We start from the raw sequence: 57,671 nt of genomic DNA, 5'->3' as shown, positions 1-57,671 counted from the left end.
TATTGTAGAGCTTGGTATGCGTCCCTTGTTTAAATAAATAGACGTCCAGCTCGCTCAGCCGTGAGAGCGTATACGTTATGGGGTGATGTTGGATACTCATTCTCCTCTTCTCCCTAATTTAATTCTCGTATAGAGGGCTTCATACTCTTTTGCCGCACCGTCCCAATCAAACCGTCGCTCCATTGCGTTACGCTGCATTTGTTGAAAACCTTTTGGGTCATTGTACCATGTGTAAACTGCCCATCCCACCGTATTGATCAGCGCATCGGGTGTCGCATCGTAAAATTTGAATCCCGTTCCGTGTTGAGAGTCATTATGATAGTTTTCAATCGTATCATCGAGTCCCCCCGTTGCACGAACAATAGGGAGAGTTCCATAGCGGAGCGAATAAATTTGATTCAACCCGCACGGTTCAAAGAGTGAGGGCATCAAAAACAGATCGCTCCCCGCTTCGATGGCATGTGCCAGATCGTTGCGATACCCTATATAACATCCGAATTTCTGAGGGTAACGTCCTGCAATATCGCTAAAGAAATGCTCTGCCCACTTCTCCCCTGCGCCGAGAAGGACAATCTGTATCTCCATATGCATCAGTGCATGGATTGCATGGGCAATCAACTCAATCCCTTTTTGCTCTACCAGTCTCCCCACCAATCCGATCACAGGAACCTCATCACGTTGCGGAAGACCAAAACGCTCTTGCAAAGCTTTTTTACAAACTTTTTTCCCCTCCATCGACTCCGTATCAAACGTTTGAGCAATGAACGGATCAATACTCGGACTCCACTCCTCATAATCGACACCGTTGAGGATACCGTGCAGTTTATACGCATTGCGATCAATCAAATGCTCCATCCCCCATCCAAATTCCGCCGTCCGTATCTCCTGAGCGTATTTACGACTCACCGTACTGATAACGTCGGCATGGACGATCCCCCCTTTGAGGAGATTAATCCCGTCATACTCTTCAATCTCATTGGCATTGAAATGGTCCCATCCGATATCCAAAATCTCCATCGCTCCTTTGTAAAATCGACCCTGATGTTGGAGATTATGGATGGTTAGAAGCGATCCCGTATAGGCGAAATCGCCATCATAGGCATAGTGGGTATTAAGCATTATAGGGATCGCTGCGGTATGCCAATCGTTTGCGTGGATCACATCGGGATGAAAGCGAATTTTTTTGGCCAGTTGCATCACCGCGCGCGAAAAGAAGAGAAAGCGGTTGTCATTGTCAATATAACTGTAGCCGTTCTCCTCATACAATCCGCCCCGTCCGAAAAATCCCTCATGGTCGATAAAATAGACGGGAATATCGGTGCCGGGAAGTAACCCCTCATACACCCCTCCCCATATCTCTCCCATAGCCCCCATCGGAACACCGAGGCCTCCCTCCAAAAATCTCAATCCGTATTTTTCACGATCAACGATATAGTAGCGCGGCATAACAATGCGCACATCATGTCCGAGTTTCCTAAGTGCTTTGGGCAATGCTCCGACAACATCGGCTAAACCGCCGCTTTTAGCATAAGGGACTACCTCTGATGCGGCGATTAAAATATTTAATTTATCCATGATGTCTCTCCAATAATTTGGCTCCCATCAAAGGAGCATTTTCCAATACACTTATCTCGATTCGTAACCCTTGCAATGCAGGTGAAAGGGCATAGTGTCGTAACTTTTCTCGCAACAGTGTAGCCAAATAGGGATTTTGTTCTATTACCCCTCCCCCTAATACCAAAATCTCAGGGTTAGCTAACGTCACCAATACCCCTGCGGCATGAAGTAACGCTTCTTCAAACTCAGATACGATCAAGCGCTCATTTCTGTCCGATCCGATTTTTAATTGCGACAATACAGGCTCCAAACGGCTTCCGTAATGGCGAAGCCATTTGGCCATTCCCGAACCGGAGGCATAGAGCTCAACACAATTATTTCGTCCGCATCCGCAAACAAGTGGTGTTTCGCGGTAGGGGATATGCCCTATCTCAAATGCCATATTGGCATTCCCTTTTATCAATATTCCCTGATCGATTACCGCCGCACCGATCCCCGTTCCAATGTAGAGTGCCGCAATATTAGACGATTTCCAATACGCCGCTTCGGCACGCAAGGCACAGTTGAGATCATTATCGATCTCCAAAGCGATACCGTAGCGCTGTTTTACTTCCGAAGTGATTTCATATTTATCAATATTAATATTAGGAGCCGAGATTATGACCCCCTTATCTACCTGACCCGCATACGAAATACCGATAAAGTCGATGCTAGGATGCAGTTTCATTTGTTGATCGATATAGAAGAGCAACCCCGTATCATTAGAAGAAACCGATTCTTTGATTATCTCATTATCGCTGCACACTTCACTGCGTAGATGTGTCCCTCCGATATCGATAAAGAGTTTTTTCACTTCATCAGTCTCGTATAGATTTTGATATACGCTTTGGCACTCTCACTCCATGAAAAATCACATTGCATATTGTGATTGGCAATCGTTTCAAAGCGTTTTTTCTCCGTATAGAGTTCACACCCTTTTTTCACCGCCGATAAGAGCGATTTGGACGTCGGTGTAGTAATGAATACGCCAAATCCTGATCGACTCTCCGTATCAAACGATTCGTATTTTTTTACCGTATCGACTAACCCTCCCACTCGGCTGACAATAGGAACGGCGCCATAAGCAAATGCGATCATTTGATTGAGACCGCACGGCTCGAAAAGCGAGGGCATCACCAAAAAATCCGCCGCCGCATACATTCGTCTCGATAACGACTCATCGTAGCCATACGTAAGGGAGATATTACGGTAATCCTCAGCAATACTCTGAAGTACCGTATGATACGCTTCATCACCCTCTCCGAGTAAGGCGATGTTACACTCTAACTCGGCCATCTTCGGCAACGTTTCGATTAAGAGGTCAATCCCTTTTTGGTGGGCAAAACGGCCGATAAAGACAAAGAGCGGTTTCGTGCCACCTTTAAGTCCGAAATGTTTTAGGATATCGATTTTGGAAGCTTTTTTCCCTTTGGGATGCTCATAACACTCAACCAATGCTTTATCCTTTACAGGTGAAAAGTGCTCTGAATCAATCCCGTTAAGAATACCGTGCAGTTTACGGCGATGAAGCTGTAAAAATCCCTCCAAACCGCATCCGAATTCGGGGGTTAAAATCTCTTTGGCGTAGGTAGGGCTCACCGTCGTTATCGCATCCGCATAGACGATTCCGGCTTTCATAAAGTTTACTTGATTATAAAACTCCAGAGCCTCCATCGTGTAGTAGCGCTCATCAATTCCGATCTGAGGCAATACGTGAGGATCAAATACCCCCTGATAAGCAAGATTATGAATAGTATAGAGTGTTTTCGTAGAGATTGTGGGATCTTCTTTGACCAACAGCGCGACCAAAGCACACTGCCAATCATTGAGATGAGCAACGCAGTAACTCTCCCGTCGAAGCATTTCGGTAACAGCATAAGAAAAAAGGGCAAAACGAAGAGCATTATCCTCATATCCGCACTCCGGAGGGCCGTACAAAAATTCTCGATCACATAACAAAGGTAGATAGAAGAAGCGATACTCTCCATCCTCATATCGCGTTCCGTGCAGTTCAACCGCGTAGGTGATTCCCCCCATTATCACTTCAAACGACTCCATCAGTTTGATGTTAAAACGTTTTCGATCAATCGATTGATAAAGAGGCAGTACAACACAAACCTCATACGTCTCTCCCAACGCTTTGGGAAGCGAATGGGAAACATCGGCCAATCCTCCCGTCTTGACAAAAGGGTAAACTTCGCTGGATGCGAACAGTAGAGGTTTTTTATTCATGACTCTTCTCCCGTAATAATTTTGCCGCCAATTCCGGCGTGACCGGATTGATCAAGATGCCGCTCGTCTGCTCAAATCCGCCGTGACGATAGAGGCGCGGCATAATTCGGATTGCAAAACGGTCGACATCGACAGAATCGATCCCCTCGTTAGGAATCAACGAAGGGGTAGATATCCAAAGATTAAAATGGAACACCCCCAATTGCCGTTTTAACCGTTGCAGAGTAGAGATAAGAAGTGCGGCAATCTCTCCTATCTGCTCCTCTTTTAAAGTATCGATATCGCCTCGTTCATGGAGTGAACTGAGTATCACTTCAAACGGATAACCGCTTGCATAAGGACAATAGGCACTAAATCCACCCCTCTTCTCGATGATACGGCTCTGAGTCTCTTCTTCATGCGAGAGGATCGATTCCATCAACGGATGTCCGTTTGTTTGAAAATGCTCTAACAATCGGCGATATAACTCATTTTGCGATTTTGGAATCAAAGGCAATGCGATGAGTTGCGTATGGCAGTGAGCCATTGTCGCACCGGCATTTTTCCCCTCGTTTTTAAAGAGCGAAATATACGTTATCCGATGATCTCTGCGCAAATCTCCAACCCGTTGGCTCAACGTTTTTAGCCACGCAATCGCATCCTCTTCACTCCATTCACACATCGACGTAGTATGTCGAGGGGTATCGATGATGACTTCATGAGCACCGAATCCTTCCCAATACTCGAACATTCCAAAATGGTGATGGAGCGGAGTTTCGATCTGAACCGCTTTAAACAGATTGGGAACCACACGGGTCTGCCAGCCGCTCTCGTTTGGAAAACTCCCCTCACGCCGTATGGCATAGATTTCCGGAGGGGTCATCGACTCATTTTTCTCACAAAAAGGGCACGGTTCGCTGGAATACGGCTCTTTGGCAACTTTATTGAGAGATGACTCGGTTTCATCGGGATGATGGAGCCTCTCCGGTGCTATGACGACATGTACATCGTGCAAACGGTCATAGCGAATCTCAGACATTGCGTATCTCCAATGATCCATTAAGGGCAAACGAACCCTCAAAACGATGCGCTATCGCCAAACTGATACCCTGTACACTGAGATCGAATCCTTGTTCGCTTTGGGAAAGGGTTTTGAGTTTAAAATAATTAATACGGCAAGGCTGATTGAGGGTGATCGCTATCTCTTTCCCTAAAACGGTGTCACTAAGAATAAGAGAGTCGCACAATAGTATCTCCCCCTCCTCTTCGATCGTCCTAGCATTAATTTTCACCGCGTCCGTATCGGAAAAATGGAAATTATATTCTAAACAATAGAGCAAACTTCGCACGGTCTCACTCTCGAACTTTATCGAGAAGTTGAGACAATTTCCGCTAAAAGTGTACTCTTTGGTTAAAAATGCTTCGACTTTTTCGGGGAAATAAAGACCTCCGCGCCGTGAAAATAGGACTTTGTTCTGATTATAATCCGTTTCAAACGGCTGATTCGCAAAATCACCGTACTCCGGAAAGTTGCAATGGCGAAAATTCACGCATCTGAAACGTTCATCACTGATATGATCGATAAATGAGTTTTTAAGATACCAATCATAAATGATCGCATCACGCAAAGAGTCATCGATTTGTACCATTGCGGTATGAATCGTATCTATCCCCTCTTCCGTCGCCGCTGTTTCTTCATTGCCTTGCCCCTCATGGCACAAAGGTTCTAACACCCGCTGATGATACGCTTCTTCACGGCGGGTTAACGTATTTTGATAGTTAAAACATTGATCGCGTACATCCAGTTCTACCAACTGTCCTCCGAAAGCGCTGTCAAATCTCCAAATCAGCTCAGGCGTTACCGCTTTTATCTTCTCATATCCGTCCAACTCATTATTGTATGATTCGATAATACGGGTTGCACCGTAGCGAATATTCTCACATTCGATGAGGTAGCGGTAGGAAGTATCTCTCAGATTGGGCAAATAGAGTCCGCCGAATACTCCATGCCATAGTGAATCGTTGGTTTGGAGTTTAAAAAGTGCGGTGTCAAAATCTTCACGCCCTATCTTCTCTCTGAGCGCAGAGAGTTCAAGCATCCGTTTGTGGATACGGTTGCTTTCGGGATATTTGACGAAAAAATTCTTCCAAATTCCCCCTTTGAGGAATTTTACCCCCTCGCGTTCATACCGATCAAACCCCATCTCCGCTTTGAACGTTTCGAGAGCGTGCGCATCCTCGGCGCGCAGACTCCACTCCCCCATCTCGTAATACGATACGTTTGGCAAATAGGCGATCCCGCGCGGTTTTTCCTCTCTTTTATACTCTCCGAAATGGGATGTTTCGATGGTCTCATCGGCCAATACCGCTTCGACAAATTTTTCCAGCCATCGCTTTTCATAGACCCACGCATGGGTTCCCGGCCACATCCCGAATTTTTCGGCATCATCGAAGATAATCGCCGCAGAGTTTTTCTCACGCGTATAGCTTTTGATAGCCTCTAATGCTTTCTCGACACTCAAAAACGGCAGTGCATAGCGAAGTTTTTTGCTGATTGGAAAAAGAGCGATAGCAACGCCCCCCTCTTCGCTGAGATAATACCCATCCAGTAGTGCTTCATCGAATCCTGCACATTGGAAATGGTAATCGTCCATTACCGTATACTCAATCCCCCCCTCTGCCAAATCAGGAATAAGAGAAGATTCCCATACCCGCTCGGTGAGCCATAACCCCTTGGGATGCTGGTTAAACCGATCCGAAATAGAGTGATTAAGTTTTTTGATTTGTTCAACGCGATCACGTGAGGGGATAACGCTCAAGATCGGTTCGTAATACCCCGCACTGAAAAACTCGATACTTCCCGATTTGGAAAGTTTTTGAATCTGTTTGTAGAGCTTAGGATCACGCTCTTCGATCTGCTCCATCAGCCATCCGCTGCAATGAACACTAAAACGAAACGAGGGGTAACGGCTCATCACCTCAAAAAAAGGTTTGTAGCATACCTCAATCGCATGATCGATTACCCAGCCGAAATTATCGACCGGCTGATGCATATGTATCCCAAACAGTAGTGTAGTTTTAGACATCTCTCTTCCTTTTCCTATACAAACCAGTTGGCGGCATAATGCTCATCCAGATTAATACACAATGCGCCGTTGCCGGGCATCGTCTGAACTATTTGCGTATTGCGTACCAATTCAAAGCGTAAATGAAACAACCGCATATCACCGAAATGGAGCCGTGAAATCGCAATTTCGAGCCGCTCATCAATAGCTACCGTATCTTTTTCAGGCGACGTTAGATTTTCCAAATCATACTCCAGCGTCTCGCCGTTCTCTTCGAGGATTACCAGTAGTTTTAAACCGCGTCGATCAACCTGTGCGATCTCCCCCTCAAACGCGACATAGATCGCTTTTTTATCATGTCCGTAATAGAGGATATCGATAGGGCCGCGTACTCTATCCATGGTTGAGTAGAGCTTTCGCTCATCCATACTTCCGCATCCGAGCCACTCAAAAAATGAGGAGTATTTCCCGTCAATCACGGGTGTGAGCGAAGATGAGGGTTTCACCCAAAACGCAGAAGCGGTGTTCATTGAGATAATTGCCTGAAACAGGTTTGCAGGGGGTGCTATCCCTAACAAATCGTAAATCGCGATCAAGCGCCCCCGAAACAGCAGATCAAATTCGCTCGCGAAATCACTCGCATGATCATCACCGTACCACCAAAACCAATCACTGCATTCCGAAGCTAAAAAGTGTTCTTCGATTTTCTGTTTCGTCTCTTCACTAACTGAGCCGTGAAAGTTCTCCACATCCCGTTTGGTCTGATAGATCAATTCCCACGCACGATTTTTTTGAGGATGTCCGGACCACGTATCAAACGTCCCGTGAATCCAGCTTCCGGGATGAAGTTTTTCCAGTTTACTGTGGCGCTTGGTATCGGCTATTTCATCCATTGTAGCCGTTTTGCACCATGAACTCATCTCTAAACGCGAGTACAAAGCGTTAAAAAAATCAAAGCCGTTCTTCTCGTAAAACTCCCAGGCATTCTCCCCATCGACGATTACAGATACACTCGGGTTGTCGTTCTCATCATAAATACTCTCAAGATTTTTGAGAAAATGATTTGCCGCATCTTCAGCACCTTTAAACCGATAGGTGAAACCGATCAAATCGCTCAAAGCGTGATCGCGAAATCCGATAGTTATCCCCTCGTAATCGTATGTTTTATAAAGGTTCCCCCTATCTTCATTGCCTAATGAGCGAAAGAGTATCGCTTCATCGGTTGCAATCCATTTGAGATCGTATTGACGATAAAGTTCCACACTTTTAGGATCAACCGCCCCCTCGGCAGGCCAAAATCCACTCGGTTTTTGGTTGAAATTTTGCGAATACAACGCGATTGAGCGTTCTATATGCTGATGCGCGTCCTCCGTGAGTGACATAGCTCTTTGGGGAGGGGTAGTATGCGAATTAGCCGCCACCGCATTCTCCATATCGATCAACAACGGCAAAATCGGATGATAATAGGGAGTCGTCGAAACCGAAATTCGTCCCTCATTTTGTAATCGGGCATAAAAAGGGATAATAGTTTGGATAAAAGCGCACAAGCTCTCTAAAAGACGTTCTTTATCGTTTTGGCTAAAAGATTTCCCCTTTTGCAGCATCTCTTTGACGACGCTGTTTTCTTGGCGAAGATAGTTTCCACACCATGCCACGACAAATACGACCTCCAAATTAATCAGTTCATCGTCGCTGTACTCCGCTTTGCAATAAAGCGATTCATAAGAGGCCATCGGTCTCACCATTGTCTCAAATTGACTTGATTTACACAGTTTAATGAGCCATTGTCGCTCTTGGGCATTCAGCTGTGAGGGGTGTTTACTCCATAACTGTAAAAAATAATCGTATTTAAGCGGATCACGATAGAGTGCCAACTGCTCCATCAGCGTTGCCGTGAGATTGAAGGTCGCCTTGAGATTCGGGTATTGCGTTAGAAGCCACGGCATCTCATAATAATCTTTAATGCCGTGCAAAAAAACCCACGGCATACTCATCACACCGTCCGCTCCGCGATAATCGGGCTGATGCATATGCCAAAAAAAAGAGAGTGTGAGAAGCTTGGAATCCATTAAGAGTGCATCCATTCCTCTATTTTAGCCGTGTAGGTCTGACGGATCAGCTCCCCGTTACTCTCATTTTTAGCTTGTATATAAAGATTGAGTCGATCGCTGTATTGATCGGGAATCATCAAAATCCAATCTTGCTTATCAAGCCATATTTTTACCCCGTCGAGCGTCGATGATTTTTTCCCTTTTGCATCTTCGAGAAACATCCGCATCATCTTCCCTTTTTTCGACTGCGTGCATTCAACATGGAAAGAGTGATAATAAAATCGAGGAAGCGCATCGATCAGTTCCGAGAGTTTTACCCTGTGGCTTACCAGCATTTCCAAAATTTTTAACGTAGCGTACATCGAATCGCGGTGGGTCGAAAATTCGGTAAAAGCGAAATTCCCCTCCCCCGTCGTAACCAAATCATACTGTTTCATCTGTTCGCTTTTAAAATTGGCGTACTCTCCATGCTCGATTTTAAGATGATCAAATCGGACGAAATCAGCCGCCCACGTCGGGAGAAATACCCTCTTCACCATCTCTTTGGATTTGGCCTCCATGTTCAGCAGTGTTAAGACCACAAATAATGAGGCTTGTTTGCTCAACAAAATCCCCTTATCGCATAAAATATCCAGCCTCTGACCGTGCGGATAGATCATAAATCCGGCATCCAAATCCAACGCGGTGATAACCGCACTCATATCTTCGTACGAACGCTTTGTCAGTGTATTGATATTTTCAAGACGCTGATCGTCGGGATGGGCATTAAACATGATATTATCGACACCCATTTCATTGAGAATATCGGGAAAGACTTCGGATGCGACGCCGTGCATCATATCCACCGCGATACGGCAATTGAGACATTTAAACATATGCGATTGGAGCAGCTCCTCCATCCCTTTTTTATACCCTATATACTCTTTCGTATGATCGGAGAGATAAATTTGACCGATTCGAGAATAGTCTACCCGTCGAAACGTCTCTTTGAAAAATGCTTTTTCAACTTTTTTGGCAACATCATTATTTATACGAAGCGCTTCATGATTGTAAAACGTAATAACGCTGCTGGTAGGATCATCTAGTTTTTGGTTGAAATGTACCCCTGCAGAATATTTATCATGATACGACAAACTGCATCGCATGACCGCCGAGGGGATGGATCCGTAATCGATCACGTCCATTCCTGATGAGAGCAATCCTCCTAAAAACGCCCGTTTGAGCATTCGAGAACTTTTAGCGCTGTCACGGGAGACAAGTACCGTTGATCCCACAGGAAGCTGCGCACCGAACGCTTCTGCGAGTTTTGTCGCCATTTCACACGAAAGCTCGACATTGCTTTTCCCGATCACCAATCCGTTTTCAAAAATCGAATTTTTATATTTGCTTCCCAAAATCACGCTTCGGCTGACAATCGCGGCATCTTCGATCACTTTATCCGGCCAGATCGTGACATCTTTTTCGACCGTCACCAACTCGCCGATTTCACACCCTTCCGCTAAAATCAAACCCGATTTGGCGGTTACATTTTTGCCGATTTTATTGTTATTACAAATAACGCAACCGTCGAGTTTCGCATTTTTCCCGATCTCTACGTCATTCCAAATCACGCTGTTGCAAACCTTTGACGATCCGCCGATACTCACATTGTCACCGATAACGACGTTGTTGAGTTTCACCCCTTTTTTGATCGTGACATTGTTTCCGATCACAACGATACCTATGATTTCAACACTCTCATCGATATTATTATCTTCTTCGACGATTAAAACACCGTCGGGATATTTGATCGCTTCGCCGCCGAGGTGGAGTTTGATTTTTCCGCTTAATATATCATCGTACACATCGCGGTAACTCTCAGGATTTCCGACATCGCGCCAGTACCCTTGCGCGTACCCCGCCATCAGATCGATCCCTTTGCGCATCAACATCGGAAACAGATCTTTAGCAAAATCAAAATTTTCATTATTAGGGATGTAATCGAGTATTTCTGGCTCGATAATATAGATACCGGTATTGATCGTATCGCTAAAGACCTCCCCCCAACTCGGTTTTTCGAGAAACTTTTCGATTTTCCCCTCATTGTTGGCGATTACTACCCCGAATTCGAGAGGATTTTCGACGGAAGTGAGGGTAATGGTGAGTTTTGAGTTTTTGGAGGTGTGGTAATCAAAAATGGCTTGGAAATCGAAATCCGTCACCAAATCTCCGCTGATAATAATAAAATTTTCATTTCCGATATGCTCTTGCGCACGTTTCACGGCCCCTGCGGTACCGTAATCATCATCAGGGACGACATAGGTTATATTGATCCCCCACGCACTGCCGTCTTTAAAATAATCTTTGATAATTTCAGGTTTAAAATAGAGTAAAACAATGAATTCTTTTATCCCCAAATCACGTAAGCTAACGATAGTATGTTCCATCATAGGACGATTCATAATCGGCAACATCGGTTTAGGAATTGAATTCGTGAGCGGTTGTATCCGCGTACCAAATCCCCCTGCCATCACAACAGCTTTCATCGGACTCCTTTTAAAAAGAAAAGCATAGCTTTATGCACTAAGCGTACGGTTTAAACTTACTTTTTGATATCTCCTTAAATCATAACACAGATTTAATACAAATCGATCATTTGTTTATAAAACATTAAGAAATGTGATATTTTTTCTCTCCTAGAGCGTCAAATTATTAAACTAGCTGAAAAGATTTGAATGATCATAAATGCTTATAAAATTCTCATCCGTATAGTGGCATACTACTTGCATTCCCTGTCATAGAATGCCTCCTGTTTAATACGTTCGGTGAAGTGATCTTTCGTGATCACTTTCATTCATAAACAGACGCTGTTTATCACCAAAGAGAGATCCTCTTTGTATGAAAGGTTACCTATGTTACGTTTTCTAAAAAGATTGTTTCGATTTCGAAGCAGAAGTACAAAAGAGTACCATATTACAAATATGGCATTTGGGTGTATTGAATAAACTTACATCATGACACTATTAGCCGATTGGAGTACCTAGTATGAAATCATTATGGATTCTGCTCATCTTTACTTCTGTGATGGTGTATGCTTCGACTTTGTCAAAAGCCTACTATGCAGGAGGGTGTTTTTGGGGTGTTGAATATCATCTTGAAAAACTCAAAGGGGTTAAAAAAGTACAATCAGGATACATGGGTGGTCATGTCAAAAATCCTACCTATGCACAGGTGGTGCGTCATACCACAGGTCATTTAGAGACCGTCGAAGTGATCTATGATCCCGCACTTATCTCGTATGAAACACTGACAAAAGCTTTTTTCGAGATTCACGATCCTACCCAGCACGACGGTCAAGGGCCCGACATCGGAGAGCAGTATCTATCCGCCATATTTGTAAGCGATGAAAAAGAGCGCCGAATTGTCCGCTCTTTGATAAAAGAACTGAACGCCAACGGTTATAAGGTCGCGACGAAACTCCTCCCGCTCTCTGTATTTTATCCTGCCGAAACCTATCATCAAGACTACTATGTCAAAAATGCCAAACAGCCCTATTGCCACGCGTATGTCAAAAGGTTTCGCTAAAGATCCCTATTTTTATACCTTTTTGTCAACCTGCAAAAATCGACAAAATCACTCAACATCAAATAGCGAAATTCTATATCTTCAAATTGTTTCATCATGATCGGTTCGCCTTGCGAAAAGTATTTCACATCTTTTTGAAACTCTTTTGGATACTCCAGTTTTTCTGCACCCACCGATGAGAAACACTCCACGAAATCGAGAAAAAGTTGTGTCACGATCTCCTCTTGCTCTTGTGACCTGTGTGTGAGAAAATCATTAATTTTTTCAAATCTCTCACATATACTTACCAAACACTGATTCAAAATTCTCCCTGCAAGCGATTGTTTGAAACAATATACATAAAGTATTCTATTTGAATAAAAAAAGTGTTGCAGTAGTGCCTTACATAGGCTAATTTAGGGATTTTTTAAGCTCAATAGTCGTTAAAAAATACCTCACTTTGGCACAACTTGGGCACACTAATTATTACATTTTACATCAGCTCTTATCTATGCTAAAATACATAAATAATCAGGGCACCAAAAAAGGACAGTTCTATGAGCAAACCTCCCTTTTCAGCACAAAAAGCACTTAAAGCAGTCAACGTCTCTCAAATGATTGAGGGGTACAAACCTGTCGATAAAAAAGAAGTGAAAGATCAAGTCAAAAAAATCCTTTCTCATAAATGAAATATTACCCTCCCTCTGAACATATTTACTACCAAGACAGCGACATCCCCATCAATAAACTCGACATACACAACTCTCAACTGATTCATGAGTTAGAGCGAGAGCTTCTTTTGCAAAGCTATGAGTATTTCCATACTACCTTAGAAGAAAACACCATTTTCGATAAAAACTATCTCACCTCGATTCATCACCATTTATTTAAAAAACTCTACACGTGGGCAGGTGACTATCGTACCGTTAATATTTCTAAGGGTACAAGTATGTTTTGCCCCTACATGAATTTGGAAAGCTTCTCACATGATATTTTCAAACAGCTTGAAGCAGAAAATTATCTACGAGATTTTGAGTCTATAACACTACGTGAAGAGTTTGTAAAGCGGTTGGCGTATTATATGTGTGAGCTTATCGTTCTACACCCGTTTAATGAAGGAAACGGTCGAACCTTACGGTTATTTTTTGACATGATAGTAACCTACAACGGGTACGAATACATCGATTATGCAGATACTTTGAATGATGATGCTTTTATTACAGCATCCATTAATTGCATGGAAACAGATTGTTCTAAAATGGAAGAGATTATTTTGGTTGGATTGTTGAAATTTTAAAAATAGCTATACTCGCCCCCCACTCTTCCGAAATGAAGATTGAATAGCTAATCCCACTTTTCTGCTAAAAAGTAGCCTGTCTTTATTTCCATTGAGATTTCATTTTTTAAGATTAGTCAGTTTATTTTGAAAGATGTAACGATGATTTTGTTGTGGGAAAAACGATAAAGTTTAGAATAATTAGCACAATTATAAATCATAAACAAATTCGTTTTCTAATTTATTTATATGATTTTTAATACCTTTAAAATCAAAATAAAGAAAACCTGTCGTAAAGCTCTCTTTAACATTACTATTTTCTAATTCAGGCTCTAAATGTATATGATCCGGTCCAAATTTTAATTTATCTTTGTGATGATTTGCAGAATCGATTCTTAAAATTTGTTTTCCATTTGTGTCATAAAACATATAGGCATAATCAAAAGGAGCAGTAATTCGCAATATTATTTTTAAATTTGATTTAATTCTTTTACAGGTAATTTCTTTTTTTGAATCATTTACCTTTTCGATAATACATTCAAGTCCGTCTTCAATTGACAGCTTTACTTCTTCATAAATTTCTTCTTGCGTTAATTTTTGAGTAGGAAAAATATTTTCAACTTTAAGTTGTTCAAAAAGCCAATCCATATTAGATTCCTTCGCTTGAACTTCTTTAAAGTGTTTATCACACGTAAAAAAAGCAATCATAATACCAGTCTCAGTATTTGTTACAGTTGAAGAGACGTGATGTGTAATTCTTTTTCCGCATACTAAGCAACCTTCCGTTTTTAAATAAAGGCAATTTGATGTGCTTGTATTTTCTTTTCTTCCGTCAAATAAACCTTTTACTGCTTTTAATTTATCATCATTTTTATTTCTGGAAATATAATTTTCAACTCTTTCATTTGCAGTTTTTGCACCTACAAGATTGTCAATATCACAATCTTTAAAAAAGTTCTCATGATTATTAAAAAACCTCATAGCAATTTGCATAGAGTAGATTAATTCTTTTTGTTTGATGTAGTAGCATCTACCTAATGGAAATTTTTCATCATAGCCATAATAAGCTACAAAATGAAAAATACCCCCACTTAAATACCAAAAATTACTTTCTGATTCATTAAAAAACAGTTGAAAGCTCTCTACAGAATTAAGTTCAATAGGCAAAAATGGGAATTTTTCGAAAGCATTAATTAGATCACTGCCTCTCATCAATATAATTGCATCTAATGTTTTACCACTAGTAATACCATTTTTAATGCTTCCATCTATCAATTCAAGCAAATTGTTCAAATAAATCCTCCAAAAAAAATTCAAAATCATATCATCTTGATATTTGTTATACCTACTATTTCAATTAGTGTCACTTGAGGGAAAAGGGGACATGCTACTTTTCCAAGTAAGTTAAAATCATTGTATCCGATATTTTACCCATGATTTAATCAACCAGTATTGCTCTCAACTGTCTATATTTATAGATTATTTTTTCACCGATACTCTCTACCTCTTCCTGCGTCATTTTTCCAAATGAAAAACTAATCGCCGTGCTGGCTTCTTCCGTTGAATATCCCATAACCTTTAGAATACGTGAGGGTTGAGACAACCCCAGAGAACAAAGCTCTCCGTTGGTTAAAAAAATCCCTTCAATTGCCATAGATCGGATCAAATCTCGGGCAAATACACCGTCAAATCCGATATAACAGGAATTCGGCAGAGTGAAGCTAGGATTTATCATTAACTTCACTCTGCACCCCAAAGCCTCCGTAATCTGTTTTACAAAACAATCTCGTATCTCTCCCATGTTCTCATACGAATCATTTGCCGTTTTCATATACGTATGATAAAAATGGTCATACACCGTTAAGTCGATAGAGGGAACCATGTCCGTAAAGGAACATTTACTGCAAAGGAAAATACCCGAATGTTTAAAGGAACCCACTTTGTAGCCCCAAACGAATGCGGCAAAAGCTTTGGGGATATTTTCGAGCTTCAACGCGTTGCTCAAATCCAAAATCAGATGTTTCATATCAAAATATCGGTTAACTCTTTTCATCGACTCGACATAAAACGTATCTTCATCGACCGCACTGCACACCAAATAGCGAGCTCCGCGCTCTTTTGCCGATGCCAAAGAATCCTCACTGAGTCTCCCCTCGGCATCAGCTTCTATCCAGAGAACAGTGCGTCCTGATTTTTCGAGAAATTGTCCGGCATGATAGAGATTATGAGGAAGTTTTGAAGAGAAGGCAATGATCTCTTTTGAAGGAACCGCCTGATCGATAAAAAAGCTCAAAGCCGCAGGTGAAAAATTGCAAAACACCGCTTCGGAATATCCGAAAGCCGATGCAAAGGAGCGATTTAGATTTTTTAAGAGTTCAAGACTTTCACCGTCGCCGCTGCGTAAGCGTATCCCTATGGGTGCGGAATCAAACGGCTGAAAGCTCGGTGCGTGGTTGACATCGAGACAATAGAGCTTTTTAAGAGGCTGCAACACACACCTCTTCTATGATGCATGGGGTCGAATCGGCTTGAATTACCGTATGCGCGGTATCGACGCGCGAGGAGTGGGTATAGAGATTCATTTTCCCCTCTCGTGCGAATCCGATCAATGTAATACCGTGAAGTTGGGCGGTTTTAATCCCCAACCGTGTCGGAGCCGCTTTAGAAATCACCATCGTAATACCGTGCATGACACATTTGACAACCATCTCCATCGAGAGTCTGCCGCTTACGATCAAGAAAGCGTCTTGGGTATCGGCACGGGACAATCTGGCTTTCCCGATCACTTTATCGATAGCGTTATGGCGACCGACATCTTCCGCTTCGATCGCTTCACCCTCTTTCAGTACCAATCGTGCTTTATGGACGCATCCGCTTTGGCGGAACAATGCACTGCTGCCGTAAAAACGATCCACTTCGTCAAACAGCATATCAACGTTATAGCTAACCGTAGAGCGATTAAACTCTTTGACGATTTTATCTTCCACATTTCCCGTCACACCGACGCAGCATCCTGTGGTGAGAGTCTTCTCTTTAAAAAGGTTCTGAATATTATCTTCATTAACCGATGCGTCAATGTAAACCGATAAACCGTTATCGGAAATTCTTAAAGAATGGATATCTTCCACATGCGTAATAACCCCTTCACTCATCAAAAACCCGACGATATGGGCATCTTGATCCTGTGCGATCCCCATGACGGAGAGGAGTTTCATTCCGTTTAGATAAAAGTCGATTCGCTCTTCGGCAATAATCTCATCTTCTTCGATCATCACGGAACCGTTTCGATACACTTTTTCGATAATCAATTTTTTAAGAACTTCTTGTGACATGTCGATACCCTATATATAAAATTGCGGAGGAGAATTCCTCCGCTTCGAACCAATGCTAGACGCTATGCACGTCCCGCTTTTTTCAAATCTTCCAATACATCCGGAGCTACCTGTTCAAGATATTCTCTCGGATAGTTACCACTCCATAGCCCTTTTAGATATCCTTTGACTGAAACCGCCGAGGCGTAGACAAAATCAAGAATAAAGAACATAATTAAAACACTGGCACCGAAGTGTAGATAGAGCAATACACGTCGGAATTGAATGACATCGGCATGCGTCAATGAACTCGGATGCAATGTAATAATCATCGCACCGCTGAAACAAAGCGCTGCCCCCATAGCCGCATAGAAAAACCAGATAACTCGCTTGGAAGGTTTAAAGCTTCCCGGCAAGAAATGGCGGAAAGTACTGTTTTTTCTCCACCCTTTCATATCTTTAGCCGCAATAACGGTAAAGACGAGCCAAACACCGATCCATGCCAAACCGGTTAATTCATGGAATTCTCTCAAGATACGAGGAAGATCTCCCCCCTCAGAGCGTAAACCCCATGTAATATTAAATCCGCTCAAGACGAGTATCGAAATCATCCCGATATTCAGCCAAATCACCGTTCGTTGGAACGGTGTCAGTACTTGAACTGTGTCGTTAGGACGTGTAATCGTCGGCGTAACTCGACCGTTTTTAATATACAAAAAGACAAAAATCAGTATCTCGGCAAAGAATACGTACCAGATATACTCTTGTCGCTCATTGCTCGCACGAATAATTTCAGGAGCAACGCTATTGTAAGCCGGACCAAAAGCGGCGTTCACCATTTGCTCCAACTCTGAAGCGGGAGCAGTAAGTACACCGCTGGTATCACCGATCATTGCATGCATCGTATATTGGATCAGGTAACCCCAATCCATAATCATCAAAAATCCGACAAAAACGAATCCGACAACACCAAGCCCGAGTGCCGTTAGAATGTAGGCTTTATTACACTCCCAAAAAGTTTTACTTTCCATTGTTGTACGCCTCCCATCCGTATGGTTTCAACGATGTATTATCACCGCGTTTAGCAGTGCGATACTCATAAATCTTATCGACTTCAGAGGCATCACCGGCAATGAGCGCTTTGGTTGAACACATCGATGCACACATCGGGATTTTTCCCTCGGCAATACGGTTTTGTCCGTAATGTTCAAATTCATTCTCACTGAGCGTTTCATCCGGTCCACCGGCACAAAAGGTACATTTATCCATGACCCCTTTGACACCGAAGATACCTTCATGTCCGAACTGAGGCGCACCGAACGGACATGCATAAAGGCAATAGCCGCATCCGATACATTTATCTTTGTCATGCAATACGATCCCGTCCGTTCGGATATAAAAACAATCCGTCGGACACACTTTTTGGCACGGTGCATCGGAACAATGCATACACGCCACCGAGAGAGATTTCTGTTTACCTTCGATCCCCTCGTTGATGGTTATAACCCGTCGGCGATTCACGCCGACAGGAATCTCATGCGCTTCTTTACACGCGACGACACACCCGTTACAATCGATGCATCGGTAATCGTCACAATAAAATTTCATACGTGACATTTATCAGCCCCCCTACGCTTTTTCAATACGCACGAGCGTACATTTGGTTTCAGGGCAAGCGGTGACAATGTCATACCCGTAACTTGTAACCTGATTCGAGTTTTCTCCGAGCGCATACGGTGCAGTCCCCTTCGGATATTTGTCTACGAGGCTTTTACCGCTCCATAGACCCGAAAAGTTTTGCGGCATGAAAATATCCGTTTCAGCGACCGAATAACTGTAGACCGCCTTCACTTTAATCTTACCTTCGCCCGTTCCATGTACCCAAATCATGTCACCGTTATCAACCCCATATTTTTTGGCGAGTGTCGGATGGATATGTGCGTACATTTCCCCTGAGAGTTCAGCCAAATATTTTGAGGCTCGAGTTTCGGTTCCCGTACCCATGTGTTCAACGATACGTCCTGTGACCACATTGATCGGGAAATCCGCAACCCAGTTTTGTTTATTTTGCTCACTGGCGTAACGAATGTTCGTACGGTAGTGATCTTTTTTATCTTCAAACGTCGGATACTTGGCAACCAAATCCTGACGGAAGCTGTGAAGCGGTTCACGGTGTTTCGGAAGTTGGTCAGCCCAATCCCATGCACGCGCTCTCGCTTTTCCGTTTCCGTAGGGACAAAGTCCTGCTTCCAACGCTTTGTTAACCAGAATATACGTATTATCGTTTTTCCAGTTTTTCCCTTTGACTTTCTCTTTTTCTTCAGCCGTTAGAGTGATACCGAAAGATTCGATATTGTCTGCGGTAATCTCAAGATGTCCCCCTTTAAATCGTGAACCGACCGGTTCATTCACCGCAAGTAGGGTTTGTCCGTTTTTCTCAGCAACCACCACCGGTTTGCCATCTGGTCCCTTATCGGTCCAACCTGCGCGGAATCCCATACCACCTTCCATAACCGACACATCGGTTCGGTACATGATCGGAGATCCAGGGTGTTTATCACTCCAGCACGGCCACGGCAATCCGTAATATTCCCCCTCAACCACACCGGAGCCTTTTAGAGTAATCGGATCAAACAGCGCCCAATTCTCTTGTTGGCGTTTCATACGTTCCGGTGTTACCCCTTGTAGACCAATCGTTTTAACGGCACGATTAAATTCTCTCGTCGCATCTTCCGGCCACTCGTAACTCGGTTTGCCGTTTTTCAACGAACGGGTGAACTCTTCATAGAACCCGAGACGTTTTGCAAATTCAAATAAAATGTCGTGGTCTTCTTTCGCTTCATAAAGAGGTTTGACAACCTGTGAACGCCATTGATAACTGCGATTTGTCGCCGCTACCGAACCTGAACTTTCCACTTGGCTGGCTGCCGGAAGCAAGAACATATTATCGGTACGATCGGTAATAACCGCCGCATCATTGACATACGGATCGATAAAGACGACCAAATCGAGTTTGTCCAATGCTTCTTTCGTTTTATGGGTCATTGTAATGGTTGAAATACCGTTACCGATACAAATCAACGCTTTAAGAGGCGTTCCTGCATTGTTTTCAGCATTCTCATCATCAATAACTCCCCAAGGCCATGTAGAGAGGGCAAACCCTTTTTTCTCCATCATCTCTTTGGTTTTGAATCGACCTTTTAACCATTCGTAATCGACTTGCCATTGTCCTGAATAATATTTCCAAGACCCCTCATTGATCGGGTAGTATCCCGGCAAAATGTCGGATAGGTTGGCCATGTCGCTCGCCCCTTGAACATTGTCATGTCCGCGAAGAATGTTACATCCGCCACCCACTTTTCCGATATTTCCGAGGAACATTTGCATAATCGGCCCTAAACGGGTATTACTGGTTCCGATCGTATGCTGTGTCCATCCCTGATTCCAGATCAAACAACCCGGAGAGTTTTCAGCAAAAAGCTTGACCACTTCAAGGAATTTTTCCGCTGTACATCCGCACACGTTCGCAACGACGTCCGGCGTATACTGCTCTGCTTCGACAACAATGGATTCCCAATCGAAAACACGTTCATCCAAATACTGCTTGTCATGCAAGTTGTTTTTAACAATGTAACGGATCATTCCGTATAAAAATGCGATATCGGTTCCGGTTCGGATACGTGCAAACAAATCCGCATGTGCAGATGTTTTCGTATATCGAGGATCGATCGAAATAATTTTCGCACCGTTCTCTTTCCCTTTTAGAATGTGTTGCATTCCGACAGGGTGATTGACCGCAGGATTAGCTCCCATAATCAAAATGACTTTCGAATTTTGCATATCTCCCAGATGGTTGGTCATACCGCCATACCCAAGTGTATTCGCCACACCGGCGACTGTAGGGCTATGTCAGATACGAGCCTGATGATCGATATTATTCGTTCCCATAAACGCGGCAAACTTGCGGATATAGTACGATTGTTCGTTCGAAACTTTTGCTGACCCAAGCATCATGATGCTATCAGGTCCATATTTTTTTTGTAGAGCTTGGATTTGAGCACTCACTGAATCAAGCGCTTCATCCCATCCGATACGTTCCCAGACACCGTCTTTTTTGACTGTCGGATAGCGCAAACGGTTCGTTGAGCGTACTTTATCGATCAGGTCGGCACCTTTACAGCAATGACCGCCGAGACTTACAGGATGTTCTTGAGCGACCTCTTGTCTTACCCAGACACCGTCTTTTACTTCCGCAATAATTCCGCATCCGACCGAGCAGTGGGTACAAATAGTTTTCACTTTTTTTGAACCCGGATAGGCTTCTTTCAGCTGACTCGGCGTTGCTTTGACTATCGGTTCACTTGCTGAGCAAACAGCAACCGCACCGACCGAAGTGAGCGCGCCCATTTTTAAAAATGATCGGCGTCCCATCTTCGAATTCAACAATTCCGTTGAGTTTCTTGGACTCATTCGTTCTCCTTTTCATAAAAATTAGAGGGCAGATTTATAAAATTTGTCCCAATATTCCGTTTTAGTATAGAGTGTTTCATCTTTGCGGGAATTCCCGACAGCAACCCCATCACCTTCGGTGTGTTCACCCCGATGGCGACTGGGATGCGTCGCGGTGATCAAGCCTAAACTTCCCGCCGCAACAACGCCTCCGATCCCTAACCGTTTGAGAAAATCTCGTCGTCCGTTAGTGTCCATTGTTACCTCCTTTCCTAAGATAAATAGAATTCAAAATACGATTTTTCGAATGCGATAAAAAGGGCTAAAAACGAAGCACACTCTTGGTAAAAATCAGCTCGATCACTGTTAAACTGCGCATCGATAAATCCTCCGATATAAGGCTCAATAACATTTTGGAAGAGTTTTTTATGCAACTGGATATGTCCATCGTTAAGCAAGCTGGCGGAAAGACCCAATACTATACCGGCTTCATCTTCCCCGACACTCACGAAATCGGCTTTAATGTATCCGGCTTCACACATAATCTCTTTGGTCATAATGGTCGGCATCCCGAGTTCGCGTTGATCATGATAATACGACATGGAAGAGTTGATAAAATCGCCGAACGGGAGATTAAACAAAACATGCGCTTCCCGCGCTACCTCGTCTTTATGATCTTGCAATGCGGTGATCATCCGATCGGTGTATTCCTTGATCCCCTCGGTAAACGGCGATTCACTCACAGCACGAAGTACCGTGAGGATCGATTCTGAATCTTTCTCTACCCCTTCATTTCGGTATAACGAACCTAAGACACTATAGATTGAGGCTCTAGCGCCAACAAGCGATTCCATTAATATTCTCCCTTAGCCGTATTATCAAAGTGATCTTTGAGCATCAACTTCGGTTTGCACTCGCCGCAGCAATAGAGCGTTCGAGTTTTAACATCGTCCCACATCAATGAGGCAAACATACCCGCCACTTTCGCAATGGCTTTTTCCGTTGCAAACGGTTTGCCGCATTCGACACAGCAAAAGACGTCATCTTTGGCAACCGCCGAAAAAGTTACATAAGTTTCCTCTTCTCTAAAACGCCCCGGTGCCAAAGAAATAGAGTGTTCAGGGCAAATACTCTCACAATGACCGCATCCGGTACACAATGCAGGATTAAGAGCCAGAGATTGATTCTCCGGCTGCGCTTGAAATGCACCGCTTTTGCACACATAGGCACATCCCATGCACAAAGTACATTTATCATCGACGTACAGATCACTGAAAAGTGAATTCGGCAAGGTATAGACGTTGTTGCTATATCCTTTTAGAGATGCCAACCCTTCGCTCACCGCCATACGAAGCGGCATATTGTCCAATCGTCGAGCAATCGGTGCAAAACGTTTGGGATGGCGCGACGCTGAGACGATATCGCCGATCACATCTCCACCGAAGCGTTCGAAGATACGGTTAACGTTACAAATCGCTGCTTGGGTGGATACCGGCAGTGTTGTCATATCAGGGAAGTAAACCTCTCCCCCTGATTTGAGAACCAACAACGAGAGATAGAGTTCATTAAAAAGAGAATAATTCGGAACGCTGAGTATCACCGTTTCGCTGTAGAGAGGGGAAGAGAGTTTCATCAAGTCGGCATCGGTTGCGATAAGAACACCGTAACCTTCGCTGTTTTCCAACGCTGCAATTAATCCCGCAACATTAAAACGGGAATTTTGGATCGCTCCGGATGGGCAAACCGCAACACATGAACCGCATTCGGTACAGTCGCTTAAACGTAAATGGATGGTTTTTGCCTCTGTATCTTCGACAAGAGCGGAATACTCACAGCTCTCCAGACATGCACGGCAGGCAGGTGTATCTTTGGAAGCGTAATCGCATTGTCCTTCCGTGAAAAGAAGGCTCTTAGTGAAGGTGTTTTTGGTTGCTCTGGCAGTAAGCTGGGAAGCCGCACGGGAGAGATTACCGTGAATCTCAATCGCATCGTATTTAATCCATGGATTGTTATCTCCGCAGTAAATCAAAGATGCCGCAGGATATTTAACGATCTCGTTTCCCACTCGAACGTTTACATGATAATCGCCGGCACGTCCTTCAATCCGAACAATTTTAGAAGCATCGACAACTTGTACCTTGAACCCTTCATCTAATGATCCTATTAAACTGTACGTACCGTCGTTTATCAGAACAATAGAATGTTGATCATTGAGAGGATAAGAGAAATCAAGTGTATTATCAAATAAAGTGTCATCCACACTCTGTTGAATACGGATCAGTTTATCTTTATCGGTATCAGGTGAGTTTTCTAATAAATACATACAGGCGTATGTCATAGCGCTATAATCGGTCATAAAAATCCTTTGTCGTCTATTACGATCAGATTTTTGCCAACGTGTAGCGATACAGCCTGTATCTTTTTGGGCAATAAGTAAACTATTTTTTTACGTTTTGTAATTATTCTTCATTGTAGCTTAAATTAATATTAAAATTGTTTATTTAATATTACAGAAAAATCAAGCAAAATATAAGATAATTAGGTTAAAATATTTTTAACCTTTTATGTTTTTTGTGGAATGAGAGTAAAGAGGAGTTGGCGAGAAGGTGAAGGAATTGAACCTTCCTTCGAACAGACACCTGCCCGAACAATGGGTTTGAAGTCCATGGTGCCCACCAGGGTCACATACCTCCCATCTCGAAATACCATTCTAGCTAAATAAAAGTTAAATATTTTTTAACCTGTATCGGAGTACTACGATGGAGACCCTTAGCAGACCTGCCATCCCTCAATTGGGAAGATTTTTGGATCGAGCGGAGTTTATCACCCTTAATCGCCAAACACTAACCTTCTTGGCTCGTCAACTCTTTGAAGAGATTCGTCACGGTAAAATCGATATCGAAAATGGCAGCGATGAGTCCGTTTTGGTACAAATAGTCTTATCCCGGCTGGATGCGCTGTGTCATGATTCATTGATTCCTCTCATCAACGCTACAGGGATAGTTTTGCATACCAATCTCGGGCGAAGCCCCATCGAAAAATCAATACTCGATGAAATGCAGGAGAGCATCGGGAGCTACTGTAATCTTGAATTTGATATTGATAGCGGAAAACGGGGGGAACGCTACGGACATTTGACTAAAAAACTCTCGTTTCTACTGGGATGCGAAGATGCCATCGTCGTGAACAACAACGCGGCGGCCGTCTTTTTGATCCTTAATACCTTCGCCAAAGGAAAAGAGACGATCGTATCGCGAGGAGAACTGGTAGAGATCGGCGGTTCCTTTAGAATTCCCGATGTGATGAGAGAGAGCGGTACCCTACTCAAAGAGATAGGGACGACCAATAAGACCAAAGCCTCCGATTACACGGCGGCAATCACTCCGCAGAGTGCCATCATGATGAAGGTTCATCGCTCCAATTTCTCCGTTGTCGGTTTTACCCATGAGGTAGCGTTTGAAGAGCTGATACCGATTGCTCAGTCCAATAACATTATCGACTACTATGATGCCGGCAGTTTGAATCTTTTCGAGGCTCCCTATCTAGGCAATGAAGCGTGCGCGAAATCGTTATTTGAACATGCCCCTTCTCTGGTCAGTTTCAGCGGAGACAAGCTGCTCGGATCGGTTCAAGCCGGAATCATTGCCGGAAAAAAAGAGTTGATTGATACCATCAAAAAAAATCAACTCTTGCGGATGCTTCGAGTAGATAAACTCACGATGGCCGTATTGGAAAAAACTCTTACACGTTATATCCAAAAAGGGCCTCAGGCGATCAAAACCCATAAACTCTTATCTAAAACACTTAGTGAGATGCAAATACAATCTGATGCTATCCTCTCAGCTATTGAGCACCCACATAAACTTTCTACGGGCAAAACATCCACCTATGCAGGAGGGGGATCACTTCCTCAGCATTTACTAGAGAGTCTCGCCTTGATTATCGAAGATCACCCTAAAAATGCCGAACGCTTAATCAAAGCACTCCGTGACCAAGGTCTCATTGCCCGAATCGAAAAAGATAAAGTTCTTCTCGACTTACGCAGTATCGATGATGATGAGCTCTCACACGTCAGTGCAATTTTAAATACCGTTTTGAAGGAGCGTCCATGAAAACCACTATAGTCGGTCTCGCCGGACATGTCGATCATGGAAAAACATCCCTTATTCGTGCTCTCAACGGTTTTGACGGAGATCAGACCCGCGAAGAAAAACGGCGCGGTTTGACGATGGATCTCAGCTTTACCTTGATGGATCAAGAGGAGAAACGGATCTTTTTAGTCGATGTTCCCGGACATGAAAAATTTGTCAAACACTATTTGGCAGGGGTTTTCGGTTTCGACGTTCTTCTACTGATTGTCGCGGCTAATGAAGGGATTTGTAAACAAAGTATTGAGCATCTCGAACTGGCTCATCTCGCCGGCGTTAAAAGTGTTATTTTGGTTCTAACCAAATGTGATCTGGTAGAATCCCGCGTTGCGGCAATCGTCGAACAAGATATTTTAAACCTCATCGAAAATATCGGTTTGGAGAGCCTGTTTTCTGCCCATGTAGGACGACATGATCCCTCATCCTACGAACAGCTCAAATATAAACTCTTCACGTATGATTTACCGCAACGTCCGCAAGAGCCTTATTTTCGTTACTATATAGATCGTAGTTTTTCCAAAGACGGTTATGGCACTATTGTCACCGGAACCGTTTTAGGCGGGTCGTTAAAAACCAAAGATAAAATCACGATCCCGCGACTCAAAACTTCAGCGATTGTCAGAACGATCCATTCGGGATTACACCATGTCCCCACAGCCCTTCCGAATGAGCGTATAGCCCTTAACCTCTCCGGAGTCAAATCGCATGATCTTAAACGGGGAGATATCCTCTGTACCCCTAATTTTCTCCGCGGTTTCATGCAGATTGATGTCATGATCACTCCCCTCAAAGGGATAAGCCTGAAACATCAAAGTGAAGCGACCCTCTACATAGGTTCAGCCCGCCACAGCGTCGTGTTAAAAATTATCTCCGAACATGACTCTTACGCTATTGCCATTTTTGAAAGTACGACTCCGATTTACGCCATGTATCGTGAAAAATTTATTCTGCGTGATGCGCAAGGGACGCTCGGCGGAGGGGAAGTTCTTAATCCCATAGCCGATCCTATGAAACGAAAACAAAAAAATGAATTTCTTCTTTTACTACAGCAGAAAAAACTCTCCGAAGCGTTTGCCATGCTGATGGAGATTCATAAGAAAGGTTTCGGTTTGATCGGAGCCTATCAGCGCTTCGGGATGGATCATGCCTCTGCGCTTGAAATAGCTATGGGGGTTGCCGATTCATACCTCGATCATGATGAAAAAGTACTTTACCCCTCTAGCACGTTAGAGATGCTTAAAGAGTATGTTCGAGCGATTTATAGAAAAAATAGACGTGCCCTCCTCTCTAAAAACTCACTTCATTTACGGTTTACGTGGGCATCTGCCAATCTTTGTCAGGAACTCCTTACTCAGCTCGAATCGAATGACGAGCTTATCTTCAGTGAAGGGTTATACCGAAGTGTCCATTGTGATATTGAGGATATGCCGCAGTACATGGAAGAGTCTCTCTATGGTATTTTAGAGACACAAGGGTGGACGCCTCATGCACCGTATGTGATCTATGAGAGTCTCGATCTTGATCGTATTCACGGAGATGACACGATGAAACGGCTCTGCAGTGCCGGAAAAGTGATCCGACTGGCACACAACCTTTTTATCAGCGCACCTCACCTATCCCACACCATGCAGTATCTGCGCGGAGTGATTAGCGAATATGGATATGTCGATATTGAGCTGGCTAAAACGCAAACAGGGCTAAGCCGAAAGTATTTGATAGCCTATCTCGAGTATCTTGATCGATTTGAAGACATACAGTGCGAGGGTACTCGCCGATCTTTGAAGGCAGCATGATGGAAAACTGTCCTATTTTAAACCAAATTTATCGATTATAAAGTAAACTATTTTTTTATTTTTATTCCTAAAGTGTGATGATGCCAAAAAACGTTAATCCTATCTCTCTCATCTTGTTTGCCATCACGCTCATTATTATCTATTTTCTATTTTCTTTTGAACGCGAAAACAAAAAAGATATCGTATTTGGCTGTAGTGCCGCACTTTCGGGTCCATTGCAAGAAAACGGTATCGATTATACGAATGGAATAGTGTGCGGATTTAAAGCGGCTAACGATGCCGGCGGAATACAAAATCGCCACGTCAAACTGCGTGTACTGGATGATCAGTACGAACCTTTCATCACGAGTAAAAATATCACATCGTTAATGCTTGATTCGGATTTATTCGGTATTTTAGGTGTTGTCGGAACACCTACGTCCGAAGAGGCACTAAAAATCACTGCCAGAACGCAAATCCCTTTTTTAATGCCCCTCAGCGGCGCCGAGTTTTTATATAACTACCCCTATAAACATCTCTTTACTCTTCGCCCGAGCTACGCCGATGAAGCACGCCGAATGGTTAAACATATGCAAAAAAAGAATATCCATAAAATTGCCATCTTCTACCAAAATGATAGCTATGGACTCGCATCGTTATACGCCCTCCAACAAGCGGTACGCTCAACACCTATTAAAATAGTTGCCGAAGGTGTTTATAATCGTAATACTCTCTCTATTCATTATGCGTTTAATGAGATTACCAAAGCACACCCTGAAACTGTTATCATCGGTGGAGCATTAAAACCGACCGTCGAGTTTATCCGTAAAACAGCACAGTTTAATCCAAATCTCACCTTTTATACCTTCTCTTTTGTCGGCTATGAGCCTCTTCGCAAAGCACTGCTGTCGGAAAATTTAAAGAATGTACCGATGTACATGACCCAAACCGTCCCTCCATTAAGTAAAAATCTCCCTGAAATTGCCCTTTTCAAACGTCTTTATAAGCACTATTATCCCTCTAAAGAGCCGACTTCCATAGCATTTGAGGGATATCTAGCATCACAAATCATCCTTAAAGCACTAAGTAATTCCTCAACGCTGTCGCGTTCTTCATTTGAACATTCCCTCTCTAAACTTGAATTTTCTCTTGTTGATCGACAAATGGTCCGTTATAGCAAGACATACCATCGCGGACTGCAAAATGTCTACCTTTTACCGTTAAACTCCGAAACCGGAGGTGATGTCGATGAGTAAACAGTGTCGTTTTTTGAATGTCTTTTATCAACTTTCATTAGGGATGAAGACTCGAATATTGATCGCTGTTACCGCATTGGGAATTTTGATCATCGGATTCATTGCTACATTGACCCTGTATGGAATGAAAAATAGCTTCGATAATTCCTTTCATCTGCGCACTCTCTCAATCGCGCGCCTCCAAACGATCAAAGATGTTCATACCCTCAACATCCTCAATACCTACCGAGATATTATCGATAACCACACCGATGTCGAGAAAACCTATGAAGTTCTTAATATCCTCAAAAAAAATCTCGATTTGCGTTGGAATGAATACTCTTTATCACGACACGACCTACAAACCAATTTTTTTGATACGATGGATGAAACGATTCTTTCAACGTTTCTTTCTCCTATTCCCAATACCATTATGATCGATGAAGACGAAATCTATACGAAAGCGGATCTCAATATTCACCGTCTTTTTACAACAATCGATACGATAACGATTCTTTATAAAAACAACCAACGTCCACAAGCCGATGCACTTATAAAAAGTGACCTCTACCCGACTCTGGACACAACGAATATTTATTTAGAACAGCTCACGGCCTTTCATTTGCAACGCTCACTTTATGAAAAAGAAAAAACAGATCGGCTGTTTGGTGCTACTTCGTGGGTTATATTCGTTATGATATTTGTAGTCCTAGGAATTTCAGTCTTTTTAGCCTATTTCATATTAGAACATATAAAAACATTGCACCAATCACTGGAAGAGCGGGTACGCGAGAAAACCAAAGAACTTATTGATCTGAACACTTCCCTTGAACTTCGTATCGTTCATGAGATTCGCCAAAGCCGTCTAAAAGACGAGATGCTTCATCAGCAAGCTAAACTAGCCTCAATGGGAGAGATGATTTCCAATATTGCCCATCAGTGGCGACAGCCGCTTAACGCACTAACCATACTGATACAAACGTTCCGACTCAAAAGCCGCAGTAATAAATTGACGCCGGAGTTTATCGACTCTCAAGTCACCGAAGGGCTCCGCATCGCCAACACTATGTCCGACACAATAGAGAGTTTCCAAAACTACTTTAAGCCGAATAAAGCCAAAACCATTTTTCCTCTCCTCGAGACAATTCGCCATGCAGTTAGTTTGATTGAGGGAATATTGCATCATGCGAATATAAATGTTGAATTCAATACCAAAGCGGAGATCATGATTTCAGGCTATCCGAACGATTTCACCCAAATCATTATCAATCTACTCAATAATGCAAAAGACGCATTACTAATCTCACCCGACAAACTCAAAGTTATACGAATTCACATCACTCACAAACCGGAAAAGTCACTCCTAATCATCCGTATTATCGATAATGGAGGGGGTATTCCACCCTCCGTACTTAAAAGAATATTTGAACCCTATTTTACGACGAAACATCAATCCAGCGGGACGGGTATAGGATTGTATATGACTCAAAAAATCATAGCCGACCAATTCGAGGGAATGATTAGTGCACGAAATATCAGATTGCTTTTTAATGAAACCTATTATAATTGTGCTTCTTTTAAAATCACTATACCGCTATACGAAATTGAGAGTAAAACATGAACCATTCACTTAATAAATACAACATCCTGATCGTGGACGATGAAGTACCTATTTTAAATCAAATGTCATTTATTTTAGAAGACTTTGCCGCCAAAGTCTATACGGCAACCGATGGAATTACCGCACTTGAGCAGCTTTCTAAACACAAAATCGATATTGTTATTACCGATATTTTAATGCCGAACATGAATGGTATAGCATTCATCTCCGAAATAAAAAAACGAAATATTTCTCTCTCAACCATCATTATCACAACAGCTCATTCAGAAACGAACTATCTTCTTGATGCCATTAAATTACGCGTGGACGGCTACTTACTTAAACCGATCATGGCAGATGAAATGCTCGAATTGATTGATAAATCAATAGCCCTAAAAGCTAAAGAGGATGAACTGTGGATCAAAGACCGTATGCTTGAGGGGATCAGTACATTTGTCGGAGGGAAAAAAATAGAGATTATCCGCTATCTTTTCGAACATGTTGATGAGGAAAGTGTCTTTTACGGTTCTTATGAAGATATCATGCTCGCACTCAACGTCAGCAAACCGACCGTTGTTTCAACGTTTAGACAGTTGATTGAGGTCGGTATTGTCACCAAGCTCAAAAATAAAATTTACCGTGTAAATACTTCATCAAACAGCGAAAAAAGTGGGGTTGCATCTTAAAATAGATTCAACCACTCCATTGCGTTTTCAAGCTCATCATAGCCACGCAGTTCATACTCTCCCGTTTTCACCCATTTGGACAAAGCTTCCATCTCCATCATTTTGGTGATATCGCTACGCTGAGTATCCATCCCCAGCATAAATTCGACAAATTCATTGACATAAGATACGTTAGGGGTAATGTTGGTGAAATTGCAATGCGAATACCCTCGACTTTTGTAAAACGGTCTGAGCGACGAACCGCTCAGTCCCAGTTCGATCATCCGCATCCATGTCGATGTGGCAAGGGCAATAGCGTCATATTCGTTATTTTTGAGTTTTTCCAAAATATCGTATTCGCTTCGTCCGGTATCGCCGTGTTTCCCTAAATCACTGTCCACACGATTCATCGTATAATCGCGATTAGGCTCTAACCCTTGCTCTTTTAAATAATACGCGGGAAGGATAAACGCCTGTGCCGAGTCACCACTGCCGAAACAGACCCGTTTATTTTTCAAATCTTCCAATGTTTGGATATTGGAATCTTCATGGGCGATAAACATCGAGGTAAAATTGACATCGCTATCGCGCATCAAGAGTGCTTCCGCAAACGGAGCACGTTTTTTCGTCCGAAGCCACGCGACATTCGTATTCCATGCCAAGTCCACTTTTTTATCCAATAGCGCCTGTACCTGTGTCTCATAATTGGAAAACAATACATAATCGAGATCAAACTTTTTCTCTTTGGCATAATCACGGATGATCTCCCAAATGAGGACTACTTTCGGGTCATACGCGACCACACCTACCATTAATGATGCCATGTTAATTCCTTTTATTTAGGGTATTTGTTGTCCGGTTAACGCTTTACCGAGCCATACGCTGAGGACATCGGTTGAGGGAGCCATGATTGCAGCGGCATACGCATCTCTCAAATAGCGCTCAAGCGGAAGCCGTTTGCTGTATGCGTGCCCTCCTCCGATTTTCATTGCACGGCTGCATACGTCCACCGCATTGGTACTCGCTTCCAATCGAGCCGATATAATCAACGCCAGAGCATCGCTTCGTCCTTCCAGCGCGGCTTGTGCCGCATTGAGCGTTAACGCTTTGGAAGCACTGGCCGAAGAGAATATAGAAGCAATATGCAGCTGTACGGTTTCGATTTGTGAGAGGGTCGAGCCGTCCGTATACGCACGTGACGCCGCATGATCGATTACGCATGCACTTGCCGCAAGCGACAATCCCGCATAGACCGATGCAAGCCCCAGAATAAAGAACGGAGCAACCACATTAAAGACGATTCCGACTCCGTCTCCGTGAGCCCCTATGAGATGATCGTCGCAGACGGGCACATTCTCATAATAGACAGGGACACTGGCATTTCCTCGCATCCCTAATCCGTCCCAAGCACTATCGTCATGACGCATCCCTGCCATGTTATTTGCAGTTGCGAAAACGCTCAGTCCTTCTCCTTCGGGATTTGCGGCTAAAACGAGATAATAATCGGCATGATGCGCCGAGGTCACAAAGCTTTTTTTACCGTTGAGAAGATATCCGTTCTCCGTTTTTACCGCTTTAATTTCGGGATTGTAAAAATGGGTTCCCGTCCCTGTTTCACTAAAAGCAAGTGCCAAAGCCAACTCACCTGAAGCGATTTTCGGCAGATAAAACTCTTTTTGTTCCGATGTTCCGAAAGCAACAATGGACATTGTCGCAACGTTATGCATCATGTAACACAGTGCGGTCGTTGCACAGACACTTCCCAGAGCCATACATGTTTCGACGTGATCGACAATACTCCCCGAGCCTCCGCCGTACTCCTTGGGGACGAGCAATCCCGTATACCCCTCTTTTTTAAGAGCCGCATAGGCTTCTTTCGGAAATACACCTTCTCTATCGGCTTGCACCGTATACGGCGCGACATGACATTGTGCAAAAGTGCTCACTTCTTCAAATAATCCCATTCATTTGTCCTTACATAAAATTCGCGGTGTGAGACATGGATATCTCTTTGGCTGTTTCTTCATCAAATCCGCATTCAATCATGCGGCGCACTCGGTTTTCTCCCATCCTTTTTTTAAGTTGCTCCACCCGCTCATAGCCGAGAGCATACCCCTCTTCATCGCTTCCTCCCGCTAAAATAGCTAAAGAGGAGAGCAAAAGTTCATTATCTTGATTCATCTCATCCAAATACACTTTTCGACTATCTACCGCCTCTTTCAGGTACGCTATTCTTTTAGGATTGGCTTGGACAAGTGCTTTGACATGTACCAATCCGTAATTGACATGACGCTGTTCATCTTTTTTGGCAAGGGTGACAATTTTTTTCGTGACCGGATCGGGTGCGTATTTGATCAGAAAATCGAGCAGATCCAAAAAGGTCCCCTCTCCCAATACATGAAGTAAAAACGAGGTTTTGAAATAGTCTTTTTCGATAAAAAGAGAGTAGAGGGAACGCTGTGTTGCGGTCGTCGAGTATTGCAGTCCTATTTTTTTTGCATTGGCACGGCGTGAAAACGCTTCGATATGACGCGCTTCATCATAAATGATCGTTCCCAAAAACATCACCAATTCCATATAATAGGGGGAAATCTTGGACAAAATTTTTCCGGGAATATACAAAGCAGAGAACTCATTTTCCGCTAAATAGGTCATCACCTGACATATCGCCGTTTCAATCACAGGATCAAGATCGGGAATCGCCGCCCAATCGATATCGGTATCGGCACTCCATTGATTCTGCTTCGCTTCTTCATAAAGCCGCGTGACATTTTTCGCCCAAAGAAACTCTTTTTCGCTCAGTTCAAAAGGATACAGAGGAGAAGAGTTCTCGATATGGGCACCGCGGGGCATTAAACCAAAAAGTTTCGGCGCGACATCAAGCGTCGGTTCGCTCCGACCGTCAAACCCGTGTTCATCCGATAGGGTATGCGATTCAAAATCTTTTCTCACGAGATACGAAAAGCCCTCAAGATCGGAACCGGTAGCTACTAAAGAGCATCGATTGACCTGTACCCACCCTTCAAATTCAAAAGAGACGGAGCGCTGGAGAACGGTAACTTTAAAGAGTTCCCCCATCCGAAGTGTCGGAAGAAGTGCATTAAGGCGCAAAAGCCAAGCCTGAGTGAGGGAAGAAGAACGTATCGTATATTCTGCGACATACGTGTTCATTAAAAATAGGTCTTGTCGTTCCATAACGTCTCCGATAGAGGCAGGAACAACAGCATGATCAAAGCGACGGCTGTTGTTTGTCTAAGCCTTAGACCTTATAGCGCCAAAAATTAAGTTAAAAATATTTTAACCTTTTTATCTTTACAGTAGACTTAATTACTATCGGTGACTACAATATCATACCCCTCATAGGCTACAACATCACCGACAATAGCAGCATTTAAACCTGAATCGATGCATTTTTCTACCATTTGTTGTGCAAATTCCTGAGGTACGCTTACTAACAACCCACCCGATGTCTGTGCATCAAACAAAATCATTTCCCGCTCAAATTCAATCGACGAGGCTAAATAGACATGCGGTTTATTGTAATCACGGTTAGCATGCGAACCTGCGGGGATAATTCCCATAGAGGCCATTTCAATCGCTTCGGGAAAATAAGGAACCTTAGCAAGATCAACCCGCATCGTCACATTTCCCGCACTCATCTCCCGCATGTGTCCCATAAAACCGAATCCCGTTACATCCGTACACGCCGAAGCATGGGACTCTCTGGCGATCAATGAGGCTTTATAGTTCAGAGTTCGGAGATTCTCGGCTACTTTCATAGCAAGTACCGGATCAAGAAGATCGGCTTTTATCGCCGTAATCAAGATTCCCATCCCCAGAGGCTTTGTCAAAATCAGGACATCTCCGATCTTCGGGGTATTGTTACGCAGTACTTTTTGCGGATGGAGAAAGCCCGTACATGAGAGGCCATAAACCATTTCAGGTGTTCGGATCGTATGCCCACCGACGATTACCGCTCCACACTCAATCGCTTTATTCTGCCCTCCTCTCATTATTTCAGAGAGGATTTCAGGCGTATGGTGTTCAGAATCAAATCCAACCACATTGAGCGCCGTTTTGGCATCTGCTCCCATCGCAAATACATCACTGAGTGAATTCGCAGCGGCAATTTGCCCATAGATATACGGATCATCCACAACAGGAGTAATAAAATCAACGGTCTGTACAATTGCCAAGCCATCATTGATTTTATAGACTCCCGCATCTTCATTCCCCTCGAAGCCTACAATCAAGTCTTTGTGAAACGATTGGATATGACAAGTCGATTCCGCTAAAGATCCGGGTGAAAGCTTGGCGGCACACCCTGAAGCACGGACAAATTTTGTGAGTTTAGCATCGGTATTCATCATCATACAATTCCCTATTCTTTTATTTCTTATTTAAGAATTGTAATGGTTAAAATTGAATTTAGACTGAAAAAGTAAAATATTACTTTACCTATAGCGTTTCTTTTGTAAAGATTAGACATCAAATATATTGAGAAAATTACTATTATTTTAAAATTGGTTGCACACATTGAGCAAACGATTAAATATTTGGAAAGGATTAATAAAGGGGGGTGGTACCAGTGGGCGGACTCGAACCGCCACGACTCGCGCCACCGGATTTTGAATCCGGCGTGTCTACCATTTCACCACACTGGCATGTCTTGTGAAGAGGTGGAATTATAGGGACTCTTTGCTTAAAAAGATGTAAAAGCATATTGGCTAATGTGGAAGTTACTTTTGCCGATATATAAGGTATGGAACTTTTATTGCTTAAGACTCTATAAGATTGTGCAAAAGGATTTGGCATGAGGATTACTTCATCATCTTACTATAACAATATTTACGGTGAGAACAATAAAATTAATAATCAATTATTTGATGTCAATAAACAAATTTCATCCGGTCTAAAAATTCAATACGCCCATGAAGATCCGGGCATCTTTATCGACACACTCCGTTTGGATGATGAGATTACAACGCTCACCCAAGTAAAAAGCAGTGCACAAAGTGCCTACAAGCTCTCCACACAAACCGATACCTCAATGGGTGAAATCGTTAAAACCATTGAATCGATGAAAGTCAAACTCATCAATGCCGCCAATGGAATTCATTCCGATACGAGTATGCAGGCGATTGCGAAAGAGTTACGCGGTCTTCAAAATCACCTTATGACGCTGGCAAACTCTTCCATTAACGGACAATATCTTTTTTCAGGAACCGCCACTTCCGTCAAACCGATTGCCGCAGACGGCTCTTATCAAGGAAATGACAACGATTTGGAAGCCTTTTTAGGTTCAGGAATCAAACAAAAATACAACGTCAGCGGTACTCAGCTCTTCTTAGGTGATGAAAGCACCACCAACCGAACTATAAGCTCAAACGTCTCCCATATGAGTTTGACCGATCTCTACCCCGATATTATGCAAGACACCACTCTCCCTCGTAGCACTGCGCAACAGACCTATATTAGCGGCAGCAGTACCCTCCGCGATCTTATGGGCGATACGGACGTTGATCCTGCCAGCGCTTACGCTCCCCACTTTTACATCCAAGGGACGAAAAACGACGGAAGCACGTTCAAACAGCACATTGATACCTTAACGATGGGCGATACAGTTGATGATCTGCTGAATACCATTAAAAATGCCTACGGCACCGATCAAGTCGATGTGACGATAAATTCGAACGGTCAAATCGAAATCACCGATAAGATAGCAGGTTCCAGCAAACTGGATTTTCATATGGTCGGGGCGGTTGACTTTGACGACTTAAATGCAGGAGATGCCGCAGATATTTCCGATGCGGCGCTCTATGCGGCTACGTTAGGAGAGATTGATAACCTCCAAGCGGGAAGTACCAATTTTGCATCCGCCGCACTCACCACTCCGGGGCTCTTTATTAAAGAATTTACCAAAAGCGGACTAACTACTCCGACCGGAACCCCTAATACGATTGAAGGGATCAATTACGATCGTACCAATTTTACAAAAGACGGGGCAAAACTCCTCTCGAATGTAGCCCAAATACTCAAATCGGACAACTCCACCGCAACGGCCGCGACTAAATTAATCGACGTTACCGGGAATAGTACTTTGGTGGGGACAACCCTCAATCTTCAAGGAACCAATATCTACGGTTTCGATTACGATATACAAATCAACCTTGCGGCGGCCTCCTCCGTGAGCGGTACCGTCAACGGCTTACCGATTACTCCGTTTAATATCTATAATGCCGATGCGACACGAACCGTTGCGGGGGCGGATGAAATGACGTATCAACAGCTTCTTGATGTCGTTAACATGACAATGAGCGGTTCACTTCCGACCGCTAATACCGCGATCCAATACGACGCGGCTACCACCGCTGCCAATACCCTCTCCTCTACTAAACTTAATTATGCGGGGGAAATGGTTTTTGAGGACAAAATCAATCCTGTCACTACGGCCTCTATCTCGCTGTATGATTCAACTTCTTTGGATTATTCGCTCACAACAGGCGCGGCGCTTACCTTTAACGCCAACAGCGCCCTGACCATTCGGGATCCGAAAACGGACTTTTTTTCCCAAATCGAAGAGATGATACAGTCGGTCGAACAATCTAAAACCCGAGCTGACGGCTCAGATCCTTCTGATCCTCGTAATATCGGGATACAAAATGCGATTAAAATGATGGACGATATGAGTGATCATGTCAGCCGTTTACAAACCGAAGCAGGATCGTATTCTCAGGTTTTACAAGCATCTGCCGACCGTACCAGCCTCCTTATCGTCAGTACCAAAACACTCCAATCGGAAGTTATCGACACCGATATCGCCGAATCGCAATTAAAATTGCAGCAACTCACGCTCAATTATCAAGCGATGCTCTCCACTATCAGTAAAGTTTCACAACTTTCACTCGTTAATTATTTATAGCACATTGCAATAAAAGGGGGTTCTATCCCCTTTTTTGCTATAATCAATCTACTTTTTATACTGAATTTCTAAGGATCTCCTATTTTACGCGATACACTATTTATTGCCGGTTTCGGTATTTTATTTTATTTAGGGATTGCCACCATTATCGGCGATGCATCGATTATCGGTGCATACGGAGCCTCTTTCGCCCAAACAAATGTTTATATTTTCGGCTACGTTGCCTATATTTATCTTCTCCTTTTAATGGTTCCACTGCTGTTTTGGTATAAATACGACGGAGAAATGCATCGGCGTCTTGAAATGGGCGGGGTATTTGCTCTATTGTTTATTGCGCTCCTCTTTTTTCAGGCGATGGTCGTAGAGGGGATCTATCGAGGTACGTTATTCGGTAGTATCGTCGATTTTCTAGGCATCTATATCGGCTCATTCGGTTTATGGATTGTATGGCTTATGATGGCAACGGTCTCCATCGTTTTGGTAATGGAGCAAAGTTTATCCGAACTGGCTCAGCCGCTGAAAGAGTTTATGGATAAACCCCTAACCACAGCCCGTCCGACCCCGGCTACAACCTATCATGAACCGCTCGCAGATGAAACTTATCCCCTTGAAGAGAGAAACGAAACAATCTACCCTTTGATTCAGGAGGAGATTGTCTCTCTCACGAGCGATAAAGTACAAACTTCCTTGTTCGAGACCGAGACGGTGCAAGAACCCGTTTCAGAACCGCTCCCCATTGCCTCGAGTGAAGCACCTGTTCTTCCCAATGAGAAAGAATCAACCATTCTTAGCATGGCCAAAAAGGTCAAAGAGTCAAAACAGCATGCCCTTGTTGTGGATGAGCTCGAAGAGAATAAAATGCTTTTAGATCAAATCGATAAAGGGGTCAGTGAAAAACCGAAAAACTTCAAACTCCCCTTAGTTGAATTCTTTCAAAACCCTCCGAAAAAACAGACACTCGTGGATGAAGCGGAACTTGATGACAAAATCCGTGATTTGATCGAAAAACTCAAACATTTTAACATCGAGGGAGACGTGGTACGTACCTATGCCGGCCCTGTCGTCTCGACGTTTGAATTTAAACCTGCCGCTAACATTAAAGTCTCAAAAATTTTGGGGCTCCAAGATGATTTAGCCATGGCATTAAAAGCCCAAACTATCCGTATTCAGGCTCCGATACCCGGAAAAGACGTTGTAGGGATCGAAATACCCAACAAAGCCGTTGAAACAATCTACCTTCGTGAAATGCTGGAGAGTAAACTGTTTCAAGAGGCGGCATCACCGCTTACCCTTATTTTAGGCAAAGACATTGTCGGCAAGCCTTTTATTACCGATCTCAAAAAACTCCCCCATCTTCTTATTGCAGGGACTACGGGAAGCGGCAAGAGTGTCGGTATCAATTCTATGATTTTGAGCCTCTTGTACAAAAACTCCCCCGATCAGCTCAAACTCTTGATGATCGATCCGAAAATGTTGGAGTTCTCTATCTACAATGATATTCCCCATCTGCTGACTCCCGTGATTACCAAGCCCAAAGAGGCAATCTCTGCACTTAATAACATGGTCTATGAGATGGAACGACGCTATCAGTTGATGTCTGAAACCCGTACCAAAAATATCGAAAATTATAACGATAAGGCTAAAGCGGATAAACATGATCCTCTCCCTTATATCGTTGTTATTATCGATGAACTTGCCGATTTGATGATGACCAGCGGCAAAGATGTCGAATACTCTATCGCACGACTTGCTCAAATGGCACGTGCCAGCGGTATCCATCTCATCGTCGCGACCCAGCGCCCGAGTGTCGATGTCGTAACAGGACTTATCAAAGCCAATCTCCCCTCACGTATCAGTTATAAAGTGGGACAAAAGATCGACAGTAAAATCATTCTGGACGGGATGGGTGCCGAATCGCTTCTCGGTCGAGGGGATATGCTCTTTACCCCTCCGGGAATGAGCGGACTTGTCCGTCTCCATGCTCCGTGGAGTACCGAAGTGGAGATCGAAAAAGTAGTCGATTTTCTCAAAGCCCAACGCGAGCCCGAATACGATCGCCGTTTTTTACGTGATAAAGAGGACGTTATCGCTTCCAATGGAAGCAGCGGAAATGACGAAGAGAGCGATGAGCTTTATGAGGAGGCTAAAAACATCGTCTTAAGCGAGCAAAAGACCTCAATCAGCTATTTACAACGACGTCTTCAAATCGGCTATAACCGCTCAGCGCGTCTTATCGAGCAACTCGAAAATAACGGTATCCTCTCTTCTCCCAACTCCAAAGGCAATCGTGATATTATCATCAACGATCCTTTTTAATTCTCCACCGGAGAATCCCTCTTTCCCCTTTTTGTAACTTTTTATCCTATCTTAAACTATTTTATTTTATTTCAGCTTTTCATCAAAACCAATATATGTTACTTTATTTCACATATTTAGCACGATAGAGTGAAACTATTGTGTAATTTTGTAACATATGAATAAAACTGATTTTTACTTCTGATATAATCATTCAAAATTAACATGCACAGGAGTCACTATGGCTTTTATGGACGAATACAAAGCACACGTAGCGGAACGCGCGGCGCAGGGAATCCCCCCTTTCCCCCTTACAAAAGAGCAAGTTACTGACTTAGTTGCACTTATTACTGCTTCAACTTCAAAAGATACAGAATTGGTTGAAATGTTGGCAGAACGTGTCAATCCGGGTGTTGATGACGGTGCGCATGTTAAAGCGGCATTTTTACATCAAGTCCTCCAAGGTGAAGTAAAAGCTTTCTTGGCGGACAACAGCGATATTAACAGTAACGATCATAAAAAAGCGGCAATCAAAATCCTTGGTAAAATGGTGGGGGGATACAATGTTAAACCTCTTATCGATGCCCTCAGCAACGACGCTATCGCAAACGAAGCGGCACACGAACTCAAACATACTCTTTTAGTATACGATGCGTTCAATGATATCGTTGAACTCTCTAAAACTAACAGCTATGCTATGGATGTTCTAAAATCATGGGCAGATGCAGAGTGGTTTACGAGCAAAAAAACATTGGCTGAAAAATTCAGCGTTGTTGTTTTCAAATTCCCGGGTGAAACCAATACCGATGATCTCTCTCCTGCGAGCGCGGCATTTACCCGCTCCGATATCCCTCTTCACGCGACTACTATGCTTTCGGCTAAAATGCCTGAAGGTATCGCTAAAATCGCTGAGTTGAAAGAAAAAGGGATGCAAATCGCGTATGTCGGCGATGTTGTCGGAACCGGTTCTAGCCGTAAATCAGCGGCGAACTCAGTGCAATGGCACATGGGTGACGATATTCCGGGTATCCCGAACAAACGTACGGGTGGAGTTGTTATCGGTAGTATCATCGCTCCGATCTTCTTCGCAACCTGTGAAGACTCAGGTGCGCTCCCTATCGAGGCCGATGTATCTCAAATGGAGACAGGCGATGTACTCGATATCGATACCAAAGCGGGAACCATCACAAAAGGCGGTTCGCTCATCGCTAAATTCTCTCTTCGTCCAAATACTATCGAAGACGAAGTACGTGCAGGGGGACGTATCCCACTCATCATCGGTCGCGGTTTGACGGCAAAAGCACGTACAGCGCTTGGCATGCCTCCGGCAACCATTTTCGCAACCCCTATCCAACCTGCCGATACCGGCAAAGGGTACACCCTTGCGCAAAAAATGGTCGGTAAGGCATGTGGAATGGAAGGTGTTCGTCCGGGAATGTACTGTGAACCGATCACTAGCACCGTAGGAAGCCAAGATACCACCGGACCGATGACCCGCGATGAGATCAAAGAACTTTCAGCACTTGGGTTCTCGGCTGATTTCGTTCTTCAGTCGTTCTGCCATACGGCGGCATACCCTAAACCGTCTGATGTTAAATTGCACGCGACGCTTCCTGCGTTTATCAGCTCACGCAGCGGTGTTGCGCTTCGTCCTGCAGATGGTGTTATCCACTCATGGTTGAACCGTATGGTTCTCCCTGATACCGTCGGAACAGGCGGTGACTCTCACACCCGTTTCCCTATCGGGGTCAGCTTCCCTGCGGGTTCAGGTCTTGTAGCGTTTGCGGGTGTTACGGGTGCTATGCCGCTTGAGATGCCGGAATCAGTATTGGTTCGCTTTAAAGGTGAAATGCAACCGGGTATCACACTTCGTGACTTGGTTAATGCTATCCCTTACTACGCTATCAAAGCTGGTCTTTTGACCGTAGAGAAAAAGGGGAAGAAAAACATCTTCAACGGACGTGTGTTGGAGATCGAAGGGTTGCCTAACATGAAAGTAGAACAAGCGTTCGAGCTTTCCGACGCATCGGCTGAGCGTTCAGCGGCGGCATGTACCGTTCGTCTCAACAAAGAGCCGGTGATCGAATACCTAAAATCGAATGTTACGTTGATCGAAGCGATGGTAGCCGATGGTTACGAAGATGCGCGTACACTACAACGTCGTGCCGATAAAATGAAAGAGTGGTTAGCCGCTCCGACTTTGATGGAACCGGACGTCGATGCGGAATACGCGGCAATCATCGAAATCGACCTTAACGACGTTAAAGAGCCTATTTTGGCGTGCCCAAATGATCCGGATAACGTTAAATTGCTCAGCGAAGTAGCGGGTGAAAAAATCGATGAAGTATTCCTCGGCAGCTGTATGACCAACATCGGTCACTACCGCGCGGCGGGTGAAGTGATGCGCGGAGAAGGTAAAATCGCGGTTGAAAAATTTTGGATCGTGCCGCCGACCCGTATGGATGAACAACAACTCATCAACGAAGGGTACTACGACGTTTATAAAGCGATTTCCGCTACAACCGAAGTTCCGGGATGTTCACTCTGTATGGGGAACCAAGCAAGTTCACGCGAAGGCTCAACCGTATTCTCAACATCAACCCGTAACTTCGATAACCGTTTAGGTAAAGGGACACAAGTGTATCTCGGTTCTGCGGAGCTCGCATCGGTGTGTGCAAAACTCGGACGTATCCCAACGGTAGCTGAGTACATGAGTATCGTCCCTGAAAAATTGGCAGGGAAAGCAAATCAAGTGTATAAATATCTCAACTTTAATGAGATTGCATCCTACGCACTTCAAGCGCGTAATGTTGCTGAAGAAAAATACGGCGTCACGATCAAAGCCGTATAAAATACCTCTTTTAATCCCCTTTCCCATGGGGATTCCTCCATCTATGCTATAATCTCCTATCTATATTATAAAGCGACACAATGTCCTCATTCGATACTTTACCACTTCGCGCACCTCTAAAAGAGGCATTAAAACGTCTTGAATTCACCACCATGACCTCTATCCAATCGACCGCGCTCCCTGTTATCTTACAAAAAAAAGATTGCATCGCCCAAGCCGCTACCGGAAGCGGAAAAACCTTAGCCTTCGGTTTGGGGATACTGGAACGGATCAATCCCAAATCTTTCGGTATTCAATCCCTTATCCTCTGCCCTACCCGTGAATTGGCGGAACAAGTAGCCAAAGTACTCCGCTCACTCGCTTCCGAAATCGGCAATATCAAAATTCTTACCCTCTGCGGCGGTGTCCCTATGCGTGGACAGCTCCATTCACTCAAACACGGAGCCCATATTGTTGTCGGTACGCCGGGACGTGTCCTTAAACTCCTTCAGATGGAGGCCTTTGATCCGGCTCAAATACAAACCGTTGTATTGGATGAAGCCGACCAAATGATCGATATGGGATTTATTGAAGATATCACCGCAATTTTAGGATATACCCCTCCATCACGCCAAAGCCTTTTGTTCTCAGCCACCTTTCCCGAATCAATCCAAACCATCACCTCAGAGTTTATGAAAAATCCGGTGATGCTTCAAGCAGAACAAAGTATCAATAAACCAAAAATTGAAGAAATAGCCTATATCTGTAATGATAAACTCTCTGCACTTCCAAAAATACTCCATCTCCACGAGATTACGAACACCATTATCTTTTGCAACACAAAAGTGGATGCCAATGCCCTATGCGATGACCTTAACCGTCTCGGTATTCATGCCCTGACCCTGCATGGTGATATGGAACAATTTGACCGAAACGAAGCAATCATCCAGTTTCGTAACCTCAGTGCCCCTATTCTCGTTGCCACCGATGTAGCGGGACGCGGTATCGATATCGAAGGGTTGGATGCCATTATCAATTACGAAGTGCCTATACAAAATGAACGCTATACGCACCGTATCGGACGAACAGGACGTGCAGGTAAAAACGGCATTGCTATTACTTTGGTCAATCATCACCAATACGATCGCTTTATTGATCTCAAACGCTCTATCACACCGATAGAATTCCCTAGCATTAAAGATGCATCTTCTCTAAAAACATTAATGCGCACCATTTGCATCGATGCCGGTAAAAAAGAGAAGTTACGTGCAGGTGACATTGTCGGAGCACTCATTCATGAATGCGGCTTAAGTCAAGAGGAGATTGGTAAAATAGATCAACTCGATCACCTAAGTTATGTTGCGCTTCCTCGTAACAAAGCAGAAAATATTTATCAAAAATTTCTTAATCGACCAATCAAAGGGAAAACATTCAGGAAATGGTTGCTAGACTAACGGAAACTGTTCATATGATTTTATTACACAGATTGAGGATTTTTTATGTCTAATCAAGAGTTAACCTTTGGAGAGGAAGAGTTTATCGTCTCTAAAACCGATCTAAACGGTAAAATTACCTACGGTAATTCCTTATTTATTGAAATGTCGGGCTACGATGAACTCTCTTTACTCGAAAAACCCCACAATATTCTTCGTCACGAAGATATGCCTGCAGTTGTTTTTAAACTCCTCTGGAGTCGTATTAAAGAGGGAAAAGAGATATTCGCTTACGTTAAAAACAAAACAAAAAACGGCGATTTTTATTGGGTTTTTGCCCATGTAACCCCTTCTTTTGATACCGACCGAAAAATCAGCAATTATCACTCTGTACGCCGTAAACCGACACAAAAAGCACTTGATGTCATCAAGCCTCTCTATGCAACTTTGCTTCAAAAAGAGAAAACAGGCGGGATTAATGCCTCTGAAGCTGCGTTAAATCAACTACTCAAAGAAAAAGGAGTGTCGTATGACGAATTTATCCTCTCTCTCTAAAGTTCAATACGCCAATATCATATCGATTGCACTTTTTGTCGTTGCACTCATCGTTGAAGTAGTTTTATACGGATGGAGCTGGATCCGACTTATCAATATTGCCAATTTTGCACTCGCATGGTTTGTATTTATCAATATTCGTAAAACACAAGAGACGATCAATGAAGTGGCTTCGGTTATCAAAGGTGCAGAGATCGGCCACTTAGAAAATCGTGTTACCCATATTAAAGACTACGGAGAGCTCAACGATCTGTGCTGGAATACCAATAACATGTTGGATCAGACCGAAGTATTTATCCGCGAAATTCGCGCCAGTGTTGAAGCGGCAAGCCGTGATGAATTTCATCGTAAAATTGATACACAGGGATTACAGGGAGAGTATAAAGAGGCAAGTAATTTTGTCAATATGGCGATTGGATCAATGCACTCTAACTACCTGCATATACAAAAATCATTATTAAACAGTGCATTGGGACAAATCGGTGCAGGTATCGGCGGAGGAATGGAAGTAATTCAAAAAGATCTCCAAAATACCATTCAACGCCTTCATACTATCGCTGCAATCAGTCAAACGACTTCAGATAAATCATCGAACAGTGTCAATGAGCTTGAAGAGATTATTACCAAACTCAGCCGACTTATTGAACTGGTTCAAGTCTCTGTCGAGGCAATCAATTCCCTCAATGAAAAGACGGGTGAAATCAGTTCCGTTGTTAATCTAATCAAAGATATCGCAGACCAAACCAACTTGCTTGCGTTAAATGCCGCTATTGAAGCAGCGCGTGCAGGTGAACACGGCAGAGGATTCGCCGTCGTAGCCGATGAAGTTCGTAAACTTGCCGAACGTACGCAAAAAGCTACGGGAGAGATCGGTATAGCCGTTCAAACCCTACAACAAGAGACGACTGAAATTCATACCAATTCAGAAGATATGAATGATATTGCCCAAGAATCAAGTGAAGCAATCGGATCATTTCGCCAAACCTTATATATGTTCAATGAGGATGCGAAAAAAGCAGCCATACAAACGACGGCAATTGAAAATACTACCTTTATCACATTGGCTAAGATTGACCATATTATCTTCAAATCAAATGCCTATAAAAGTATTGCCAATGGTCATGCAGATATTGAATTCTCCGATCATCACGGCTGCCGCTTAGGAAAATGGTACGATACCGGAGCCGGAAAAGAACGCTTCTCCCATCTTCCAAGCTATGCAAGTATGCAACCGCCTCATGCATCCGTTCATGCTATTGTTCTTGACAATATGAAATATATTCAAGACGGAGACCAAACGATATACCATCAAGATGAAATTCTAAATAGTTTCGAAGAGATGGAACAACAAAGTCAACTTCTCTTTAATTTGATGGATTCCCTTAATAAAGAATCCGAAGAATATTTAATGACTAAATCTTAGGCACCATTGCCTAAGAAGCTATGCCTCGAAATAGGTTCCTAAAATTTTCTTTCCTATCTCTACGCCGGGTTGATCATAAGTATTAATTTCCAAAAGAGCCCCGCTCAAGGAAGTAAGCAGTTCATAATAGAGAATCATCTCCCCTACAGACGCTTCATCAATACTCTTCCACGCGATCTCATCCACACTGACACCGCTTTGCAGTACACTTTGCATCGTCGCTTGACATTGTGCATTAATCAAGTCATTAAAGCTTTTTCCGTTCACAAAATCACTTTTTTCCAAATGCTTTAACGTTAATTTCGGAATCATCAAATGCTCTTCTGAATGTTCAATATGCAAAAAAGTGACCGTTTTATTCAGCGGCCCTTCGATAATAAGTTGTAAAAATGAGTGCTGATCTACAGAACCGATCAGAGATATCGGAGTTAACCCAACCCGCTCACCCCGACGATTGCGTTTTCCCAACGATTCGCCCCATATTTGAACGACCCACTTACCGAACTCTTCAAAAGTATCCGAATAGGCAAATAAAACGTTCATAGGGTATTTATCGCTATTGATCACATAAAAAGCCGCCTTTTGAAGCATATGATCTTCTTTTCGACTCCAAAATCGTTCTAAAAAGGTTTGAGCCCCTTTTAAGATGGCAGCGGTATCAAACCCTGCCAGCGTCAATGGAACCATCCCAACGGCACTTAAAACCGAAAAGCGTCCACCGACATTACTCGGAATTACAAAGCGGCGGAGAGAGTGATCGTCGGCAAAACGGGCAAGTATTGAATCCTCGTCACTCACAATATAGATCTGATCTGAATTTTCGAGCGGTAATTCAAAACTGACGATAAGACGCTTAAAGATGGAAAGTGTTTCCACCGTTCCGCCCGATTTTGATATAACGATAAACAGGGTACGAAACTTATCAATTTGTTTCATCTCGCTCATAATACTGATAGGGTCGGAATTTTCAAGATAAATGAGTTTTTTAGCATTAGGAGTACTGGAACGTAGCAATCGCTCAATCGCTTTAATCCCCAAAGAAGACCCACCTATACCAATAATAGCGATGGTATTAAAACGACGATCAATCGTTTGATCTAGGGCTTTAAGCTCTTCAACCAAAAGTTGTGAAGCAAGCGGAAGGTGATAGTAACCGACCTCTCCCGAAGCGGCTTCATAATGAACCGCCTCAAACCCTTTTTCAAGGGTAAAAGGGTCAAGTGATTTAGTATCGAAATGGTTCGTATACCGAAGCATTAATGTGTTCCGATAAGAACCGTCATATCAACGAGGCGACTGCTGTATCCCCATTCATTGTCATACCATGCCAAGACTTTAACCGTTGTACCGTCTACGACACTGGTCATATCAGGGACATACGTTGAACTGTAAGTAGAACCGATAAAATCGCACGATACCCGCTTATCATTGTCTACTTCGATAAGTCCTTTAAACGAACCCTCAGCCGCGGCTGAAAATGCGTTATTAATATCCTCTTTGGTCACCGCTTTTTTCAAATTAACCGTCAAATCGACAACCGATACGTCGGGAGTCGGTACACGCATCGCGTAGCCGTTTAATTTACCGAGCAATTGCGGCATTACTTTGCCGATCGCTTTTGCGGCACCGGTAGAGGTCGGGATCATATTCAAAGCCGCCGCACGTGCCCGACGCGGATCTTTAGAGTGCTTAACGTCCAAGATATTTTGATCATTCGTATACGAGTGGATCGTTGTCATCAAACCGTTTTCAATCCCAAACGCATCATCCAAAACTTTACAAATCGGTCCCAAACAGTTCGTGGTACAACTTGCATTAGAGATAATGGCTTCACCTTTATAGGCATTTGAATTTACCCCGTATACATAGGTCGGAGAATCATCTTTTGCGGGAGCCGACATAATAACTTTTCGAATACCGTTTTTAAGATGTTTAGCGCAGCTCTCTTGATCTAAAAATACTCCCGTACATTCGATTACTACTTCTGCACCGGCACTGCCGAAATCTACCTTGTCAATATCTCTCTCGCGAAACATACGAACATTTTTACCGCCGATAGCAATCGTGTTTTCATCAATCACTTTTGCGTCGATACCGCGATGTACACTGTCAAATTTCAGCAAATATTCCAACATGTCAGGTTTTGACGTGGTGTTTAACGCTACCAGCTCAATATCACTCCGTTCTGCAATAATTTTTGCTACGATAATTCCAATTCTGCCTGTTCCGTTAATTGCCACTTTAAGTGCCATAAAAGCTCCTGTTCTTGTAGAAAATTTATATTATGATTAATTCTAACAGATTATCGTTAAAAAGAGGGTAATAAAAAGGAAATTTTCTCCCCAAATAGGGAGAGGAGGGATTAATAACTGTATGTTGCCGTAACCGGAATTTGTTTGAGCGGAGTATCACTCTCAACGCTGATCTCTTTGCCTTTAAATTTGGCAATATTTTGATATCCGCTGAGAACTTGACGTGTCTTATACGTTTTAACCGTCTCACATTTTCGAACAACTTGGTAGGTTGGATTACCGCTACCGCTTCCATAGGTACTTGCCGCTTTTTGCCCGGCAATCGTTCCCAATACGGCACCTCCGACGGTAGCAACCGTCTTGCCGCTACCGCCGCCGATTTGGTGACCTATGACGCCGCCGAGTGCCCCTCCGGCTACAGCGCCGACAATATCGTTCACCGCAACACCACTTTTGACCTCTTCTTTGACGTCATAACATTTTTCTTGCGGTACTTCTTCTTGGATTGTAGAGTAAATCGGAGTTGATTTAATAACCGAGACATACTCTGTCGTTGAGAAACTCTCGCCCATGAGTGCAGACCCTGCAAACAAGAGTGCCAGTGTCAAATGTGTTGAATATTTAGATGACATAATCGTCCTTTTAGCGTTATTTATTACACGCAATTCTAAAGTACTATTGTTAATCAATAGTGAATTATTCTATTTTTTGCCGTATAAAAGGGTATTTATTCGTTCATAAAGATCAAGTATTTCACTTTTTTTCTCAAAAAAACTATTTTTATTGGCGATGAGATGAGTCGTTGATTCCATAATTGTTTCAACGACTTCCAATCCGTTTTGTTTCATCGTACTTCCCGTTTCGACAACATCAACGATCATATCGGCCAATCCTACAAGGGGTGCCAATTCGATTGAACCGTAAAGTTTGATGATATCCGCCGCTACCGCACGTTCGGCAAAATAGCGTTTGGTAATATTCACCATTTTTGTCGCTACTTTGATCTCGCTTTTCGTAAAGTCCGGCTTTTCTCCTGCACGCATCCCGATAGCGACACGGCATTTTCCTTTTTGCAAGTCCAGCAAACGTATAACATCCAACCCTTGCTCTTCGAGGGTATCGAGACCTACAACCCCGATATCGGCCGCTTGATGATAGACATAGGTGGCAACGTCTTGGTTACGAACCAATAAAAATTTAAAATTTTCCGTCTCTAAAATTAATTTACGATCATCAAACTTAAAACTGCTTCCGAAAATCGTTTCGAAAATCTCCAACGTATCTTCGGCAATTCGCCCTTTTGGGAGTGCGACACTTAGCATTTAACACCTTTTTCTATCAACTTTGTCATCCCCTTGAAGATTAACTCTTCATCCACGATTGCCTCGCTAAAAAAATGAGCTATTAATCGTGCATCGCCTCCGCTCAGATAAAGCGGTTTTTCCAAACGCTCAATCTTTTCGATCAACGGAGCCAAAAAACCGACTGTCAGGGCATCAGGGGTATTTTTCGCCATTTTAGCCAAATCTACCTCAAAGTTAAATGACACGTCCAACGCAGACGAGACTCTTGCATACGCTTCTTCCGCCGCACGAATCCCTAGAGAGATAAATCCCCCCTGATAAACCCCGCAACGCATCACATCGACCGTTATAGCACTTCCCGCATCGACAATGACTCCGTCCTCTACCGCTTCACACACCATGATCCGATCAATTCCCATCGAAGGATAATATTTATCCCAGTCGATGAGTTCTCGCAAATCATGCCAATTCGGGAAATCTCGAATACGTTTATTCAATACTAAGTTGACACTAACGTAATAAACATCCTCCTGAAATACCGCTGGGTCAAAATCAACGGCACGAAGCTTGGAGCGTTTGCCGTCCATAAACAAATCAACCGAGGTATTGCCGATGTCGCATAAAATCATACTGCTATTATAACTTAAGTACTCCGTTTACCCGTGCAACACTGTCGGCTTTATGAAGACTAAGACGGACAATAGAAGATTCAATCGCATTTAATTCATGCATTACATTACCTTCAAGTGCAACTACGTCACCTGCCGACAAGACGTAACGCTCCTCTGCAACTCCGAAATCGATACACCCCTGCACGATCATTACGGTAATCGGAAACGATGTTTTATGCGCTTTCATCGATTGCCCTGCACGAAAAACAATACGGATCTCTTTCGTAAAATCGTTTGTAATCAAAGGAGTAATGACCGGTTGTGTCTCTCCGTAGATAATATCCGCTAAAAATGAAGCCTGATCCATGTGTAATCCTTTTTTACCAAGGATCATAACGGGATTGATCCGATATTCTCTTGATTAAAATCAAGATTTTGACATAGGGTGATGTTTAAATACGGTCTCTTGCAGATTATGTTTTTGCACATGGGTGTATATCTGCGTCGTTAAGAGTGATGCATGGCCAAGAAGCTCTTGGACAACACGTAAATCAGCCCCTCCCAAAATCAGTGCCGTTGCATACGAGTGGCGCAATGCATGAGGGGAAATACCCAAATATTTTTGGGTGATCTTAAACGCCGAAATACGGCTGAGAGGCTCTCCTCTATAGTTTAGCCAAAGATGGGGACGGTTTTGATACGGTGAGGCATCCTGATACGCACGAAGTGCCTTTAATGCCTCCTGTGCGATAGGGACGTAACGCTCTTTTTCCCCTTTACCGTGACGTATACGAAGCCACTCCCCCTCGATATCCCCCTCCTCCACAATCAAACACTCACTGATACGAGAGCCTGAAGCATAGAGAAAAAGGATCAGGGCATAATCGCGTAATCCGATCCATTCACTTCGATCAATCAATGTAAGTGAAGATTGAATGGTCTCAAACGGTACATATTTAGGGAGATTTTTCGGTACTTTGGATAAAGAAAATTTGGCCGAAGCAGAATCATATCGGTGGCGGTGACAAAAATCCAAGAAAGAGTTAAAAGCGGAGAGTTTACGGTTAAGCGTTCGTTTGTTAGCCACTGTTGCGAGAATGTGAAATAGAGTTTTCGACTCAATTTCGGTAAGACTTTTATCTGTATTTTTTTCAATCTCGCTCAAATCATGGCGATAGGCCTCGATGGTTCGAGGACTTAGCGCTTTGATGACGGTAATGTATTCGATAAAAGCCTCAAGCTCTTTCGACATTATTTGATATTAATATAGCGGTCGTCAAAATAAAAACGTCCGTCTCCTACAAAGATTTTATTATCGCTGTCCATATCAACATCATAAATATCATACGCCAAAAGGTTTTTGGTCAATGCCATCATATAACCTTGTTGCTCCAATACATAAACACGGTCATTTTGGACACTGATACCGACAAAATGGGCGAACGGAAATTTTTTCTTTGCTTTGAACTGCAACGTCGGGCTCAAAGCAATAACTTCGCCTTGCTTGGTTGTCAACCAAATACCCTCCGCGGTATAAGCGATATTGCGAATCTCATATTTTTCTCGCGCCTCTTTTTGAGAAAGTGCCAAAACAGCCGTCCCGGTTGAAGCAACAAGATGATTATCGATAACGTTTAAATAGGTGATATTGTTAAAGTACTCATCCGAACTTACAACGACCGAACGTAATACCTGTTTTAGCTCAGAGTTAACGATAACGATCTTTCCATCCAGGGTTAAAAACAAGACCAACTCTTTTATAAAATAAGGGTTAGCGATACGGGAGTCGACGGCAATCGGAGCATTCGCACGCTCTTTAAAAAGAAGTTTTTTACTCTCAAGCGAATAGAGTGCCATTTCGTTATTGCCGAATAATACGGCTACGATATCGTCTTGGATACTTGCTGCGGCAATTTGGCGTTTAAATTCAAAGGTTACTTTTGCATCGCTACCGTTCTCCGGAAAAAGAACCAAGTTCCCCTCCGGACTCTCGGTAATAATCCAAGCATCGTTAGCATTAAGAAGACGATACTCTTCAGGGACTTTTATATTTTTCTCCCCATCTTTTGTCAATAAACGGCCGTTGTCGAGTAAAGCGGCTGTTTGTGTCGTTTGGGTGATTGAGGCACTTAGGTGGCCTGCATTACGCCATTCACCTTTGACATTTTCAGGTTTGTATACCTCTTTTTGAGAACATCCGCTTAACAGTAAAACTGCGCCGATGGATAGAGCGATTGTCGTTAATTTCATTCTTTTACTCCATAATGCGAAAGTGCACCGGCAACTTGGTAAAGAGGTGACTCTTCACTGATTAAGGCGAGTTTTTGATGTGCTGTTTTCACATCACCTTTTTCAATCGCACTGATTGCGAGTTCAAGTAACGCTAAATCTTTATAAAGAGCACCTTGTTTTTTAGTGTACTCTTCCAAAGATTGAATGTCGCCTTTAATTGCGGCAGCTTCATATGAGGCGATATCAGAGACGCCGAAAGTTTCAGAACTCTTCAATCCCTCAAGAAGGGTTACATCGTTTTGAGCAATACCGCGAGAAAGCTTCCATAAATCGTATAATTCAGGATTATCATTTTTCAATGTTTGTTCTGCTTTTGTATCCGTCGGATTCACCATAAGGAGATTAAACGCCGTGTTTGAACTCTCAATTTTTGCATTCGTATAGGCTTGATACCCTATTGCCCCGACTACCGCGAATAACGAAACAGCTACCGCGGCAATCAAAGGTTTTTGGTATCGCTTGACAAAACGTTCCGTACGAACGGCGCTTTCGAAAAACTTCTCTTCCGAACTCAGTTCTTCTTTAATGGCTTCCATATTCTCTTTTAGACTCAAAACGTCTCCTGTCATTTACAATCATTAATTAGAGCAATAATATCTTACCCTATGTTAAAGTTTTGTAAACCTATTTTTTGGGTACAATTATTTTCATAAATTTATCACAACTTAGGTTAACCATGCAAATTGACGAAGCCCTCTTACAACGATTAGAAAAACTATCTTATCTCCAAATTCCGGAAGCCCATCGATCAGAGATGATTGAACAGCTCAGTGAAATCGTATCTTTTGTCGATAATCTCTCTGAACTCTCAACGGACGGGATAGACGCAACGTTCGCCATGTCCGATGCATCTACCTCTCTTCGTGAAGATATCGGAAATGTTAATCAAGCCATAAACGACGATATTTTAGCGCATGCTCCCCATTCTCAAGAGCACTTTTTTATCGTACCAAAAATAATTGAGTAGAGTATGACACATATTTACGGGATTAAAAGTTGCGGAAGTGTCCAAAAAGCGCTCCGTTTTCTTGATACACACGCTATTGAATACACTTTTCATGATTTTAAAACATCTCCCGTATCTCGTGAAAAAATTGAAACTTGGGCACAACAATCTCCGCTGTCCGTTTTGCTAAATACCAAAGGGACAACCTACCGTACCTTAGAACTTAAAAGCCGCGACTTGGACGATAAGGGTAAAATTGAGTGGATGAGTACGCATAATCTTCTCATCAAACGCCCCGTAATAGAATATAAAGATACATTGATTGTCGGATACGATGAATCTCACTATCAAGGGATTTTTCATTCATGAGTACCGCATTGGATATCTATAAGCTCCTCAAAAGCGTCGTCGCGTATAAAGCATCTGATTTGCACCTCGTCAGTCGATCCGAACCGCAAATTCGTATTGACGGCAGACTCGTCGCGCTTAACCTGCCGGTACTGGATGGGCGTATTATTGAAGAGATGGGGTATTCTCTTCTTACCGAAAAACAAAAAAAAGCGTTTGAAGAACATAATGAACTTGATTTTTCCATTGTTATTCCCGATGTCGGCCGCTTTCGTGCAAACTATTACAAAACTATGGACGATCTGGCTTGTGCCTTTCGTATCATCCCCGTCACCATCCCCTCTCTCGATGATTTGAATGCAAAAAAAATATTTAAAGAGCTTATAAAGCGAGAAAAAGGGCTTATCCTTGTTACGGGGCCGACCGGGAGCGGTAAATCGACTACCCTCGCCGCTATGCTAAATGAGATTAATTTAACCGAAGCACGTCATATCATTACCGTTGAAGATCCGGTTGAATTTGTCCATACCAATAAGAAATCTCTTTTTTCACACCGCAATGTCGGAACCGATACCAAAAGTTTCTCGGCAGCGCTTAAATACGCTTTACGTGAAGACCCTGATGTTATTTTGATCGGGGAGATGAGGGATCGTGAAACCATTTCCGCTGCACTTACCGCAGCAGAGACAGGGCATTTGGTTTTTGGAACGCTCCACACCAATTCTGCGCCACAAACCATCAACCGTATCATCGATGTCTTTTCCGGAGATGAACAGCCTCAGGTTCGAGCACAACTCTCTACCTCCCTCATCGCCGTTATTTCACAAGCTCTTTTACCGAAAATCGGCGGAGGACGGGTTGCGGCACAAGAGATTATGATTACAAATCCTGCCATTGCCAATCTCATTCGTGAAGATAAAGTGCATCAGCTTTACTCGCAAATGCAGCTCAACCAACAAGAGACGAATATGACCACACAGACCCAAGAAATCGTTGAATTTTTACGTAAAAAACTGGTTAATAAAGAGACGGCGCTGCAATATTCCAACAAACCGGACGAATTGCTTCGTATCCTTGGGGCGATGTAAATCACCCCCTATTTAGAGTGAAATCTTAAAATTTATTTCAAAACTCCGCCCTTCTCCTCTTTTTTATGAAAGTTGCATCCCTTTATAGTTTATAATTAGCCATTATGAAACATGAACATTTACTTAAATCTCATCAACTCAAAGCAACACCGCAAAGATTAGCTATTATTCAGCTTATGCACACAGCGGGGCATATCAGTATTGAAGAGCTCTATCAAGCGATTCGAGAAAAATTCACCTCTATTTCATTAGCTACTTTGTATAAAAATGTTAATACTATGTTGAATGTAAGCCTTATCCGAGAAGTCAAAATTGCAGGACAAAAAACAAAATATGAGATTGAAAAAGAATCCCATGCCCACATTATGTGCAAGTCATGCGGTGAGCTTAAAGATGTCCCTTTTGATCCGACATTGTTACTTCAAAAGTCAGTCGATATGGGACACTATATTACTGAAGATGTATCGATTATTATTTCGGGGATTTGCCCCGAATGTCAGAAGAAGTAATTCTAGCGATGCGCTTCTTTAAGCGTATCGGCGATTAGAAATGCCAATTCTAAGGATTGATCGGCATTGAGACGCGGATCACAATGAGTATGGTAACGACTTTTTAAATTTTCTGAAGTAATCTCAAACGATCCGCCAAGACACTCGGTAACGTTTTTCCCCGTCATTTCTAAGTGAACGCCCCCGGCATAAGTCCCTTCCGCTTTATGAACTTGGAAGAATTGTTTCATCTCTTGCAAAACTGAACTGACTGGACGAGTTTTATAGCCGTTACTGGTAATCGTATTGCCGTGCATCGGATCGCAACTCCACAATACTTTTTTCCCTTCTCGCTCTATCGCACGAATCAGAGCAGGCATACCATCAGCTACCTTATCGGCTCCCATACGGACGATGACATTTAAACGACCTGCTTCATTACTTGGATTAAGTACGTCACACAAACGTATTAAATCATCAGGATCCATAGACGGTCCCGCTTTAATCCCTATCGGGTTATTGATACCGCGCATAAACTCGACGTGTGCACCGTCAAGTTGACGGGTACGATCACCGATCCAAAGCATATGCGACGAAACATCGTACCACTCGCCCGTGAGTGAATCTTGACGCGTAAACGCCTCTTCATAGTTGAGCAATAACGCTTCGTGAGAGGTGTAAAAATCGGTCTCTCGTAAAGTACGATAATTCTCAGATGTAATACCGCATGCCGCCATAAAGCGGAGAGAATCATCTATTTGACGAGAAAGCTCATCGTATTTTTTCGTCATTTCATTTTGTCCGACAAAGCCCAAATTCCACGCATGTACTTGATGCAAATCGGCAAAACCGCCCGATGCAAAGGCACGAAGAAGATTCAATGTAGCTGCAGACTGATTATAGGCTTGAACCATACGGTTCGGATCAGGGATACGGGCAGATTCATTAAAGTCAACCCCGTTAATGATATCTCCGCGATAACTCGGAAGACTCACACCCTCAATCGTCTCCATATCTGAAGAGCGCGGTTTAGCGAACTGACCGCCGAGGCGGCCCACTTTTACAACCGGAACGCCTCCTGCAAAAGTCATTACTACCGCCATTTGCATAATTACTTTAAACGTATCTCGAATATTGAGGGCATGAAATTCTGAAAAACTCTCCGCGCAATCGCCCCCTTGAAGTAAAAAAGCTTTTCCTTCGCATACATCCGCTAAATTCTTTTTCAGTGTACGTGCTTCACCTGCAAACACAAGAGGTGGATAATTACGAAGCTGTGACTCGATCTGCTCCAGTACTGCCGTATCGGGATACGTCGGCTGTTGTTTAATCGGTTTTTCTCTCCAGCTTGATCGGCTCCATGTGCTCATATCGTCTCCTGCGTGCTCTCGCACCTTATTGTTAATGGACGAATTTTATCCTTTTATCCTAAATCGGGACTGATTGAAAAAAGCAAAAGTTAGATTTATGTTTGAAAAAGTATAATGGCATTAATTTTAGCGACTCTCATTTTTGCCCTTTTTCCCTAACTAAGAGGAGCTTTTTGAATGTCAAAATCTGTAAAGGTTAGTGGTGGAAAAAAATCAAATCAACCCTTTTTTATTTCACTTCTGCAAAGAGCTCTCTATCCATTTGGAATCGCTTGCCGCTCGTCAGGTAACAATTGAGCCTTCCGAATTTGCCGAATTGGTCGCTACGGCAACCCATGAAGTATTAGAGTCTTATTCCTCCGGAACTATCGATTTGCTTGCTTATCGAGATACCTCTTTGGATCAGTATAAAGAATTGGCGATGAAAAGCATCGACTCCTATGCGGATACCAATGAGAAAATCGGGAAAATCACGGAAGAACAAGCTGATTTATTAGAACAAAGCAATGCAGAACCCCTCATAAACTTTGAAAAAATCAATGCGAAATTCTCGGATATTCAAGCCCATCTCAGTGATGAAGTTTCACGCGCC

At 43.2% G+C, this 57,671-nt stretch carries 51 protein-coding genes and 2 tRNA genes (2 of these 53 running past the window's edge); 19 read left to right on the top strand and 34 right to left on the bottom strand.

Features of this window, described 5'->3' with window-relative positions:
* The 8 genes in view from glgB to RMO68_RS07250 are tightly spaced (at most 14 nt apart) and all read right to left on the bottom strand, a layout consistent with a single transcriptional unit that may run on beyond the window.
* Positions 1–100: the beginning of a 1,4-alpha-glucan branching protein GlgB gene (glgB, locus tag RMO68_RS07285; RefSeq protein ID WP_310440064.1), read on the bottom strand. It extends 1,838 nt beyond the left edge of the window; 100 of the gene's 1,938 nt are visible here — the first part of the coding sequence; it begins with the start codon at positions 98–100; its stop codon lies off the left edge, out of view.
* Positions 97–1,575, bottom strand: coding sequence for a glycogen synthase GlgA (gene glgA, locus RMO68_RS07280; RefSeq protein ID WP_310440063.1), 1,479 nt, complete (start codon positions 1,573–1,575; stop codon positions 97–99). Before glgA ends, glgB begins: the two co-directional genes overlap by 4 nt.
* Positions 1,568–2,410 (bottom strand): ROK family protein, encoded by an 843-nt coding sequence (locus tag RMO68_RS07275; protein WP_310440062.1) that lies wholly within the window; start codon positions 2,408–2,410, stop codon positions 1,568–1,570. Before RMO68_RS07275 ends, glgA begins: the two co-directional genes overlap by 8 nt.
* On the bottom strand, positions 2,407–3,828 hold the full coding sequence (locus tag RMO68_RS07270) for a glycogen/starch synthase (protein ID WP_310440061.1): 1,422 nt from the start codon (positions 3,826–3,828) through the stop codon (positions 2,407–2,409). Before RMO68_RS07270 ends, RMO68_RS07275 begins: the two co-directional genes overlap by 4 nt.
* Positions 3,821–4,846, bottom strand: a complete 1,026-nt coding sequence (locus RMO68_RS07265; RefSeq protein ID WP_310440060.1) for a UTP--glucose-1-phosphate uridylyltransferase — start codon at positions 4,844–4,846, stop codon at positions 3,821–3,823. Before RMO68_RS07265 ends, RMO68_RS07270 begins: the two co-directional genes overlap by 8 nt.
* Entirely contained in the window at positions 4,839–6,893 is a 2,055-nt protein-coding gene (locus RMO68_RS07260) for an alpha-amylase/4-alpha-glucanotransferase domain-containing protein (RefSeq protein WP_310440059.1), read from the bottom strand. Before RMO68_RS07260 ends, RMO68_RS07265 begins: the two co-directional genes overlap by 8 nt.
* Positions 6,894–6,907: 14 nt before the next feature.
* On the bottom strand, positions 6,908–8,956 hold the full coding sequence (locus RMO68_RS07255) for a glycoside hydrolase family 57 protein (protein WP_310440058.1): 2,049 nt from the start codon (positions 8,954–8,956) through the stop codon (positions 6,908–6,910).
* A complete protein-coding gene (locus tag RMO68_RS07250) occupies positions 8,941–11,448 on the bottom strand; it encodes a sugar phosphate nucleotidyltransferase (protein ID WP_310440057.1) in 2,508 nt (835 codons plus the stop codon). The genes RMO68_RS07255 and RMO68_RS07250 overlap by 16 nt, the downstream gene beginning before the upstream one ends.
* Positions 11,449–11,947: 499 nt before the next feature.
* Here RMO68_RS07250 and msrA point away from each other — a divergent pair, with 499 nt between their 5' ends.
* On the top strand, positions 11,948–12,487 hold the full coding sequence (gene msrA, locus RMO68_RS07245; RefSeq protein ID WP_310440056.1) for a peptide-methionine (S)-S-oxide reductase MsrA: 540 nt from the start codon (positions 11,948–11,950) through the stop codon (positions 12,485–12,487).
* Here the strand turns inward: msrA and RMO68_RS07240 are convergent.
* Positions 12,484–12,702 carry a hypothetical protein gene (locus tag RMO68_RS07240; protein WP_310440055.1) on the bottom strand — a complete coding sequence of 73 codons (219 nt, stop codon included), beginning with the start codon at positions 12,700–12,702 and terminating at the stop codon, positions 12,484–12,486. The two genes, msrA and RMO68_RS07240, sit on opposite strands and share 4 nt — an antisense overlap.
* 321 nt (positions 12,703–13,023) lie before the next feature.
* On the opposite strand from RMO68_RS07240, the gene RMO68_RS07235 reads away from it, so the two are divergent.
* Positions 13,024–13,155 (top strand): hypothetical protein, encoded by a 132-nt coding sequence (locus RMO68_RS07235; protein ID WP_291750889.1) that lies wholly within the window; start codon positions 13,024–13,026, stop codon positions 13,153–13,155.
* Entirely contained in the window at positions 13,152–13,763 is a 612-nt protein-coding gene (locus tag RMO68_RS07230; RefSeq protein WP_310440054.1) for a Fic/DOC family protein, read from the top strand. Before RMO68_RS07235 ends, RMO68_RS07230 begins: the two co-directional genes overlap by 4 nt.
* Positions 13,764–13,952: 189 nt before the next feature.
* Here the strand turns inward: RMO68_RS07230 and RMO68_RS07225 are convergent, their stop codons facing one another.
* The 10 genes from RMO68_RS07225 to RMO68_RS07180 all read right to left on the bottom strand — a co-directional run bounded on the left by RMO68_RS07225 (position 13,953) and on the right by RMO68_RS07180 (position 24,196).
* The gene (locus RMO68_RS07225; protein ID WP_310440053.1) at positions 13,953–15,035 is read right to left on the bottom strand and encodes a DUF6516 family protein; all 1,083 of its coding nucleotides are present in this window, start codon (positions 15,033–15,035) and stop codon (positions 13,953–13,955) included.
* A gap of 145 nt (positions 15,036–15,180) precedes the next feature.
* Positions 15,181–16,236, bottom strand: a complete 1,056-nt coding sequence (locus RMO68_RS07220) for a hypothetical protein (RefSeq protein WP_310440052.1) — start codon at positions 16,234–16,236, stop codon at positions 15,181–15,183.
* Entirely contained in the window at positions 16,220–17,074 is an 855-nt protein-coding gene (gene fdhD, locus RMO68_RS07215; protein WP_310440051.1) for a formate dehydrogenase accessory sulfurtransferase FdhD, read from the bottom strand. Before fdhD ends, RMO68_RS07220 begins: the two co-directional genes overlap by 17 nt.
* Before the next feature lie 62 nt (positions 17,075–17,136).
* Positions 17,137–18,084 (bottom strand): cytochrome b/b6 domain-containing protein, encoded by a 948-nt coding sequence (locus RMO68_RS07210; RefSeq protein ID WP_310440050.1) that lies wholly within the window; start codon positions 18,082–18,084, stop codon positions 17,137–17,139.
* On the bottom strand, positions 18,074–18,670 hold the full coding sequence (gene fdh3B, locus RMO68_RS07205) for a formate dehydrogenase FDH3 subunit beta (RefSeq protein ID WP_295011819.1): 597 nt from the start codon (positions 18,668–18,670) through the stop codon (positions 18,074–18,076). Before fdh3B ends, RMO68_RS07210 begins: the two co-directional genes overlap by 11 nt.
* A gap of 12 nt (positions 18,671–18,682) precedes the next feature.
* On the bottom strand, positions 18,683–21,523 hold the full coding sequence (locus RMO68_RS07200) for a molybdopterin-dependent oxidoreductase (RefSeq protein ID WP_310440049.1): 2,841 nt from the start codon (positions 21,521–21,523) through the stop codon (positions 18,683–18,685).
* A gap of 21 nt (positions 21,524–21,544) precedes the next feature.
* On the bottom strand, positions 21,545–21,760 hold the full coding sequence (locus tag RMO68_RS07195) for a twin-arginine translocation signal domain-containing protein (RefSeq protein ID WP_295011823.1): 216 nt from the start codon (positions 21,758–21,760) through the stop codon (positions 21,545–21,547).
* Positions 21,761–21,774: 14 nt separating this feature from the next.
* Positions 21,775–22,356, bottom strand: a complete 582-nt coding sequence (locus tag RMO68_RS07190) for a molecular chaperone TorD family protein (RefSeq protein ID WP_310440048.1) — start codon at positions 22,354–22,356, stop codon at positions 21,775–21,777.
* Complete coding sequence (locus RMO68_RS07185; RefSeq protein WP_310440047.1) at positions 22,356–23,858, bottom strand: 4Fe-4S dicluster domain-containing protein; 1,503 nt, start codon at positions 23,856–23,858, stop codon at positions 22,356–22,358. Before RMO68_RS07185 ends, RMO68_RS07190 begins: the two co-directional genes overlap by 1 nt.
* Positions 23,859–24,098: 240 nt before the next feature.
* A tRNA-Sec gene (locus RMO68_RS07180) sits at positions 24,099–24,196 on the bottom strand.
* Between the two features lie 65 nt (positions 24,197–24,261).
* Here RMO68_RS07180 and selA point away from each other — a divergent pair.
* From selA to RMO68_RS07155, 5 genes are all read left to right on the top strand, one after another.
* Positions 24,262–25,614: an L-seryl-tRNA(Sec) selenium transferase gene (gene selA / locus RMO68_RS07175; RefSeq protein ID WP_310440046.1), complete on the top strand. Its 1,353-nt coding sequence runs from the start codon at positions 24,262–24,264 to the stop codon at positions 25,612–25,614.
* Positions 25,611–27,443: a selenocysteine-specific translation elongation factor gene (gene selB / locus RMO68_RS07170; RefSeq protein WP_310440045.1), complete on the top strand. Its 1,833-nt coding sequence runs from the start codon at positions 25,611–25,613 to the stop codon at positions 27,441–27,443. Before selA ends, selB begins: the two co-directional genes overlap by 4 nt.
* A gap of 80 nt (positions 27,444–27,523) precedes the next feature.
* Positions 27,524–28,678 carry an ABC transporter substrate-binding protein gene (locus tag RMO68_RS07165; RefSeq protein WP_310440044.1) on the top strand — a complete coding sequence of 385 codons (1,155 nt, stop codon included), beginning with the start codon at positions 27,524–27,526 and terminating at the stop codon, positions 28,676–28,678.
* The gene (locus tag RMO68_RS07160; protein WP_310440043.1) at positions 28,671–30,278 is read left to right on the top strand and encodes a HAMP domain-containing sensor histidine kinase; all 1,608 of its coding nucleotides are present in this window, start codon (positions 28,671–28,673) and stop codon (positions 30,276–30,278) included. The genes RMO68_RS07165 and RMO68_RS07160 overlap by 8 nt, the downstream gene beginning before the upstream one ends.
* Positions 30,275–30,943 carry a response regulator gene (locus RMO68_RS07155; protein ID WP_310440042.1) on the top strand — a complete coding sequence of 223 codons (669 nt, stop codon included), beginning with the start codon at positions 30,275–30,277 and terminating at the stop codon, positions 30,941–30,943. The genes RMO68_RS07160 and RMO68_RS07155 overlap by 4 nt, the downstream gene beginning before the upstream one ends.
* On the opposite strand, the gene RMO68_RS07150 is transcribed toward RMO68_RS07155, so the two are convergent.
* The 5 genes from RMO68_RS07150 to RMO68_RS07130 form a co-directional block, all read right to left on the bottom strand.
* Positions 30,940–31,746 (bottom strand): phosphate/phosphite/phosphonate ABC transporter substrate-binding protein, encoded by an 807-nt coding sequence (locus RMO68_RS07150; RefSeq protein ID WP_310440041.1) that lies wholly within the window; start codon positions 31,744–31,746, stop codon positions 30,940–30,942. The two genes, RMO68_RS07155 and RMO68_RS07150, sit on opposite strands and share 4 nt — an antisense overlap.
* Before the next feature lie 15 nt (positions 31,747–31,761).
* A complete protein-coding gene (locus RMO68_RS07145; RefSeq protein WP_310440040.1) occupies positions 31,762–32,886 on the bottom strand; it encodes an acyl-CoA dehydrogenase family protein in 1,125 nt (374 codons plus the stop codon).
* 10 nt (positions 32,887–32,896) lie between these two features.
* Positions 32,897–34,117, bottom strand: a complete 1,221-nt coding sequence (locus RMO68_RS07140; protein ID WP_310440039.1) for a ferritin-like domain-containing protein — start codon at positions 34,115–34,117, stop codon at positions 32,897–32,899.
* Between the two features lie 128 nt (positions 34,118–34,245).
* A complete protein-coding gene (gene selD / locus RMO68_RS07135; RefSeq protein ID WP_310440310.1) occupies positions 34,246–35,289 on the bottom strand; it encodes a selenide, water dikinase SelD in 1,044 nt (347 codons plus the stop codon).
* Positions 35,290–35,502: 213 nt separating this feature from the next.
* Positions 35,503–35,586: transfer RNA gene (locus tag RMO68_RS07130), tRNA-Leu, on the bottom strand.
* Between the two features lie 149 nt (positions 35,587–35,735).
* Here RMO68_RS07130 and flgL point away from each other — a divergent pair.
* The 6 genes from flgL (at position 35,736) to RMO68_RS07100 (ending at position 46,380) form a co-directional block, all read left to right on the top strand.
* On the top strand, positions 35,736–37,844 hold the full coding sequence (gene flgL, locus RMO68_RS07125) for a flagellar hook-associated protein FlgL (RefSeq protein ID WP_310440038.1): 2,109 nt from the start codon (positions 35,736–35,738) through the stop codon (positions 37,842–37,844).
* 102 nt (positions 37,845–37,946) lie between these two features.
* Entirely contained in the window at positions 37,947–40,160 is a 2,214-nt protein-coding gene (locus RMO68_RS07120; protein ID WP_310440309.1) for an FtsK/SpoIIIE family DNA translocase, read from the top strand.
* A gap of 220 nt (positions 40,161–40,380) precedes the next feature.
* Positions 40,381–42,990, top strand: a complete 2,610-nt coding sequence (gene acnB, locus RMO68_RS07115; protein WP_310440037.1) for a bifunctional aconitate hydratase 2/2-methylisocitrate dehydratase — start codon at positions 40,381–40,383, stop codon at positions 42,988–42,990.
* 80 nt (positions 42,991–43,070) lie between these two features.
* Positions 43,071–44,423 carry an ATP-dependent RNA helicase DbpA gene (gene dbpA, locus RMO68_RS07110; protein WP_310440036.1) on the top strand — a complete coding sequence of 451 codons (1,353 nt, stop codon included), beginning with the start codon at positions 43,071–43,073 and terminating at the stop codon, positions 44,421–44,423.
* Positions 44,424–44,468: 45 nt separating this feature from the next.
* A complete protein-coding gene (locus RMO68_RS07105; protein WP_310440035.1) occupies positions 44,469–44,957 on the top strand; it encodes a PAS domain-containing protein in 489 nt (162 codons plus the stop codon).
* Entirely contained in the window at positions 44,932–46,380 is a 1,449-nt protein-coding gene (locus tag RMO68_RS07100) for a methyl-accepting chemotaxis protein (RefSeq protein WP_310440034.1), read from the top strand. The genes RMO68_RS07105 and RMO68_RS07100 overlap by 26 nt, the downstream gene beginning before the upstream one ends.
* A gap of 18 nt (positions 46,381–46,398) precedes the next feature.
* On the opposite strand, the gene RMO68_RS07095 is transcribed toward RMO68_RS07100, so the two are convergent.
* The 9 genes from RMO68_RS07095 to RMO68_RS07055 form a co-directional block, all read right to left on the bottom strand.
* Positions 46,399–47,637: a glucose-6-phosphate isomerase gene (locus tag RMO68_RS07095; protein WP_310440033.1), complete on the bottom strand. Its 1,239-nt coding sequence runs from the start codon at positions 47,635–47,637 to the stop codon at positions 46,399–46,401.
* Entirely contained in the window at positions 47,637–48,632 is a 996-nt protein-coding gene (gene gap, locus RMO68_RS07090; RefSeq protein ID WP_310440032.1) for a type I glyceraldehyde-3-phosphate dehydrogenase, read from the bottom strand. Before gap ends, RMO68_RS07095 begins: the two co-directional genes overlap by 1 nt.
* Positions 48,633–48,742: 110 nt before the next feature.
* Positions 48,743–49,264 (bottom strand): glycine zipper 2TM domain-containing protein, encoded by a 522-nt coding sequence (locus RMO68_RS07085; protein ID WP_310440031.1) that lies wholly within the window; start codon positions 49,262–49,264, stop codon positions 48,743–48,745.
* A 69-nt stretch (positions 49,265–49,333) separates the two neighbouring features.
* Complete coding sequence (gene hisG, locus RMO68_RS07080) at positions 49,334–49,954, bottom strand: ATP phosphoribosyltransferase (RefSeq protein ID WP_310440030.1); 621 nt, start codon at positions 49,952–49,954, stop codon at positions 49,334–49,336.
* On the bottom strand, positions 49,948–50,565 hold the full coding sequence (locus RMO68_RS07075) for a type III pantothenate kinase (RefSeq protein WP_310440028.1): 618 nt from the start codon (positions 50,563–50,565) through the stop codon (positions 49,948–49,950). Before RMO68_RS07075 ends, hisG begins: the two co-directional genes overlap by 7 nt.
* A gap of 7 nt (positions 50,566–50,572) precedes the next feature.
* Positions 50,573–50,914: a cupin gene (locus tag RMO68_RS07070; protein ID WP_310440027.1), complete on the bottom strand. Its 342-nt coding sequence runs from the start codon at positions 50,912–50,914 to the stop codon at positions 50,573–50,575.
* A gap of 60 nt (positions 50,915–50,974) precedes the next feature.
* Positions 50,975–51,799 (bottom strand): tyrosine-type recombinase/integrase, encoded by an 825-nt coding sequence (locus RMO68_RS07065; RefSeq protein ID WP_310440026.1) that lies wholly within the window; start codon positions 51,797–51,799, stop codon positions 50,975–50,977.
* The gene (locus RMO68_RS07060) at positions 51,799–52,797 is read right to left on the bottom strand and encodes a hypothetical protein (protein WP_310440025.1); all 999 of its coding nucleotides are present in this window, start codon (positions 52,795–52,797) and stop codon (positions 51,799–51,801) included. Before RMO68_RS07060 ends, RMO68_RS07065 begins: the two co-directional genes overlap by 1 nt.
* A complete protein-coding gene (locus tag RMO68_RS07055) occupies positions 52,794–53,408 on the bottom strand; it encodes a hypothetical protein (RefSeq protein ID WP_310440024.1) in 615 nt (204 codons plus the stop codon). The genes RMO68_RS07060 and RMO68_RS07055 overlap by 4 nt, the downstream gene beginning before the upstream one ends.
* A 107-nt stretch (positions 53,409–53,515) precedes the next feature.
* On the opposite strand from RMO68_RS07055, the gene gatC reads away from it, so the two are divergent.
* The 4 genes from gatC (at position 53,516) to RMO68_RS07035 (ending at position 55,730) form a co-directional block, all read left to right on the top strand.
* A complete protein-coding gene (gene gatC / locus RMO68_RS07050; protein ID WP_310440023.1) occupies positions 53,516–53,806 on the top strand; it encodes an Asp-tRNA(Asn)/Glu-tRNA(Gln) amidotransferase subunit GatC in 291 nt (96 codons plus the stop codon).
* 3 nt (positions 53,807–53,809) lie between these two features.
* Complete coding sequence (locus RMO68_RS07045) at positions 53,810–54,154, top strand: Spx/MgsR family RNA polymerase-binding regulatory protein (RefSeq protein WP_310440022.1); 345 nt, start codon at positions 53,810–53,812, stop codon at positions 54,152–54,154.
* On the top strand, positions 54,151–55,221 hold the full coding sequence (locus tag RMO68_RS07040; RefSeq protein ID WP_310440021.1) for a type IV pilus twitching motility protein PilT: 1,071 nt from the start codon (positions 54,151–54,153) through the stop codon (positions 55,219–55,221). Before RMO68_RS07045 ends, RMO68_RS07040 begins: the two co-directional genes overlap by 4 nt.
* A 104-nt stretch (positions 55,222–55,325) precedes the next feature.
* Positions 55,326–55,730: a Fur family transcriptional regulator gene (locus RMO68_RS07035; RefSeq protein WP_310440020.1), complete on the top strand. Its 405-nt coding sequence runs from the start codon at positions 55,326–55,328 to the stop codon at positions 55,728–55,730.
* 2 nt (positions 55,731–55,732) lie between these two features.
* On the opposite strand, the gene RMO68_RS07030 is transcribed toward RMO68_RS07035, so the two are convergent.
* On the bottom strand, positions 55,733–57,079 hold the full coding sequence (locus tag RMO68_RS07030) for a class II 3-deoxy-7-phosphoheptulonate synthase (RefSeq protein WP_310440019.1): 1,347 nt from the start codon (positions 57,077–57,079) through the stop codon (positions 55,733–55,735).
* A 202-nt stretch (positions 57,080–57,281) separates the two neighbouring features.
* On the opposite strand from RMO68_RS07030, the gene RMO68_RS07025 reads away from it, so the two are divergent.
* Positions 57,282–57,671, top strand: partial view of a GGDEF domain-containing protein gene (locus RMO68_RS07025; protein ID WP_310440018.1) — the start only. It continues 537 nt past the right edge of the window; 390 of the gene's 927 nt are visible here — the first part of the coding sequence; its start codon is at positions 57,282–57,284; its stop codon lies off the right edge, out of view.

Origin of the sequence: Sulfuricurvum sp., from assembly GCF_031427015.1 — a bacterium.
In the GTDB taxonomy this organism is placed as follows: Bacteria; Campylobacterota; Campylobacteria; order Campylobacterales; family Sulfurimonadaceae; genus Sulfuricurvum.
The sequence above is the reverse complement of the archived record's forward strand: the minus strand, read 5'-3'. Positions and strand labels throughout refer to the sequence as shown.

What these genes read in the sequence shown, in the direction of transcription:
- glgA (WP_310440063.1), bottom strand. Translation starts at nt 1,575, where the DNA reads ATGGATAAATTAAATATTTTAATCGCCGCATCAGAGGTAGTCCCTTAT.
- RMO68_RS07165 (WP_310440044.1), top strand. Translation starts at nt 27,524, where the DNA reads ATGCCAAAAAACGTTAATCCTATCTCTCTCATCTTGTTTGCCATCACG.
- RMO68_RS07035 (WP_310440020.1), top strand. Translation starts at nt 55,326, where the DNA reads ATGAAACATGAACATTTACTTAAATCTCATCAACTCAAAGCAACACCG.
- RMO68_RS07250 (WP_310440057.1), bottom strand. Translation starts at nt 11,448, where the DNA reads ATGAAAGCTGTTGTGATGGCAGGGGGATTTGGTACGCGGATACAACCG.
- RMO68_RS07085 (WP_310440031.1), bottom strand. Translation starts at nt 49,264, where the DNA reads ATGTCATCTAAATATTCAACACATTTGACACTGGCACTCTTGTTTGCA.
- RMO68_RS07190 (WP_310440048.1), bottom strand. Translation starts at nt 22,356, where the DNA reads ATGGAATCGCTTGTTGGCGCTAGAGCCTCAATCTATAGTGTCTTAGGT.
- RMO68_RS07100 (WP_310440034.1), top strand. Translation starts at nt 44,932, where the DNA reads ATGACGAATTTATCCTCTCTCTCTAAAGTTCAATACGCCAATATCATA.
- RMO68_RS07235 (WP_291750889.1), top strand. Translation starts at nt 13,024, where the DNA reads ATGAGCAAACCTCCCTTTTCAGCACAAAAAGCACTTAAAGCAGTCAAC.
- selB (WP_310440045.1), top strand. Translation starts at nt 25,611, where the DNA reads ATGAAAACCACTATAGTCGGTCTCGCCGGACATGTCGATCATGGAAAA.
- selD (WP_310440310.1), bottom strand. Translation starts at nt 35,289, where the DNA reads ATGAATACCGATGCTAAACTCACAAAATTTGTCCGTGCTTCAGGGTGT.
- RMO68_RS07160 (WP_310440043.1), top strand. Translation starts at nt 28,671, where the DNA reads ATGAGTAAACAGTGTCGTTTTTTGAATGTCTTTTATCAACTTTCATTA.
- RMO68_RS07270 (WP_310440061.1), bottom strand. Translation starts at nt 3,828, where the DNA reads ATGAATAAAAAACCTCTACTGTTCGCATCCAGCGAAGTTTACCCTTTT.
- RMO68_RS07105 (WP_310440035.1), top strand. Translation starts at nt 44,469, where the DNA reads ATGTCTAATCAAGAGTTAACCTTTGGAGAGGAAGAGTTTATCGTCTCT.
- RMO68_RS07055 (WP_310440024.1), bottom strand. Translation starts at nt 53,408, where the DNA reads ATGACAGGAGACGTTTTGAGTCTAAAAGAGAATATGGAAGCCATTAAA.
- RMO68_RS07155 (WP_310440042.1), top strand. Translation starts at nt 30,275, where the DNA reads ATGAACCATTCACTTAATAAATACAACATCCTGATCGTGGACGATGAA.
- RMO68_RS07140 (WP_310440039.1), bottom strand. Translation starts at nt 34,117, where the DNA reads ATGGAACGACAAGACCTATTTTTAATGAACACGTATGTCGCAGAATAT.
- flgL (WP_310440038.1), top strand. Translation starts at nt 35,736, where the DNA reads ATGAGGATTACTTCATCATCTTACTATAACAATATTTACGGTGAGAAC.
- RMO68_RS07040 (WP_310440021.1), top strand. Translation starts at nt 54,151, where the DNA reads ATGAGTACCGCATTGGATATCTATAAGCTCCTCAAAAGCGTCGTCGCG.
- RMO68_RS07070 (WP_310440027.1), bottom strand. Translation starts at nt 50,914, where the DNA reads ATGGATCAGGCTTCATTTTTAGCGGATATTATCTACGGAGAGACACAA.
- fdh3B (WP_295011819.1), bottom strand. Translation starts at nt 18,670, where the DNA reads ATGTCACGTATGAAATTTTATTGTGACGATTACCGATGCATCGATTGT.
- gap (WP_310440032.1), bottom strand. Translation starts at nt 48,632, where the DNA reads ATGGCACTTAAAGTGGCAATTAACGGAACAGGCAGAATTGGAATTATC.
- hisG (WP_310440030.1), bottom strand. Translation starts at nt 49,954, where the DNA reads ATGCTAAGTGTCGCACTCCCAAAAGGGCGAATTGCCGAAGATACGTTG.
- acnB (WP_310440037.1), top strand. Translation starts at nt 40,381, where the DNA reads ATGGCTTTTATGGACGAATACAAAGCACACGTAGCGGAACGCGCGGCG.
- RMO68_RS07265 (WP_310440060.1), bottom strand. Translation starts at nt 4,846, where the DNA reads ATGTCTGAGATTCGCTATGACCGTTTGCACGATGTACATGTCGTCATA.
- RMO68_RS07045 (WP_310440022.1), top strand. Translation starts at nt 53,810, where the DNA reads ATGACACATATTTACGGGATTAAAAGTTGCGGAAGTGTCCAAAAAGCG.
- gatC (WP_310440023.1), top strand. Translation starts at nt 53,516, where the DNA reads ATGCAAATTGACGAAGCCCTCTTACAACGATTAGAAAAACTATCTTAT.
- RMO68_RS07195 (WP_295011823.1), bottom strand. Translation starts at nt 21,760, where the DNA reads ATGGACACTAACGGACGACGAGATTTTCTCAAACGGTTAGGGATCGGA.
- RMO68_RS07030 (WP_310440019.1), bottom strand. Translation starts at nt 57,079, where the DNA reads ATGAGCACATGGAGCCGATCAAGCTGGAGAGAAAAACCGATTAAACAA.
- selA (WP_310440046.1), top strand. Translation starts at nt 24,262, where the DNA reads ATGGAGACCCTTAGCAGACCTGCCATCCCTCAATTGGGAAGATTTTTG.
- RMO68_RS07230 (WP_310440054.1), top strand. Translation starts at nt 13,152, where the DNA reads ATGAAATATTACCCTCCCTCTGAACATATTTACTACCAAGACAGCGAC.
- dbpA (WP_310440036.1), top strand. Translation starts at nt 43,071, where the DNA reads ATGTCCTCATTCGATACTTTACCACTTCGCGCACCTCTAAAAGAGGCA.
- RMO68_RS07145 (WP_310440040.1), bottom strand. Translation starts at nt 32,886, where the DNA reads ATGGGATTATTTGAAGAAGTGAGCACTTTTGCACAATGTCATGTCGCG.
- RMO68_RS07060 (WP_310440025.1), bottom strand. Translation starts at nt 52,797, where the DNA reads ATGAAATTAACGACAATCGCTCTATCCATCGGCGCAGTTTTACTGTTA.
- msrA (WP_310440056.1), top strand. Translation starts at nt 11,948, where the DNA reads ATGAAATCATTATGGATTCTGCTCATCTTTACTTCTGTGATGGTGTAT.
- fdhD (WP_310440051.1), bottom strand. Translation starts at nt 17,074, where the DNA reads ATGTCACAAGAAGTTCTTAAAAAATTGATTATCGAAAAAGTGTATCGA.
- RMO68_RS07260 (WP_310440059.1), bottom strand. Translation starts at nt 6,893, where the DNA reads ATGTCTAAAACTACACTACTGTTTGGGATACATATGCATCAGCCGGTC.
- RMO68_RS07075 (WP_310440028.1), bottom strand. Translation starts at nt 50,565, where the DNA reads ATGATTTTATGCGACATCGGCAATACCTCGGTTGATTTGTTTATGGAC.
- RMO68_RS07065 (WP_310440026.1), bottom strand. Translation starts at nt 51,799, where the DNA reads ATGTCGAAAGAGCTTGAGGCTTTTATCGAATACATTACCGTCATCAAA.
- RMO68_RS07185 (WP_310440047.1), bottom strand. Translation starts at nt 23,858, where the DNA reads ATGACCGATTATAGCGCTATGACATACGCCTGTATGTATTTATTAGAA.
- RMO68_RS07210 (WP_310440050.1), bottom strand. Translation starts at nt 18,084, where the DNA reads ATGGAAAGTAAAACTTTTTGGGAGTGTAATAAAGCCTACATTCTAACG.
- RMO68_RS07150 (WP_310440041.1), bottom strand. Translation starts at nt 31,746, where the DNA reads ATGGCATCATTAATGGTAGGTGTGGTCGCGTATGACCCGAAAGTAGTC.
- RMO68_RS07095 (WP_310440033.1), bottom strand. Translation starts at nt 47,637, where the DNA reads ATGCTTCGGTATACGAACCATTTCGATACTAAATCACTTGACCCTTTT.
- RMO68_RS07255 (WP_310440058.1), bottom strand. Translation starts at nt 8,956, where the DNA reads ATGGATGCACTCTTAATGGATTCCAAGCTTCTCACACTCTCTTTTTTT.